This window comes from Arenibacter sp. F26102, assembly GCF_023015865.1.
Classification (GTDB): Bacteria; Bacteroidota; Bacteroidia; order Flavobacteriales; family Flavobacteriaceae; genus Arenibacter.
Window position 1 is genome coordinate 288,358 of record NZ_JALKBC010000002.1, and the last position, 57,671, is coordinate 346,028.

The 57,671-nt window shown below is 39.1% G+C and carries 52 protein-coding genes (2 of these 52 only partly in view); 25 read left to right on the forward strand and 27 right to left on the reverse strand.

Annotated features, from left to right (window positions below; genetic code table 11):
* The 6 genes from MWU78_RS03790 to MWU78_RS03815 all read right to left on the reverse strand — a co-directional run.
* A protein-coding gene (locus MWU78_RS03790) for a hemerythrin domain-containing protein (protein WP_246995127.1) crosses the window boundary here: on the reverse strand, positions 1-116 show its 5' end (the start). 346 nt of this gene lie to the left of the window's left edge; 116 of the gene's 462 nt are visible here — the first part of the coding sequence; its start codon is at positions 114-116; its stop codon lies beyond the left edge, outside the window.
* Positions 117-311: 195 nt separating this feature from the next.
* The gene (gene ric / locus MWU78_RS03795; RefSeq protein ID WP_246995129.1) at positions 312-1,037 is read right to left on the reverse strand and encodes an iron-sulfur cluster repair di-iron protein; all 726 of its coding nucleotides are present in this window, start codon (positions 1,035-1,037) and stop codon (positions 312-314) included.
* Positions 1,038-1,042: 5 nt separating this feature from the next.
* The gene (locus tag MWU78_RS03800; protein WP_246995131.1) at positions 1,043-1,339 is read right to left on the reverse strand and encodes a cupin domain-containing protein; all 297 of its coding nucleotides are present in this window, start codon (positions 1,337-1,339) and stop codon (positions 1,043-1,045) included.
* The gene (locus tag MWU78_RS03805; protein ID WP_246995292.1) at positions 1,293-2,252 is read right to left on the reverse strand and encodes a tryptophan 2,3-dioxygenase family protein; all 960 of its coding nucleotides are present in this window, start codon (positions 2,250-2,252) and stop codon (positions 1,293-1,295) included. The genes MWU78_RS03800 and MWU78_RS03805 overlap by 47 nt, the downstream gene beginning before the upstream one ends.
* A gap of 6 nt (positions 2,253-2,258) precedes the next feature.
* Positions 2,259-2,696: a hypothetical protein gene (locus tag MWU78_RS03810; RefSeq protein ID WP_246995133.1), complete on the reverse strand. Its 438-nt coding sequence runs from the start codon at positions 2,694-2,696 to the stop codon at positions 2,259-2,261.
* A 43-nt stretch (positions 2,697-2,739) separates the two neighbouring features.
* A complete protein-coding gene (locus tag MWU78_RS03815; protein ID WP_246995135.1) occupies positions 2,740-3,174 on the reverse strand; it encodes an Rrf2 family transcriptional regulator in 435 nt (144 codons plus the stop codon).
* A gap of 282 nt (positions 3,175-3,456) precedes the next feature.
* Here MWU78_RS03815 and MWU78_RS03820 point away from each other — a divergent pair, with 282 nt between their 5' ends.
* The 3 genes from MWU78_RS03820 to MWU78_RS03830 all read left to right on the forward strand — a co-directional run bounded on the left by MWU78_RS03820 (position 3,457) and on the right by MWU78_RS03830 (position 6,946).
* Complete coding sequence (locus MWU78_RS03820) at positions 3,457-3,831, forward strand: hypothetical protein (protein ID WP_246995138.1); 375 nt, start codon at positions 3,457-3,459, stop codon at positions 3,829-3,831.
* A gap of 212 nt (positions 3,832-4,043) precedes the next feature.
* Complete coding sequence (locus MWU78_RS03825; RefSeq protein WP_246995140.1) at positions 4,044-6,065, forward strand: TonB-dependent receptor; 2,022 nt, start codon at positions 4,044-4,046, stop codon at positions 6,063-6,065.
* 17 nt (positions 6,066-6,082) lie between these two features.
* Positions 6,083-6,946 carry a hypothetical protein gene (locus MWU78_RS03830; RefSeq protein WP_246995142.1) on the forward strand — a complete coding sequence of 288 codons (864 nt, stop codon included), beginning with the start codon at positions 6,083-6,085 and terminating at the stop codon, positions 6,944-6,946.
* Between the two features lie 70 nt (positions 6,947-7,016).
* Here MWU78_RS03830 and nagB read toward each other — a convergent pair whose 3' ends face one another.
* Entirely contained in the window at positions 7,017-8,945 is a 1,929-nt protein-coding gene (gene nagB / locus MWU78_RS03835; RefSeq protein ID WP_246995144.1) for a glucosamine-6-phosphate deaminase, read from the reverse strand.
* 266 nt (positions 8,946-9,211) lie between these two features.
* On the opposite strand from nagB, the gene uxuA reads away from it, so the two are divergent.
* Positions 9,212-10,399 (forward strand): mannonate dehydratase, encoded by a 1,188-nt coding sequence (gene uxuA / locus MWU78_RS03840; protein WP_246995146.1) that lies wholly within the window; start codon positions 9,212-9,214, stop codon positions 10,397-10,399.
* Between the two features lie 124 nt (positions 10,400-10,523).
* On the opposite strand, the gene MWU78_RS03845 is transcribed toward uxuA, so the two are convergent.
* Positions 10,524-11,192, reverse strand: coding sequence for a bifunctional 4-hydroxy-2-oxoglutarate aldolase/2-dehydro-3-deoxy-phosphogluconate aldolase (locus tag MWU78_RS03845; RefSeq protein ID WP_246995147.1), 669 nt, complete (start codon positions 11,190-11,192; stop codon positions 10,524-10,526).
* Between the two features lie 16 nt (positions 11,193-11,208).
* Positions 11,209-12,231, reverse strand: a complete 1,023-nt coding sequence (locus tag MWU78_RS03850) for a sugar kinase (RefSeq protein WP_246995149.1) — start codon at positions 12,229-12,231, stop codon at positions 11,209-11,211.
* Positions 12,232-12,561: 330 nt separating this feature from the next.
* On the opposite strand from MWU78_RS03850, the gene MWU78_RS03855 reads away from it, so the two are divergent.
* The 8 genes from MWU78_RS03855 to MWU78_RS03890 all read left to right on the forward strand — a co-directional run bounded on the left by MWU78_RS03855 (position 12,562) and on the right by MWU78_RS03890 (position 22,772).
* Complete coding sequence (locus tag MWU78_RS03855; RefSeq protein WP_246995151.1) at positions 12,562-13,305, forward strand: prolyl oligopeptidase family serine peptidase; 744 nt, start codon at positions 12,562-12,564, stop codon at positions 13,303-13,305.
* Positions 13,306-13,382: 77 nt separating this feature from the next.
* Complete coding sequence (locus MWU78_RS03860; RefSeq protein ID WP_246995153.1) at positions 13,383-15,494, forward strand: thioredoxin domain-containing protein; 2,112 nt, start codon at positions 13,383-13,385, stop codon at positions 15,492-15,494.
* Between the two features lie 246 nt (positions 15,495-15,740).
* Positions 15,741-17,459 (forward strand): GMC family oxidoreductase, encoded by a 1,719-nt coding sequence (locus MWU78_RS03865; RefSeq protein ID WP_246995156.1) that lies wholly within the window; start codon positions 15,741-15,743, stop codon positions 17,457-17,459.
* 4 nt (positions 17,460-17,463) lie between these two features.
* Positions 17,464-18,171 carry a gluconate 2-dehydrogenase subunit 3 family protein gene (locus MWU78_RS03870; protein WP_246995158.1) on the forward strand — a complete coding sequence of 236 codons (708 nt, stop codon included), beginning with the start codon at positions 17,464-17,466 and terminating at the stop codon, positions 18,169-18,171.
* A 43-nt stretch (positions 18,172-18,214) separates the two neighbouring features.
* A complete protein-coding gene (locus tag MWU78_RS03875) occupies positions 18,215-19,048 on the forward strand; it encodes a sugar phosphate isomerase/epimerase (protein WP_246995160.1) in 834 nt (277 codons plus the stop codon).
* A gap of 378 nt (positions 19,049-19,426) precedes the next feature.
* Positions 19,427-21,148, forward strand: a complete 1,722-nt coding sequence (locus MWU78_RS03880; RefSeq protein WP_246995162.1) for a GMC family oxidoreductase — start codon at positions 19,427-19,429, stop codon at positions 21,146-21,148.
* A gap of 3 nt (positions 21,149-21,151) precedes the next feature.
* Positions 21,152-21,871: a gluconate 2-dehydrogenase subunit 3 family protein gene (locus tag MWU78_RS03885; RefSeq protein ID WP_246995164.1), complete on the forward strand. Its 720-nt coding sequence runs from the start codon at positions 21,152-21,154 to the stop codon at positions 21,869-21,871.
* Between the two features lie 154 nt (positions 21,872-22,025).
* Positions 22,026-22,772: a M15 family metallopeptidase gene (locus MWU78_RS03890; RefSeq protein WP_246995166.1), complete on the forward strand. Its 747-nt coding sequence runs from the start codon at positions 22,026-22,028 to the stop codon at positions 22,770-22,772.
* A 521-nt stretch (positions 22,773-23,293) separates the two neighbouring features.
* Here the strand turns inward: MWU78_RS03890 and MWU78_RS03895 are convergent.
* The 6 genes from MWU78_RS03895 to tsaD all read right to left on the reverse strand — a co-directional run bounded on the left by MWU78_RS03895 (position 23,294) and on the right by tsaD (position 28,574).
* Positions 23,294-24,472 (reverse strand): class I SAM-dependent methyltransferase, encoded by a 1,179-nt coding sequence (locus tag MWU78_RS03895; RefSeq protein ID WP_246995168.1) that lies wholly within the window; start codon positions 24,470-24,472, stop codon positions 23,294-23,296.
* 7 nt (positions 24,473-24,479) lie between these two features.
* A complete protein-coding gene (locus MWU78_RS03900; protein WP_246995170.1) occupies positions 24,480-25,568 on the reverse strand; it encodes an AI-2E family transporter in 1,089 nt (362 codons plus the stop codon).
* A 3-nt stretch (positions 25,569-25,571) separates the two neighbouring features.
* Positions 25,572-26,222: a DUF4159 domain-containing protein gene (locus tag MWU78_RS03905; RefSeq protein ID WP_246995172.1), complete on the reverse strand. Its 651-nt coding sequence runs from the start codon at positions 26,220-26,222 to the stop codon at positions 25,572-25,574.
* A 154-nt stretch (positions 26,223-26,376) separates the two neighbouring features.
* On the reverse strand, positions 26,377-27,081 hold the full coding sequence (locus MWU78_RS03910; RefSeq protein ID WP_246995174.1) for a 16S rRNA (uracil(1498)-N(3))-methyltransferase: 705 nt from the start codon (positions 27,079-27,081) through the stop codon (positions 26,377-26,379).
* Positions 27,082-27,097: 16 nt separating this feature from the next.
* Complete coding sequence (locus tag MWU78_RS03915; protein WP_246995177.1) at positions 27,098-27,445, reverse strand: TfoX/Sxy family protein; 348 nt, start codon at positions 27,443-27,445, stop codon at positions 27,098-27,100.
* Positions 27,446-27,548: 103 nt separating this feature from the next.
* Complete coding sequence (tsaD, locus tag MWU78_RS03920) at positions 27,549-28,574, reverse strand: tRNA (adenosine(37)-N6)-threonylcarbamoyltransferase complex transferase subunit TsaD (RefSeq protein WP_246995179.1); 1,026 nt, start codon at positions 28,572-28,574, stop codon at positions 27,549-27,551.
* Between the two features lie 87 nt (positions 28,575-28,661).
* Here tsaD and MWU78_RS03925 point away from each other — a divergent pair, with 87 nt between their 5' ends.
* From MWU78_RS03925 to MWU78_RS03940, 4 genes are all read left to right on the forward strand, one after another.
* A complete protein-coding gene (locus MWU78_RS03925) occupies positions 28,662-32,990 on the forward strand; it encodes a translocation/assembly module TamB domain-containing protein (RefSeq protein ID WP_348647054.1) in 4,329 nt (1,442 codons plus the stop codon).
* A gap of 193 nt (positions 32,991-33,183) precedes the next feature.
* Positions 33,184-34,170, forward strand: coding sequence for a 6-phosphofructokinase (gene pfkA / locus MWU78_RS03930; RefSeq protein ID WP_187586835.1), 987 nt, complete (start codon positions 33,184-33,186; stop codon positions 34,168-34,170).
* A gap of 24 nt (positions 34,171-34,194) precedes the next feature.
* Entirely contained in the window at positions 34,195-35,196 is a 1,002-nt protein-coding gene (gap, locus tag MWU78_RS03935) for a type I glyceraldehyde-3-phosphate dehydrogenase (RefSeq protein ID WP_246995182.1), read from the forward strand.
* 84 nt (positions 35,197-35,280) lie between these two features.
* Positions 35,281-36,132 (forward strand): N-acetylglucosamine kinase, encoded by an 852-nt coding sequence (locus tag MWU78_RS03940; protein ID WP_246995185.1) that lies wholly within the window; start codon positions 35,281-35,283, stop codon positions 36,130-36,132.
* Here MWU78_RS03940 and MWU78_RS03945 read toward each other — a convergent pair.
* The 3 genes from MWU78_RS03945 to MWU78_RS03955 form a co-directional block, all read right to left on the reverse strand.
* Positions 36,125-36,505 carry a RidA family protein gene (locus MWU78_RS03945; RefSeq protein WP_246995187.1) on the reverse strand — a complete coding sequence of 127 codons (381 nt, stop codon included), beginning with the start codon at positions 36,503-36,505 and terminating at the stop codon, positions 36,125-36,127. The two genes, MWU78_RS03940 and MWU78_RS03945, sit on opposite strands and share 8 nt — an antisense overlap.
* Before the next feature lie 28 nt (positions 36,506-36,533).
* Complete coding sequence (locus MWU78_RS03950; RefSeq protein ID WP_246995189.1) at positions 36,534-37,313, reverse strand: hypothetical protein; 780 nt, start codon at positions 37,311-37,313, stop codon at positions 36,534-36,536.
* Positions 37,314-37,374: 61 nt separating this feature from the next.
* Positions 37,375-38,088 (reverse strand): methyltransferase domain-containing protein, encoded by a 714-nt coding sequence (locus MWU78_RS03955; RefSeq protein WP_246995191.1) that lies wholly within the window; start codon positions 38,086-38,088, stop codon positions 37,375-37,377.
* Between the two features lie 63 nt (positions 38,089-38,151).
* On the opposite strand from MWU78_RS03955, the gene MWU78_RS03960 reads away from it, so the two are divergent.
* Together MWU78_RS03960 and MWU78_RS03965 are read left to right on the forward strand one after the other, a co-directional pair.
* On the forward strand, positions 38,152-38,649 hold the full coding sequence (locus MWU78_RS03960; protein WP_246995193.1) for a YkgJ family cysteine cluster protein: 498 nt from the start codon (positions 38,152-38,154) through the stop codon (positions 38,647-38,649).
* Between the two features lie 86 nt (positions 38,650-38,735).
* Positions 38,736-39,581: a sterol desaturase family protein gene (locus MWU78_RS03965; RefSeq protein ID WP_246995195.1), complete on the forward strand. Its 846-nt coding sequence runs from the start codon at positions 38,736-38,738 to the stop codon at positions 39,579-39,581.
* Here the strand turns inward: MWU78_RS03965 and MWU78_RS03970 are convergent.
* Positions 39,578-40,825, reverse strand: coding sequence for a DUF1343 domain-containing protein (locus MWU78_RS03970; RefSeq protein ID WP_246995197.1), 1,248 nt, complete (start codon positions 40,823-40,825; stop codon positions 39,578-39,580). The two genes, MWU78_RS03965 and MWU78_RS03970, sit on opposite strands and share 4 nt — an antisense overlap.
* A 3-nt stretch (positions 40,826-40,828) precedes the next feature.
* Here MWU78_RS03970 and MWU78_RS03975 point away from each other — a divergent pair, with 3 nt between their 5' ends.
* From MWU78_RS03975 to MWU78_RS03990, 4 genes are all read left to right on the forward strand, one after another.
* Positions 40,829-42,070, forward strand: a complete 1,242-nt coding sequence (locus MWU78_RS03975) for an FtsX-like permease family protein (RefSeq protein ID WP_246995199.1) — start codon at positions 40,829-40,831, stop codon at positions 42,068-42,070.
* A gap of 71 nt (positions 42,071-42,141) precedes the next feature.
* On the forward strand, positions 42,142-42,921 hold the full coding sequence (locus MWU78_RS03980; RefSeq protein ID WP_246995201.1) for an aldose 1-epimerase: 780 nt from the start codon (positions 42,142-42,144) through the stop codon (positions 42,919-42,921).
* A gap of 10 nt (positions 42,922-42,931) precedes the next feature.
* Positions 42,932-43,564 carry a Crp/Fnr family transcriptional regulator gene (locus tag MWU78_RS03985; protein ID WP_246995203.1) on the forward strand — a complete coding sequence of 211 codons (633 nt, stop codon included), beginning with the start codon at positions 42,932-42,934 and terminating at the stop codon, positions 43,562-43,564.
* A gap of 69 nt (positions 43,565-43,633) precedes the next feature.
* The gene (locus MWU78_RS03990) at positions 43,634-44,812 is read left to right on the forward strand and encodes a cytochrome c peroxidase (RefSeq protein ID WP_246995205.1); all 1,179 of its coding nucleotides are present in this window, start codon (positions 43,634-43,636) and stop codon (positions 44,810-44,812) included.
* 18 nt (positions 44,813-44,830) lie between these two features.
* Here the strand turns inward: MWU78_RS03990 and MWU78_RS03995 are convergent, their stop codons facing one another.
* Positions 44,831-45,709, reverse strand: a complete 879-nt coding sequence (locus MWU78_RS03995) for a DUF1080 domain-containing protein (RefSeq protein WP_246995207.1) — start codon at positions 45,707-45,709, stop codon at positions 44,831-44,833.
* Positions 45,710-45,857: 148 nt separating this feature from the next.
* Between MWU78_RS03995 and sulP the strand changes: the two genes are divergently transcribed.
* The 3 genes from sulP to MWU78_RS22365 all read left to right on the forward strand — a co-directional run bounded on the left by sulP (position 45,858) and on the right by MWU78_RS22365 (position 49,298).
* Positions 45,858-47,582, forward strand: a complete 1,725-nt coding sequence (gene sulP, locus MWU78_RS04000) for a sulfate permease (RefSeq protein ID WP_246995209.1) — start codon at positions 45,858-45,860, stop codon at positions 47,580-47,582.
* A gap of 105 nt (positions 47,583-47,687) precedes the next feature.
* Positions 47,688-49,097, forward strand: a complete 1,410-nt coding sequence (locus MWU78_RS04005; RefSeq protein ID WP_246995211.1) for an MBL fold metallo-hydrolase — start codon at positions 47,688-47,690, stop codon at positions 49,095-49,097.
* Between the two features lie 72 nt (positions 49,098-49,169).
* Complete coding sequence (locus MWU78_RS22365) at positions 49,170-49,298, forward strand: hypothetical protein (protein ID WP_262482703.1); 129 nt, start codon at positions 49,170-49,172, stop codon at positions 49,296-49,298.
* A gap of 39 nt (positions 49,299-49,337) precedes the next feature.
* Here MWU78_RS22365 and MWU78_RS04010 read toward each other — a convergent pair whose 3' ends face one another.
* The 7 genes from MWU78_RS04010 to MWU78_RS04040 form a co-directional block, all read right to left on the reverse strand.
* Positions 49,338-50,720, reverse strand: a complete 1,383-nt coding sequence (locus MWU78_RS04010; protein WP_246995213.1) for an exonuclease domain-containing protein — start codon at positions 50,718-50,720, stop codon at positions 49,338-49,340.
* A gap of 182 nt (positions 50,721-50,902) precedes the next feature.
* Positions 50,903-52,468, reverse strand: a complete 1,566-nt coding sequence (locus MWU78_RS04015) for a hypothetical protein (RefSeq protein WP_246995215.1) — start codon at positions 52,466-52,468, stop codon at positions 50,903-50,905.
* An 11-nt stretch (positions 52,469-52,479) separates the two neighbouring features.
* The gene (locus MWU78_RS04020) at positions 52,480-53,880 is read right to left on the reverse strand and encodes a neutral/alkaline non-lysosomal ceramidase N-terminal domain-containing protein (RefSeq protein ID WP_246995217.1); all 1,401 of its coding nucleotides are present in this window, start codon (positions 53,878-53,880) and stop codon (positions 52,480-52,482) included.
* A 5-nt stretch (positions 53,881-53,885) separates the two neighbouring features.
* Positions 53,886-54,968, reverse strand: a complete 1,083-nt coding sequence (locus MWU78_RS04025; protein WP_246995219.1) for a sialidase family protein — start codon at positions 54,966-54,968, stop codon at positions 53,886-53,888.
* Positions 54,969-54,988: 20 nt separating this feature from the next.
* Complete coding sequence (locus MWU78_RS04030; RefSeq protein ID WP_246995221.1) at positions 54,989-55,963, reverse strand: alpha/beta hydrolase; 975 nt, start codon at positions 55,961-55,963, stop codon at positions 54,989-54,991.
* Positions 55,964-55,974: 11 nt separating this feature from the next.
* Positions 55,975-57,255 carry an MFS transporter gene (locus tag MWU78_RS04035; RefSeq protein WP_246995223.1) on the reverse strand — a complete coding sequence of 427 codons (1,281 nt, stop codon included), beginning with the start codon at positions 57,253-57,255 and terminating at the stop codon, positions 55,975-55,977.
* 16 nt (positions 57,256-57,271) lie between these two features.
* Positions 57,272-57,671: the 3' end of a bile acid:sodium symporter family protein gene (locus MWU78_RS04040; RefSeq protein ID WP_246995226.1), read on the reverse strand. It continues 491 nt past the right edge of the window; 400 of the gene's 891 nt are visible here — the last part of the coding sequence; the start codon falls outside the window, past its right edge; the stop codon is at positions 57,272-57,274.

Consider the following 57,671-nt stretch of genomic DNA (forward strand, 5'->3'; position numbering starts at 1 on the left):
ACTGATATGCCTTTGGCAAATCCAGTCCTAATTTTCCAAGATAACAGAAGTCCCTGATGATGGTCCCTGCTCAATGGTTGCAAAGCCTGATGTCTTTTAATAGGTTGGGTTTTCATAGTCACTATTTTTTAGTTATCGCCCAATGGTAGTGTTGGGCATTTTCTTTGTCATGGTATTCGTTAGCCTTTTGGTAAACAGGGACCAATACGGCACGGTCGGGGGGACTTTTAAGTAAAGTCATAACCGGTACAGGATTGGTTTGCCTGTTTATTTATTAAATCATTTTGCTTATTGTTTCTTTATACTTGAATTTAATCATTTAATACTTTTTCCAATTCTATGGCCTTTGGGAAGAGAATGTTATTTTCCAAATGTATATGTTTGTGCAAATCCTCTTCGAATTCCTGTAGTAGTGAAAATGTTACACGGTAAGTGTTGCAGGCGTCAGCTGGAGGGGTGTAATTATCACTTAATTCTGCTATTAACCTAAAGCGATCCCCTTCGTTCTCGTGTTCTTGCATCATCATTTGTATGGGATTCTGAATTGTGCCGAAATTTTGTTGGGCCAGTGGATAACCTAGGTATTTGCTCTGAATCATTTTACGTACGGCAGGGAAAACAATTAGTTCCTCTTTTTTCATATGCATGGCAAGTTCGCCAGCACTCTTGTTAAAATGCTCTGTAATTTCCAACAGTTCTGGATGTCGATCTCCATGAACTCTACATAGTTTGGCCAGATATTGATTCAAAATAGGTATCTGCGCCTCTACATAGCGGTGATGTTTTTTCTCTATATAGTCAGCCAGTAGGTCCAATGGCCAAGTTTTGAAATCGATATTGCTATCGTTTGTTTGATGCTGAACTGTTTCAATTTCTTGTAGCAGGAGATTGGCATCCAACTTATTTTTTTCGGCCACCTCTACAATGTTTCTATTGCCCTTACAGCAAAAATCTATTTTGTGATTTTTGAATATTTGCGCTGTGCGATAGTTTTCCGCTACTATTTCTCCAATACTTTTGGTCATTAAATTTTCCATGATTATTAATTGTTAAAATTTATATTAGCATCTTTTGCCATTATGGCTACTGCTTGAAATTCTTCTAGTATGGTAAGACTGTGTTCCAATCCTGCAGGTACCAACATTGAGGATCCTTTCTCCAATAGATATTCGGTTTCCTTGGCTTTAAGGATGGCTTTACCCTCCAGGACAACAATTACCGCTTCTGTGGTACTGTGATGCTTAGGCATGCCCGTCCCGGACAAGGCCTTAATTTGTAGGATTTTAAGATTTTCACCTACCTGCAGGTGTGTCAATTCTGGTCTGTTCAATACTTCCATAGTCTTCATATTTGTTGTTCATTCCCCAGTTTTGTTTTTCGGTTGTCGTCCACAAGGCCGGGAAAAATTTGCGTTGCTGATATTTTGGATGTAGATATTTTTTCCATTCAGAGCCGCCTGTTGCTGCTTTGTTTTGACCTTTTTTATCCAAGTAATATTCGGCGGTATGTAAATGGACCAATGGCCATTCAATATTATAAAGCCTGTCAAAAGTGCGAAGTCTTTTTCTTAGGGCATCAGGAATATAGGGTAGTTGTGCCAACTTGTCCTCAAGGGTGTTGCCCATTAAATTGTTGGCGGATTCGGTATACTGTTTAAGATACTTTTCCTCAAAAAGTTGTAATGTCAAGTTTTTTTGGCCCGTTTTGGGGTTGGTTCCTGCATCCTTCCAATAAACATGTTCCAAACATTCCCTTAAATCCGGATTATTGGATAAATGGCTTTTCTTCCTAATACTGATCAGGTTGGTCAATGAAGTACAATGAAGTTCTATAAACCTAAATTGTGCGCTTTGAAAACCGCTGGCAGGGGTAAGGGTAGTACGAAACGCATTATAGTCGTCATAGTCCATGCCCACCGTCATAATATCAAAGGAATTGATCAATATAGTGGTGTATTTTATAAGTCGATCCAGTTTGGTAGTAAGAAATTTAGTGGTAGGCGTGGGTTCCGCCACTATTTGCTGCAGTTCGTGCAGCATCATTTTTAAATATAGTTCGGTTGCCTGGTGGTACATGATAAAAATGGACTCATCCTTAAAATTGGTACGTGGTTTTTGAAGGGAGAGTAAGGTGTCCACTTCAACATAATCCCAATATGTTATAGGTTTTGAATGGAGAAGACCCTGAAGATAGGTGTCCGGGTTCTCCCCAAGGGATTGATATTTCTCTGTTATTTTTTGGATAATGTCCATCACAGTTTAGGTTTTATTTATATTAATTCCGTAAATAAATAGTGTCGTTACTTTTATCACCTCTAGACCTACATAATATAGATGGGCGTTGGATATGGGAACCGGCTTATTTTCAATAATTGCTATAGCCCTAGTGTCCAAGATGGGTAGGAGAATTAGGGTCTGAAAAATTAGAATTGCCAATGGAATAAGAAAAAGGAGATTTCTCCATAAAAAAATCTTCTTGGAAGCCCTGTATAATGTAAGTAATATGAAAATGGCCAATACCAATTCCACTTTGTTTAGTGCATTAAACACTAATTTACCTATGCCCAAACCCGCGGACAGCGTTAATGTAGGTTCTTTAAATTTTAACCAAGCCTCCATAAAGCTTATAGCCCCTACAAATCCAATCCACAAAAAAACAGCAGCTATTATGTATAGGTTTTTTGTTGTCGTCTTCATATAAAGAGTTTAATACCTTTTTATCCTTTTATTATTGAAAATTTTATCTTTTCAGATGGGTCAGGCCAATATCCAAGCCTGACGCCAATTCGTACAAGCTAGTGTTTTGTAGCATTATCTTTAGGTTGTCCCGGATCACTACAAATTTATGATGAACGGGACAAGGCTGTCTGGCATCACATTGTTTTAATCCTAATCCGCATCCATTAAAAATATCATCGCCATCAATGGCATGTACTATATCGTGTAATTTAATAATATCTATTCTGGATTCCTCAATCTGAAACCCACCTGTTGGACCCTTATGGGAATCTATAATGCCACTCTTGGCCAAAGACTGTAGTATCTTCGCAGTAAATGCTACTGGGGAATTCACTTCTTCCGCAATTTCTTTAAGGCTTACGCGCTCTTGGTGCATAGACTTAACAGCTATATATATGGTGGCTTTTATACCGTATTCGCAGGCTTTGGAAAACATAGTTACTCTAAGTTTGATCGAGACAAATATAAGTTTTATTCTTATTTCGGACAAATTTATCCTAAATAAAATGCATCTCGACTATTAATCTTGTTTTTCACTTCTATTTTTTTTAACTTAAAATTTAAGGGTTATGATATTTGTCATCTTTTAGTGTTTGTGGATTGTCCTATCTTTGTCCGGAAAGATAAAAAAAAAGCAGACTTTGATTGTAAAAGGTGCTTTGTTAATATAATTGTAGTCTTATATTTGGGCTGTAGTTTTCAATTATAAAAATATATAATGAAACAAGTAGTATTGTTTGTTGCATTGATCATGCTGATAAAGCCGCTTTGGCCTTTAGCAGAGTATGCGATAAATTATGACTACATAGTTGAGAATCTTTGTGAAAATAGGGATACTCCATCCTTACATTGTAATGGTAAATGCTATTTGGCGAAACAATTGGCCAAAGAATCGGAAGGGAGCGATAAAAATCCTTTCGAGGGCAAGCGGTTCAACTTGGAAATCCAGTACATATCTTCATTCGAGCCATTAATGGTTTTTGGAGCTGGTAATGAATATGGAAATAGCATTCAGAATAACTTTAAAAGAACCCAGATTCTAATTCCTGGGTTATACACTTCAGATATTGCACAGCCTCCCGAGCTGGGATAATTCAATTTTTGCCATGGTAGTTTTGGAATTATTGTAATTCCCATGTCACTACTATGCCAACTTAAAGGAATTGTATTGTCTAAAAAAATCAAATGAAAGATCGTAGCGTTAGCATACGCTCTTAATTTTGCAACTCACTTTTTTTAGATAATTAACTAAAATTTAAACGTGTGAAAATTATTAGATGTGCCCATAAAGTATGCTTAATACTTATGGCAAAGAGCAAACCTATATCCAGGTTGGTGCTTTTGTTAGGGATATTACTATCACCTATTTACAATGTCGCACAGGAATTGGTTTTGCATAAGGATTCGATTATCACAATCAATTTGGATGAAGTTATCCTGATTTCGGCAAGAAAGGCATTGGATTACCATCGTCAGCCCAAACCCTTATCGACCTTGGATGAATATTTGGAGTCGTCAAAAAAAGTGGACATGGTTAAACGTGGTGCCTATGCCTGGGAACCTACTTTGAACAATATGTTCTCTGAACGTCTTTCGGTTACCATAGATGGGATGAGGATTTTTGGTGCTTGTACGGATAAAATGGATCCCATAACTTCTTATGTGGATGTGTCCAATTTGTCAAAGGCCCACATTGCTTCCGGCCAACAGGGAGCGGAGCACGGTACTACCATTGGTGGCGCCATTAATTTGGAGCTGGATAGGGGTAATTTTAAGGAGACTGGATTATACGGCGGTTTGGAGACCGGTTTTGAAAGTAACAGCCAGATGAGCGTTGTTGGTGCCGAGCTTAACTATTCCGATTCCCAATACTATGTGGATACCGATATTATTTATCGCAAGGCAGAAAATTATTTTGCAGGCGGTGATGAAGAAGTTCAGTTTTCCCAATTTGAAAAATATAATTTTTCTACCAATGGCGGTTATAAAATTACCGAAGGTCGGGCACTAACAGCGAGTATTATATTTGATGAGGCCAGGGATGTAGGCTATCCGGCATTAACTATGGATGTTTCTTTGGCCAGGGCCATTATCGCATCAATAGGTTTTGAACAGGATAATTTATGGGGCATTTTAAATAATTGGAAATCCAAGGTGTATTTTAATAAGGTTACCCATGTTATGGATGATACCAAAAGGCCCGATGTACCCATTCATATGGATATGCCCGGTTGGAGCGATACCTATGGATTTTTCTCACAAGCCCTCCTAAAGATTAAAAAGCATCAATTTTTGTTCAAAGCGGATGGCTATTACAACAAATCCTTGGCAGAAATGACAATGTATCCGAACGACCCCAATGAGTTGCCTATGTTTATGCTGACGTGGCCCGATGTACGTACCGCCAATGCTGGGATCTATTTAGAAGATGAGCTCAGTTTTAATGGAAGCTTTTTAAAAATAGCGACCAGAATGGCCGTGCAGAATCAGAATGTGGCGGACGAATTTGGATTGAACAGTCTAAGGATTTTTTATCCTGATATGGAAAAATCCAAAACACGTTTCCTGAAAAGTATTTCTGGACAATGGCATAAAATGTGGATGCCCTTGCATTTCAATGCCGGACTATCCTATGGGGATAGGGCGCCTTCCGTTACTGAGGGTTATGGCTTTTATTTGTTCAATAGTTTTGATAACCACGATTACATTGGGGATCCGGGACTTGTAAATGAAAAATCGATGGAGGCCAATACCAAGATTTCTTGGGAGAAGTCCAAATTTAAGGTGAGTGCAGAGGCCAATTATTTTCACATTAAAGATTATATCATTGGAGAGGTTGATTCTTCCCTTAGTGTAATGACCATTGGTGCGGAAGGGGTCAAGATCTATAAAAATTTGGATTATGCCAATTTGTTCAACACTTCGTTGGATATGGAATACGCAGTTCTGCCAGAATTGAAATGGTCAGGATTAATTTCCTATCATCGCGGTACCGACAATAATCAGGAGAACATACCTTTTATAAGTCCATTTTCATATCGATCGGGTCTTCAATATGACAACAGGTCATTTTCAGCCGCTTTAAGGATAACGGGGGCAGCAAAACAAGTTAACTATAATCCAGATTTTGGGGAGGATCAAACACAGGCATATACAGTGTGTTCCCTAACCTTAGGGAAAACCTTCAATTTTAATAACGATTCAATGTATGCGAAATTCGGGGTGGAGAATATTTTTGATGAAAATTACTCCACGTACACCGATTGGAAAAATATTCCACGCATGGGAAGAAATTTCTTCTTAACACTTTCTTATTCAATAAATTAATTTTAATAATAAACAAAATGAAAACAATAAAACCATTTATAGTAATATTCATAGTAGCCTTGGTATTAAGTTCCTGCACATCGGACGGTGACGATTCGCCAAAAATTGAAGAAAATCCAATGGCAGAATTTAATTTGCTTTCAAACATCGAGGCCAACGGGCACAGTTTGGAGCTATATTCCAAGGGTAAGAAGGGTTTTACTACCGGATACAATGAAATATTTGTACGTATTAAAGACAATGCCGACGCAAGCTATTTTACCGATCCGGAAATTTCATGGCTGCCGGTTATGCATATGACAAGTATGAACCATTCGTGTCCAAAATCAGATCTTAGTATTACGGAAGAAAACAATACGGTTTCAAAGGGATACCTTGTATTTCAAATGGCCGGAAATACGGATGAATTTTGGGACATAACTTTTACATATATCGTTGACGGGCAGGAATATTCTTTGACGGAAACCATAGATGTTGTAGCCCCCAGTGATGGTAAACAAAAGGTTAGTTCGTTTATGGGCAGTGATGATGTAATGTATGTCCTGGCTATGGTGGAACCTTCAGATCCACAAGTTGCTGTTAACGATATACAGGCAATTTTGTTTAAAATGGAAAATATGATGAGCTTTCCAGCAGTGGAAAATTACACCATTGCACTTGATCCCCGTATGCCAAGTATGGGTAACCACAGTTCCCCCAACAATGTGGATTTAACCTTTGATGCCGCAGCCAAAAGTTATAATGGAAAATTGTCTTTGACAATGACGGGGTATTGGAAGCTTAATTTAAGGTTGCTTAATGGCAATGGAGAGGTGTTGAAAGGCGAAGAGGTTACGGATGAAAACGAAGCCAGTAGTTTGTATTTTGAATTGGAGTTTTAGAAAAAACTTATCATAATAAAAAAGGCTGCCCGATCGGGCAGCCTTTTTGTGTTTATAAACAAATTTCAGTTTAAAATTTATAGCGGACAAATGCTTCCATTGCTGCATAATGTGCCAATCCCAATTCATCGTATTTGGCGGCAGTTTCTTTATTCCTATCCTCTGCACGTTGCCAAAATTCCCTGGAATCCGATCCTTGGAATACTACACCATCCTTTTGGGACTGGTGCTTGAAAATTCCATATCGCTTGGCCAAAACCTGACTTGGACTCATTGGTACGGCCATTTCTATGTCCTCAATATCCCATTCTTGCCATGCTCCCCTGTACAACCATACCCAACAATCATTCATGTAGGATTTGGATTTAAGTCGCTTCAAGGACTCAAAAATAATGTCCAAACACACTTTGTGGGTGCCATGTGGGTCTGCCAAATCTCCAGCGGCGTAGATTTGATGGGGTTTAATTTTTTCGATCAAATCCATGGTGATTTTGATATCTGCCTCACCTGGAGGATTTTTCTCAATGGTACCGGTTTCATAAAAAGGCAGATCGTTAAAATGTATCTGATCGTCCGTAAGGCCAACATAATAACTGGTAGCCCTTGCTTCACTTCTACGTATAAGTCCTTTGATATTTCTTACCTCTTCAATATCAATTTCACTGGTCTTTTTGTTTTTTATGAACTCAGTTGCCTTTTTGTAAATTTCAATAGATTTTTTATTGTCAAGTCCAAAGGAACGGTTATAATCGATTACGAAATCCGAGAATCGCAAAGCTTCATCGTCTGCAACAGCTATGTTTCCAGAAGTTTGATAAGCTACATGTACCTCATGGCCTTGGTTCTGCAAACGCATAAATGTACCACCCATACTAATTATATCATCATCCGGGTGCGGACTAAAAATAAGCACACGCTTTTTGGCGGGATCTGCTCTTTCCGGTCTATTGGAGTCATCCGCATTGGGTTTTCCACCTGGCCACCCAGTTATAGTATGTTGTAGTTTATTGAAAATTCGAATATTAATGTCATATGCATCGCCAACTTCCGTCAACAAATCACTCATACCGTTTTCAATATAGTCGGCCTCTGTAAGCATAAGAACTGGTTTCTCCAATCTTAGTGCCAATCCAACAACGGCTTTCTTGATCATTTTTTCATCCCACTCAACCTTCTCTACTATCCATGGGGTACTTATCCTGGTAAGTTTGGTAGAAGATCCTTGATCTAGGACAAACACACTATTGGGATGTTCCTGAAGATAGGACGCGGGCACCTGTTCCGTAATAGGTCCTTCAACAGAAGCTTTAATGATAGATGATTTGCCTTCACCCCAAGCCATAAGGATTACTTGCTTGGCCTGCATTATTTGCTTTATTCCCAGTGTAATCGCCGTTTTGGGAGTATTGTACAAACCTTGGAAATCTTTACTGGCCGCAACCCTTGTAATATGATCAAGTGTAACCAATCTTGTTTTGGAATTGGGAAGGGAACCCGATTCATTGAAACCAATATGTCCATTACCACCAATACCTAAGACTTGCAGGTCTATCCCACCCAAAGCGTCTATTTTGGCCTCATACTCTTTACAATAATCCGCAATATCCTTTTTTTCCAAAGTTCCATCCGGAATATGATAATTTCCGGGTTCAATATCTATATGGTTAAATAGCAATTCCTTCATGAACCGCACATAACTTTGTATGGCATCCGGTTCCATTGGATAATATTCATCCAAGTTGAAGGCTATCACATTCTTAAAACTAAGGTTTTCTTCCTTGTGCAAACGCACAAGTTCAGCGTACAGCCTTTTTGGAGTGGAACCTGTGGCGAGGCCAAGGACACACATCTCCTTTGCTTTTTGTTTTTTCTTAATTAATGTCGCAATTTCAGCCGCAGCTGCTTTGGACGCAACCTCTGAAGATTCAAAGATTACCGTGTTGATTTTTTCAAACCTTTTTTCAAAACTGGTAACCTTGTCGATTTTACTTTTAATCATGGATAGATAGATTTTTTGTTCATTTTTGGTTGAATCGATAAAAGTAGTACAAACTATTCAAATGCCTAAAAAATATAGGGAATTTTAACCAAGTTTAAGTATAAAATTTATTTTGTTATACTTTTGATCTTTCCCAATTATGGTCCTTGCATTACTTATAAAATTAATATATTGGTAAATTATTTACTTTCAAGAACAGCTGAGTTGAAATAATTTTGTCGAATTGTTGCTTTTGGGGTTATGTTTTATTTAAAAAATTAAAATTAATGAGTTTGACTTTAGAAAATACATGGAGATGGTACGGGCCCAAGGATCCTGTTTCTTTGATGGATATTAAGCAATCCGGAGCTACCGGCGTAGTTACCGCCCTACATCACATTCCCAATGGGGACATTTGGCCAGTGGAGGAAATAAAGAAAAGAAAAGCAACGATTGAAGCGGTAGGTTTGACCTGGTCCGTGGTTGAAAGTGTTCCCATACATGAAAGTATAAAGACACAACAGGGGGACTATCAGCAATATGTGGAAAACTACAAGATTACCATAGCCAATTTGGCTTCCTGTGGAATAGATACAATTTGTTACAATTTTATGCCTGTTTTGGATTGGACACGTACCAATCTGGATTATGAGTTGGAAGATGGATCTACGGCCTTGAGGTTTGAAAAGGATGCTTTTGCCGCTTTTGAACTGTTCTTGCTTAAACGTCCTGGTGCGGAAAAATCATATACCATGGAGGAGCAGAAAGCTGCCAAGGATTATTTTGAAAAAACCTCTGAGAAGGATCGCAAAAAATTGGTCCAAAACATTATTGCTGGCCTGCCAGGAGCAGAGGAAGGTTATAGCCTAAAGGAATTTAATAAGATATTGGCCACCTATGAACATGTTGGAGCCAAAGAATTAAAGCAAAATCTATTTTCTTTTTTAGAGAGTATTATTCCGGTTGCCGAAAAAGGAGGGGTACGTATGTGCATTCACCCGGACGATCCACCATATCCCATCCTGGGCTTGCCAAGGGTGGTAAGTACGGAGCAGGATATTTTGGATTTGTATAATGCAGTGGATAGCCCCAATAACGGACTAACCTTTTGTACCGGGTCTTTTGGGGTTAGGGCGGACAACGATTTGGTGGGAATGGTAAAGCGCTTAGGCCATCGTATTCACTTTATGCACTTGAGAAGTACAGAGCGGGATGAAAAGGGTAATTTTCACGAAGCCGATCATTTGGCCGGGGACGTGGATATGTATGGTGTGCTGAAGGCTTTGGTAGAAGAGCAACAAAAAAGAAGCGCTTCCGGAAGGAAGGATCTTCGAATGCCAATGCGACCAGATCACGGACATAAAATGTTGGATGACCTTAGGAAAAAAACAAACCCAGGCTATTCTGCCATAGGAAGGCTTAGAGGTCTTGCAGAATTAAGAGGACTCGAATTGGGAATAAGAAAGTCCCTTTAAGATTTAATAAATCCTAGTTCTAGGAAAATAGCGAACAGATTATACGTAAAACCCTCCTTTTTTGAACTAAATTGGAGGGTTTTATATACTAATACATTTGGAAGTCGATTTATGGGCTCAAATACTAATTCCGTATTTTCTTTATTAGGGCCAGTGTTTCACGTACGGTCTGTTCCAAGGCGCTGTAATCTTTATTTTCCAATACCGATTTGCTAATTAGGTTAGAGCCCATGCCTACACAGGTGACTCCTGAATTGAACCAACCTTTTAAGTTGGACTCTTCCAAGGTAACACCCCCAGTGGGCATCACGTTGGTCCATGGTTGAGGTCCCCTTATGGCTTTAACAAAACTTGGTCCGTAATTGGCGCCGGGAAATAATTTTATGATTTCACAGCCCAATTCCTCAGCTCTATTGATTTCTGTTAGGGAGCCACATCCAGGGCTCCATAAAACCTTTCTGCGATTACATACTAAGGCAATATCTTCACGCAAAGAAGGGGTTACAATAAAATTGGCACCCATTTGCATATATAGCGAAGCGGCTGCCGCATCGGTTATGGATCCCACACCTACCGCCATTTCAGGCAGTTCCTTTATGACGAACTTATTTAGTTCCGCAAAAACTTCGTGGGCAAAATCTCCACGTGCCGTGAATTCTATTAGCCTAGCACCACCGGCGTAACATGCTTTTAATATTCTTTTTCCTAGCTCCACATCTGGATGATAAAATAAGGGAACAAGCCCCGTTTCTTTCATTAAGGTGGCAACTTCAATTCTCGTAAACTGTGACATATGAATCTTCTTGTGGTTATCTGCTTACTTTTCCAGAAGATTCCCCTCCTGCCAAAAGCTCTACCTCTTCAAGGCTGGCCAAGTTAAAATCTCCTGTAATGGTGTGTTTTATACAGCAAGCTGCTGCAGCAAAATCGATAGTGTGTTGATTGTCTATTGAATCCTGTAGCAGACCATATATCAATCCTCCCATAAAGGCATCGCCACTACCTACGCGGTCTACCACTGGGGTTACTTCCCTAATTTTTGCGTAATGTATTTGTTTTCCATCATATAGGATTCCTCCAATTTTTTGGTGGGACGCATTTACCGAATAACGGAGTGTAGTGGCTATATAACTTAGATCAGGTGAGTTTTTGTATAAGAGGTCGTATAGTTCGGGCAACGAGTCCATATCTTGATAATCCGGATCTTGCTTTTCCTGACCTGTCATGAAAAATGCAGTATCCAAATCACCTAAAATAACATTGCTGTACTTGAGTAGTTCAGGCATAATATCTTTTGGATCTTTCCCATATTTCCATAATTTGGAGCGATAATTTAAATCGGAGGAAATGGTGATTCCCATTTTATGGGCAGCCTTAACCGCTTCTAAACAAACAGCCGCTGCATTACTGGAAATGGCTGGTGTTACTCCGCTCCAATGAAACCAATCGGCGCCTTTAAAGACAGCTTCCCAATCGATGGTGTTCGTCTCTATTTCCGCTATGGCACTGCTGACCCTGTCATATACTATCTTGCTACCGCGTGTACCTGCACCAGTTTCCAAAAAATAAATGCCCAAACGGTCACCGCCAAACTGTATATTCGTGGTAGCTACGTTGTATTTCCTTATTTCTTGTAGGGCACAATCCCCAATATCGTTCTTTGGCAAGCGCGTAACGAATTCGGTGTTAAAACCATAATTGGCCAGAGATACGGCTACGTTAAATTCTCCGCCTCCATAGGTAGCGTTGAAATTGGTTGCCTGCGAAAAACGAAGGTGTCTTTCAGTTGATAGTCTTAGGAGTATTTCTCCGAAAGTGATTACTTTCTTCATACTAAAATATTTGTTATCCTCGATAAAAGTACCAAAGTAAAACTGAAAACTCTAATAGAAAACACTTTTTGACTTTTATAACTATTATTCTGTTTTTTGTTTAACGAATGATCCAGAATGTTAAATAAACGTATATACACAGTATTTTGAATAAAATAGCATCAATTTGCAGATTTCCAAAGAATTTGGAACGGTGTATGATAATCACAATAATTCCTTTGGAATATTATTTAAAATAACATGCAATGTGGGCGTAATAAAAAGTTGATGCCTCCTATATGTTTTTTAGTAAATTCCATTTGGCCTAGAACGAAGAACAAATTTTATTAGATGAAACCAAAAGTATTAATTTTTTGTTGCCTATTTATTTTTGAGGGTTGCGCCTCCCAATCTTCTCCAGAATTAGTACATTCCGAGATGGAGGTTGCTACTTCGGAAACACTGCGGTACTATCTATATTACCCTGAAAATTATGAGTTAAATGCGGACGAGAAGTTTCCTATATTGCTTTTTTTGCATGGTGGAGGTGAATCTGGAGGAAAATTAAAATCCGTTAAGCGCAATGGTCCCCCCAAACTAATTGCCCATGGCAAAAAATTTCCTTTTTTAATTCTGGCTCCCCAGAATCCCAACGAAAAAATGTGGTGGAACACCAGAGCGGTTAATAAACTCTTGGATACCATTATTGCCCAAAACAAAGTGGACGAAAATAGAATATACCTTACCGGGCTCAGTAGGGGTGGTGGGGCAGCTTGGGAAATGGCCGTTCAATATCCGGATAAATTTGCCGCATTAGCCGTAGTTTGTGGAATGACACCAGTACCCTATGCATCATGGATAAATAAAAATATGCCTATTAGGGTCTTTCACGGCGATCAGGATAAATCGATCCCAATATCGGAATCTGTAGAAATGGTAGCCAAATTAAAGGAAATGGGTTATGATGTGAATTTCACAATTTATAAGGGTGTTGGTCACAACGCGTGGGACAAGGCCTATGAAAGTGATGAACTTTATGAATGGTTTGTAAAGCAAAATAAAGCTGAATTTGTCCAGAAATTAACAATCAAATAGCGGTAGAACTTTATCTGATTCTACAATAATTGAAATCAATTGTTGTATTTTTCAAAACTAAACGATATTTAGTTTTTATGATGCGAAGTTATAACCTTAGGTTTTATTTTGTTAATCTATTTTTTGTGATGACAATGATCATATTTTCCTGTTCCGATATAAAAGGTCAGAAAAAAGACCATAAGTTCACCAATGACCTTATTCATGAAACCAGCCCCTATTTATTACAACACGCCCATAACCCTGTAAATTGGAGGCCATGGAGTCCAAAGGCTCTGGAAGATGCTAAAAAGGAAGATAAGTTGGTATTGGTTAGTGTGGGGTATTCTTCGTGTCATTGGTGTCACGTTATGGAAGAAGAAACTTTTGAAGATGAGGAAGTGGCCAAGTTGATGAACGAAAACTTTATCAGCATAAAAGTGGATAGGGAAGAAAGACCGGATGTGGATCATGTATATATGACTGCATTACAACTTATTAATGGCAACGGTGGATGGCCTTTGAATGTAATTACGCTGCCTAACGGAAAGCCCATTTATGGAGGCACCTACCATACCAAAGAACAATGGAGCAAGGTTTTGGCAGAGGTTAGTAAGTTATATAAGGATGACCCAAAAAAAGCCAATGAATATGCCGATATGGTGGCTCAGGGGATACAGGAAGTAAATCTAATAGAGCCTGTTTCCGATCTTGGAATGTTAACCCCGGATGTTTTAAAGAAAAGCGTCGAAAATTGGAAGGATAATTGGGATCTGAAATGGGGCGGAAATAAAGGGTCGCAAAAATTTATGATTCCCGTTAATTTGGATTTTTTGTTGGATTATGCTGTTCTTACGGATGATGAGTCGGCCAAAAGCTTTGTTAAGACCACACTGGACAGAATGGCCTGGGGAGGGGTCTACGATCATATAGCCGGGGGATTTTATAGGTATAGCACCGATGCACAATGGAAGGTGCCACATTTCGAGAAAATGTTATATGATAATGCCCAGTTAATTAGCCTTTATTCCAAGGCTTACAAGGTATTTAATGAGCCGCTGTATAAAAAGGTCGTGGAGGAGACCATTTCTTTTTTGAATAGGGAAATGAAAAACCCGGATGGGGGTTATTATGCTGCTATCGATGCTGATAGTGAAGGTGAGGAAGGTAAATTTTATGTTTGGAAAGAAGAGGAACTAAAGTCTATTCTAGGTTCGGATTTTGAATTGTTTGCCAAATATTTCAATATAAAGCGTTCCAATATTTGGGAAAATGATGCCTATGTTCTTTCCAGGACCACAGGCGATGCGGAATTTATTAAGGAAAATAATATTTCTACCGAAGATTGGGAAGCCTACCTAGGCCGATGGCAAAAAAAATTATTAACCGAAAGAAATAAAAGAATTCGCCCCAATACCGATGATAAGATCATTACCTCCTGGAATGCCCTGTTAATTACGGGCCTAGTTGATGCCTATAATGCTTTTGGGGAAATTACTTATTTGGATAAAGCGGAGGATGTGTTTCGTTTTATAGAGAAAAATAGTCTGGACAAAAATCAGTTGGTACATACCTTCAAAAAGGGGAGTAAAAAGAGTGATGGATTTTTGGAAGATTATTCCTTTTTGGCCAATGCCAGTTTAAAATTGTACGGTTCAACAATGGATTCGACTTATTTGGATTTTGCTAAAAACATGAATCAAATAGCAAAAACCAAATTTGCAGATGAGAATTCGGGCATGTACAGTTTTAACTCCAGTAACGAACTAATTGCGAAAATAATTAAGACCGATGACGGGGTATTGCCCTCGCCCAATGCTGTTATGGCCGAGAATTTGCTTCTTTTAGGGCATATAGATTACAACAAGGAAGCCACGCTTAAGGCCCGGACAATGCTTTCGTCCATGATTCCCGTTTTGGAGGAAAATGCCTATAACTATTCCAAATGGAATTCCTTGTTGCTCAAATCAGCATTGCCCTTTTATGAAATTGCGGTTGTAGGCGATGATGCCAAGCAGTTATTGGCCGAATTACAGCAGTACAATTTACCAAATACCCTAATTGTAGGTAGTAATAAAAGTAGCGAGTTGCCTTTGTTCAAAGGACGTTATGCTGATGATGGGACTTTTATTTATGTTTGTCAGGACCACACCTGTAAATTACCGGTGGCCACTACCCAGGAAGCTCTGGAGCAATTGAAAAATTTCTAGGAAGCAGATTGTTTTTATAAATAATGGCCAGGGCGATTTGTTTTTTGAAACCTAATCGCGTATTTTTAATGGGTCCGGGACAATTTAAGGAAGGGTATTTGCCCTGCTTGTTTTCTTTATTTATTTTTTGCCGATAATCACTGGTTTTGTGTCAAATTACATGTGTTTTGAGGTTGTTCGGATAAAAAATTTTAAATTAAACTCCTTTTAAACTTATATTGAACCTCTAAATTAATTCTTCGAAGTATGCAGATAAAAGAATCTTCAACTATTTATGATGTAATCATAGTTGGGTCGGGTGCCGGTGGAGGTATGGCTACAAAAGTATTGTCCGAGGCCGGACTAAAAGTGGCCGTGGTGGAAGCGGGTCCATTTTTTGATCCTAAAAACCCTGAACAAATCACACAATTAAAATGGCCGTATGAATCACCGCGTAGAGGTGCCAGTACAACAAGGGCATTTGGAGAATTTGATGCAGCATATGGTGGTTGGGAAATTGATGGGGAACCATATACCCAAAAAAATGGATCGAAATTTTCGTGGTTTCGGTCTCGAATGTTGGGGGGTAGAACAAATCACTGGGGACGTATTTCCTTGCGTTTTAGTCAACGTGATTTTAAACACAAAGATATTGATGGTCTTGGAGAAAACTGGCCCATTGGTTATGAAGATGTGAAACCATATTATGATAAGGTAGACAAGTTAATTGGTGTTTTTGGGTCTAAGGAAGGTTTGGAAAATGAGCCGGATGGGTTTTTCCTTCCTGCGCCAAAACCGAGATTGCATGAACTGTATTATATAGATGGAGCCAAGAAATCCAATATTCCGGTCATCCCATCAAGGATGTCCATGGTGACAAAAAAGATTAACAACGATCGAGGGGTCTGTTTTTATTGCGGACAATGTGGTAGGTCTTGTCAAATATATGCCGATTTCTCATCAGGAAGTTGTTTAATCTTCCCTGCGCAAAAGAATGGAGGTCAAATAGACCTTTTTGTGAACGCCATGGTACGCGAGGTAACTACCAATGAAGAAGGAAAGGCCACGGGGGTACTTTATATTAATAAGGAGGATCGTAAGGAATATGGTCTAAAGGGGAAAATTGTTGTCCTGGCTGCATCGGCCTGTAGTACCGCAAGAATCCTATTGAATTCTAAAAGTAAGCAACATCCGGCCGGACTGGGCAACAGTAGTGGAGTTGTTGGAAAGTATCTGCACGATTCCACTGGAGGAGGAATGACAGGATTTGTACCTGACTTAATGAACAGAAAGACATATAACGAAGATGGTGTAGGCGGTATGCACGTGTACACACCTTGGTGGTTGGACAATAAAAAACTGGATTTCGCCAGAGGTTATCATATAGAAATATGGGGCGGTTTGGGGATGCCAAGCTACGGGTTTGGATTTAATCCAAATGCGCTGAATGAGTTTTTAGGTGAAAAAGTTGGGGGTTATGGCAATGTCCTTAGAGAGGATGTAAAGAAATATTACGGGGCAATGATCGGTTTTGCCGGACGTGGGGAATCTATTGCCTTGGAAAGTAACTATTGTGAAATTGACCCAGGAAAGGTTGACGAATTTGGTATTCCAGTATTGCGCTTTAATTATCAGTGGTCCGATCACGAACGTCTACAAGCCAGGCATATGCAGCAAACCTTTGAGGAAATAATTGACAATATGGGTGGACAGGTCATAGGCAAAGCGGCAGGAAAAGATAGTGATTATGGTTTGCTTAACCCTGGAGAAATTATCCATGAGGTAGGTACTACGAGGATGGGGGATAATCCTAGAACATCTGTAGTTAATAAATGGGAACAAATGCACGATGTGGATAATGTTTTTATTGTTGATGCGGGTCCCTTTGTCTCCCAAGCGGATAAGAACCCTACCTGGACCATCTTGGCCTTGGCTTGGAGAACATCAGATTACATAGTTGAGCAATTGAAAAAACAAAATATCTAGTATTATGGATAGAAGAAAAAGTATAAAGTCCATTATTCTTGGTGGTGTAGCTGGCGGATTGGCAATAAATGGATGCAAGCCTGGTACAGAAGGAGAGGCTGAAGCTGCCGATGCTTTGGTACAGGATGAAAAACATTTTGGGCGTACCCCGGAAGAAAAGGAATTGCTGCAAGAGCTGTATGCGGAACAGTTTTTTAATGAACATCAATTGGAGACCTTGGGAGTGTTGTGCGCTTTAATAATACCGGCCAGCGGCACATATGGCAGTGCAACGGATGCTGGAGTGCCAGATTTTATAGAGTTCATGGCAAAGGATATTCCTGAATACCAAACTCCTCTTGCAGGGGGGCTTATGTGGTTGGACCATAAAAGCAATAAGGAATATGGTGTGGAATTTAAAACTGCGGCTGAAGCCCAACAAAAGGAAATTTTGGATGCCATAGCATTTCCGGATAAGGAGAATCCATCCTATGAGGAGGAATTCTTTTCCCTAATCCGTAATTTGACTGTTACAGGCTATTATACCTCCAAGGAGGGCATTGAGGATTTAGGTTATAAAGGTAATTCGCCCAATGTTTGGGACGGTGTGCCGGAAGATGTTTTGGCAAAGCATGGAAAATCCTATGACCCTGAATGGTTGGCCAAATGCGTGGACCAAAGTAAGCGTAACGAAATGGCGGAATGGGACGACGAAGGTAATTTGTTGACCTAGAAGCTACTAAGTGTTGTATGGAATAAATGTAATTATAAATAACATGAAGAAATTACAGGTTCTATGGCTTTTATTAATAGGCATATTTTTTTTCGGAACTACAAATGTAATAGCCCAAGAAGTTGGATTGCAGTTATACAGTCTTAGAAATCAATTTAAGGAAGATGTTCCAAGTACCTTAAAATTGATAAATGACTGGGGTATTACTGTTTTGGAAGGAGGAGATACCTATGGGATGCCAGAGGAGAAGTTTAAAGGCTTGCTTGCCAAAAATAATTTGAAGGTGGTCAGCATTGGAGCTGGCTTCGAAGATTTGGCAAATACCCCGGAAGAGGTTGTAAAAAAAGCCAAAAGTTATGGTGCTACCTACGTAATGTGCGCGTGGATACCACACGATGGAAATAATTTTGGTATAGAAGATACCAAAAAGGCAGTTGAGGTCTTTAATAAAGCGGGAAAGCTTTTAAGGAAAAATGGATTAAAATTGGCCTATCATGCACATGGGTTTGAGTTTAGGCCATATGAAGATGGTACCTTGTTCGATTATATGGCGGAGAATGCCGATTATTTCGATTTTGAAATGGACGTGTATTGGGTACATCACGCAGGTGTCGATCCACTTAAACTACTTAAAAAGTATCCTTCCAAATTTATTTTAATGCATTTAAAGGACATGGAAAAAGGAACAAAGAAAGATAATACCGGCCATGCCGATGTGGAAACAAATGTGGTTTTGGGAACTGGGGAAGTAGATATAGCAGGAGTTGTAGCGGAGGCCAAGAAGTTGGGCATCAAGTATATGTTCATTGAGGACGAATGTTCCCGGGTTGTTGCACAGGTACCAAAGAGTTTAGAGTATTTAAAGGGGTTAAAATAATTTCCTACCCATTCCCAATATTATTGATATTAATTCAAAGGCCTCTCTATAGGGGCTTTTTTATTTGGTGAAGGTAAGTAGATAGGCTATTTGCATTTTACGGGAATAAAATCTGTGGAAGCCGGGCTGTAGATTGTAATGGCTAAATGCCATAAAGCTTGTTAAAAATAATTTTGTTATTCCTTAGGTTTGAAAGTAAAGGAATTGGATCCTAAATTATAAGGATTGTATTAAAGGAATTGCCTCTTTTAATAATATATTATCAATTATCAATGGTTTTATATCAAATTACATGAATTTTGAGGTTGTTTGGTTAAAAAATTCTAATTTGATTCCGTTTTCAACTTATATTGAAGTTCAATATTAATTTAATCTAATATGCAGATAAAAGAATCCTCAGAAATTTATGATGTAATAATTGTCGGCTCGGGTGCAGGTGGTGGAATGGCCACTAAGCAGTTGGCCGATGCCGGCCTCAATGTTGCGGTTGTCGAGGCTGGACCATTTTTTGATCCGGCAGACCCCAAAACCATGAATCAATTAAAATGGAATTACGAATCTCCTAGAAGGGGAGCCGGTACTACTAGGGCCTTTGGCGAATTTGATGCCGCTTATGGCGGTTGGGAGATAGAAGGAGAGCCTTATACCCGTGAACCTGGTACCGAATTTGACTGGTTTCGATCACATATGTTAGGGGGGCGTACAAACCACTGGGGGCGAATTTCTCTGCGTTTTGGACCAAAGGATTTTAAAGGGAAGACCAGGGACGGTCATGGTGAGGACTGGCCTATAGGTTATGATGATGTTAAACCGTATTATGATAAGGTAGATAAATTAATTGGGGTATTTGGCACCAATGAAGGACTGGAAAACGATCCAGATGGATTTTTCCTTCCTCCTCCAAAACCGAGATTACATGAGATTTTCTATATAAATGGGGCTAAAAAGGCGGGAATACCTACTATTCCAGGTAGACTCTCCATGCTTACCAAAAGAATTAATGCGGACCGTGGCGTGTGTTTCTACTGCGGACAATGTTCACGTTCCTGTTCTGTTTATGCCGATTTCTCATCGGGAAGTTGTCTTATATTTCCAGCGCAAAAAAGCGGTGGCCGTATTAAATTATTCGTCAATTGTGTAGTGCGGGAAGTGACCACCAACGAAGAGGGCAAGGCAACAGGCGTGTCTTACATTAGTAAGGATGATAGAAAAGAGTATAAATTAAAAGGCAAGGTTGTGGTTTTGGCAGCTTCAGCCTGTAGTTCCGCCCGTATTCTCTTGAATTCAAAAAGTAAACAGCATCCTAACGGATTAGGAAATAGTAGTGATGTTGTAGGTAAGTACCTGCACGATTCTACCGGGGCCAGTAGAGCTGCTTTTGTACCGTCATTGATGAACAGAAAAGTATCCTATAATGAAGATGGGGTGGGCAGTAACCATGTGTACTCTCCATGGTGGGGAGATAATTCCAAGTTGGATTTTCCTAGGGGATATCATATCGAAGTCGGCGGAGGCATGAAGATGCCTGGCTATGGTTTTAGTTTTAATCCCAATGAGTTCAATAAGTTCTTTGGGATCAAAGTAGGGGGTTATGGAGATAGCTTACGGGACGATGTGAAAAAATATTACGGGTCCGTACTGGGTATTGCCGGAAGGGGCGAAGGTATTGCCCGTAAGGAAAACTATTGTGAAATAGACCCTACTACAGTGGATCAATTTGGTATTCCCGTATTGAAGTTTAATTACAAATGGTCCCAATTCGAGAAAAATCAGGCCAAGCACATGCAGGACACCTTTGAGGAGATCTTCCATAATATAGGGGCAGAGCCATTAGGAGAAAAGCCGGGAAAAGATCGTGATTATGGGCTAGAGGCTCCTGGTCGTATTATCCACGAAGTGGGTACTACAAGAATGGGCAATGATCCCAAAACATCGGTTACCAATAAATTCAATCAGTTGCACGATGTGGACAATGTATTTATAGTGGATGCGGGACCTTTTACCTCCCAAGCGGATAAGAATTGTACTTGGACCATTTTGGCATTATCTTGGCGCGCCAGTGATTATATTATTGAACAATTAAAACAGCAAAATATCTAGACCATGGATAGAAGAAAGAGTATACAAACAATAATTCTTGGTGCGGGCGCATCCGCCTTGGCCTTTCATGGTTGTAAGACCGATGGAACTGATACGGCAAACGAAGCCGTTGCCGCAGCTGAAAACACGCATTATTTTGGTCGTACCCCGGAGGAGTTGGAGCTTATAGAAAAATTAAATGCAGAACAGCTATTTACGGAACATGAAATGGAGACCATAGCGGTATTGAGTACCGTAATACTCCCTCCTAGGGAACCTAATGGAGGGCCCATTGAGGCAGAGGTCCCAGAATTTATAGAATTTATGGGCAAGGATATCCCGGAGCTGCAGCTAACGTTAAAAGGGGGGCTAATGTGGTTGGACCATAAGAGCAATTCCGATTTCGGAACCGAATTTAAGTTGATTTCCTTAGATCAACAAAAGCAAATATTGGATACCATATGTTACCATGATCCTGATAAATCGTTGGACGAGCAACCACTTGAAATACAATTTTTCTATTTGATGCGTGGATTGACGGTTTCCGGTTATTATTCTTCCAAAGTGGGAGTGGCCGAACTCGGCTATAAGGGAAATTCACCTAACGTATGGGATGGTGTTCCGGAGGACGTGTTAAATCAGCATGGTGTGGCCTACGATCCCGAATGGATCGCTAAATGTATAGATCATAGTACCAGAAACGAAATTGCTACCTGGGACGATAAGGGTAACCTTCTGACCTAGGTCCATTAGAATTGGGAGTAGGGAAGGATCAGTAGTTATTGTAAATCCTATTAAATATATAAAAAGCCCCTGTTTCGGGGCTTTTTTGTTTATTTGCTGTGGGGAGGCATATGTAACCTGGGAATAAAAAGAATTACAATTGGTACTGGAAAATATGAATTACAAGTGGACAGCATTTACTGGAATGGCCATTTTGGCCATGGCGCTTATTTTGGGGTGTAAGGAAGTAGCGGTAGACAAGATTATTGAGAATGATGTTGAAACGGAATTGAAGGTGGTGGATTCACTAATAATGGATATCAGGAAAAAAGAGGTAGTGCCAAAAATCAAACTAAAATCTTTGGAAGGACTAGCCGATACCCTGTTTGTTAGGCTAGCCGATTACAGTGATGATTTTGTGTACGACCTTCGATATGCCACAGAAAATAATTTTTTAAAGGCCAAGGTCTATGATTGTGCGGAATGTTACACTAGGGTTAAAACGGCCAGAGCACTGCTTTTGGCCAATAAGGAATTCATGGACAAAGGATTTAAAATAAAGTTTTTCGACTGTTATCGTCCCAATGATGTACAATATAAAATGTGGGCCATAGTTCCCAATCCGCAGTATGTAGCCAATCCTGTTAAGGGGTCCATACATAACAAGGGTGGCGCGGTGGATATTACTTTGGTAACCTTGGACGGGAAGGAATTGGATATGGGGACCGATTTTGATTTTTTTGGTAAAAGGGCTTATCATGATAACTTGGACCTGCCGAAAATTATCTTAAACAATAGGTTGATGTTGAAGGAAACTATGGAAAAATATGGTTTTTGGTCCATTAGAACGGAATGGTGGCATTACAATCTGGGTACCGCGTCAAATGATAAGGTGGCCAACTTTAAATGGGATTGCGATTGAAGGTGTTTCAAAGATTTTGTGCATTTCATGTCCTTGGTATATGCGGGAGGTTTGAGGTGTGCATGCAAACCTTGTAATTTCGCTTAATACTTAATTAGGCTTCCGATTCCTTCCGTCTTTTCGGCTACTAGCTGAGTATCCACCTTCCCTTGGCCAAGGGAAGGTGCTGAAAATTATTATTGAAGAAATACCAAAAATTGCACCTTCCCCTTATTAGGCCTGTCCCGCGTTTTCCGCGGGAGGACAAGGTGGCTTCGATAAAGGAGAAGTCGGAACAGGTTAGAAACGCAGGCCTTTCCATTGATCGGAATAGCTTCGTCGCAAAAGCTTCCGTTGATGTTGTTATTTCATATCCAAATTTGCATAATTTTTAAAAAATGTAGGTTTTGAAATGACTGGGGCAGTCACTCGGGCATAGTGAAGAATGAGCTCCCGATAACCTTCCCGAGAGAGTCGCACAAATATGGCTAGAGATATATTCGGTCAATTCACGGTTAATTTGAATGCAATGCGTAGGAACCCTATGCTTTGTGACAATGCACAACAATTTTTTCACCTTCGGAATTGGTGGTGAAAAACAGATAGGCTTCCCCGCCGTCCTTTATTTTGTACTTTTTTCGTATTTCGGCTACGCTCATTGGAAAATTACGCACCGTAATATTGGCTTTGTGTAAATTTAGTTTTTGGATTTCTTTTTTGTTGAAGGGGATGGTTTTTAATATTTTAAATGTCCGTCCAGGAAATGCCAATAGTTGGCTATTTGTGTATAAATGTGAGTGATCGTGTAGCTTGTACAGATCAAATTTCCTTCCAACGGTTTTAAAAGCGCCTGACTTTAAGATGGCAGAATTGGGTTCGTATAAGTATTCTTGTGGGTCGGAGTAGTTGGAGGACGCTAATTTTTCATCATCAAGGGAAAAGCTGAACTTTTCCACTGCCGAGCCATTTAGGTTTGCCGTTTTTACCAAAACTTCATTTTTATAGTCTCGTTCCAATATCCATAGTATTTCCTTTACTTCATTTTTAACCGCAACAATATGTATTTCTTTAACAGAGCCCAACTCCTTTAGACCAGCCGATATATCTAATAGAGGGGAGGTTTTTATCATAATTTTTTTTGCCCTCCCAAGAATGGCCTCTAGGTTATTGGGTACATTTGGAAGGCAATCGGATAATAGAAAAACCTTTCCCTTGGCATCATGTCGACGAGAGGGATCTATAAATATCCAATCGAAAGCAAGGTCTGAATTCTTTAAAAAATCTATTCCGTCCACCGCATGGGTATGGATGTTGGTCCGGCCCAAAACCTTAAAATTATATTCGGCTATTTCAGATAGGTCCCTGTTCATTTCACAATGATGCACCTGTTCCATACAAAGGCTAAAAAAATAACTGTCCACCCCAAAGCCGCCTGTCATATCCAAAAGCGACCTGCCACTAAGCAAACCTGTTTTATATTGGGCGGTGGATTCGGAAGAGGTCTGTTCTATATTTAGTTTGTTGGGGTAATAAATATTTGGGGTGCCAAACCAAGTGGGTAGTTTATCCTTGCATTTAATCTTAGCTTCAATTTGTTCTGCAATTTCCTTATTGGTCACACCCTTGAAATTCAAAGGTTTCAATAAAATGGATATAAGGTCCGTTCTTAAATTTTGACTTATAAAATCTTGAATTTCAGATGTTGGAATATTTTGATTCAAGGTGAACTTATAAATTTTTTGTAATGGATTTTACAATTTTATTCTCGGCGAAAAATTCCTTTAAAATTACCTTTACAGCCGTATATCCTGGTACTGCAATGATCATACCTGTAACTCCTAGGAGCAATCCCCCAATAATAATGATCAGAAAAATTTCCAAAGGGTGCGACTTTACACTGCTTGAGAAAATAAAGGGTTGGGAAAAAAAATTGTCTACCAATTGGCCAACGATAAATCCTATCATTACATAGCCAGTTTTTGGTAAAATCACCGTACTAAAATCTGCGCCTACATTGCTGGTCATGGTTAATACGGCCATCAATATTCCCCCAATTATAGGGCCTATATAAGGAATAAGGTTTAGAAGGGCGCAAAGGAAGGCGATCACTATGGCGTTTTCTATCCCAAAAACGAATAGTACTATGGAATAAATTACAAACAAGATCAGGATTTGAAACACAAGACCAACAAAATATCGGGAAAGCAAATTTTTGATTGTTTCCATAGAATGTTGAAATCTATTTTCTTTGTTATCAGGGATTAGGGTGAGTATGGATTCCTCAAAAAGCTTGCTGTCCTTTAAAAAGAAGAAGGCAATAAAGAGTACAGAAAACAGTCCTACGCTAAAACTCCCCAATATCCCGATTATGGAGTTCAGGAAATCTGGAAGTATCCCAAAGTTAAGGTTAGAAAACAAATGAGAATCTTTAATTCCTTGTTCCAAATCTTCTGATCTAACACCAAAATATTCCAAAAGCTGTCGGTACAAATCCTCTAAATTTAACTGTAAAGCATCTATGTTGAGCAAGGATAAGTTTTGTCCCTGTTGAATTAATAATGGGACAAATAAGGCAATGACCCCAGCAACAATACCAACAAGGAATACCATCGTAATAATAACAGCTATGGTGTTATTGAATTTTAACTTCTGACGAAAAAATAAAACAATGGGCCGTCCTATTAAGCTGGCCACTGCCGCTATGGCAATGTATATTAATACAGCGCTAATTTTCTGCATGAAAATCAAAAGAATTAAAATCGCTACAACAATTCCAAGAGCCCTTAAAATACCTTCGGCAATAGTCTTTGATGTCATATTTTAACTTTTAAAAACGTAGGAGATTATATTAGCTCCCATTTGCAAAGCCTTTAAACGTACCTCTTTAGGGTCGTTATGCACTTCGGGGTCTTCCCATCCGTCACCAAGATCGCTTTCAAATGTAAAAAGTAGAATGAGGCGGTTTTGATGGAAGATTCCAAACGCTTGGGGCCGTTTGCCATCGTGTTCATGTATCTTGGGCAATCCTTTGGGAAATTGGAATTGCTGCCCAAATATAGGGTGGTCGGCACCTAGTTCAGTAAGCTCCTTGTCTGGAAATACTTTGGCCAGTTCTTTGCGTAGGTAAGGTTCCATTCCATAGTTGTCATCTATATGCAAAAAACCTCCTGCTAATAAATAGGTTCTTAGGTTTTCTGCTTCCTCCTGAGAGAAAAATATGTTTCCATGTCCCGTCATATGTAAAAAGGGATATTGAAATATATTTGGGCTTCCTACTTCTACCGTTTGCGGTTTGGGATCAATAGTAGTCCTTAATTGTTGGTTACAGAATTTTATAAGATTGGGAAGTGCGGTAGGATTGGCATACCAATCACCGCCACCTCCGTATTTTAAAATAGCAATTTCTTGGGCATGTAAAGTTGTAGCCACATAAAAATTGAAAATAAAAAGGATTGAAACCAACTGCTTCATGTAATCGCGGAAAATTATAGTAATCAAATTTAAGAATATTAACGAGTTAAAAAAGTATAAGGCTGGGTATGTCAAATTAGGTGTGCTCACAAATAGTATTATTGGACCCTTATAGATTTAATATGTATTCTTAAAAAATAAGCTATAACGCATTTTACAAATTAATGATAGCCATGGCGGTGCAGGCTACAATGGCGGCGGTTTCTGTGCGCAACCTGGTGTTACCCAGGGCAACAGCCTGAAATCCGTTTTCTAGGGCCAATAGTATCTCTTCAGGAGAGAAATCCCCTTCTGGGCCAATTAAAATTGTGGTATTTTTTTTGGTGGCGGCAATATGGGATAATTCCTTTTTTTTATCTTCCTCGCAATGGGCTATGTAGAGCTCCCCATTTTTTGGTTGGGAAATGAACTCCTTTAAGGGGATGGCTGCATTTAATTTTGGCAGGTAAGCCTGTAAGGATTGTTTCATAGCCGATTGAATTACCTTTTCCATACGGTCCATTTTAATTATTTTTCTTTCGGAATGGTCGCAAATAACGGGTGTGATTTCATGAACACCTATCTCTGTGGCTTTTTCCAAAAACCATTCGAAACGATCGTTCAGTTTGGTAGGTGCCACCACCATATGAAGTTGATATGGTTTTGGCAGTATTTGGGTTTTGGAAATAATTTTAGCAGTACATTTTTTATGGTCTGGGATCAGTATTTCTGCCTCAAAAATAATGCCCTGACCATTTGTGATCCGTAAGATGTCACCGGATTTTTTTCGCAGTACCTTGGATATATGCCTGCTTTCGTCAGTTGGAAAAATAAATTGGTCCGTGTTGATTTCTAATTCGGGATGGTAGAAAAGTTGCATGCGCTAGTGGTGAAATTTACAGTTCGTTTAATTTTTGTTTGGCGTGTTCCAGTCCTAATTCAATATAATTTAATAACTGTTCCTCTGTGGTAATTCCCTCTTTTGAAACATAAATAAATTCTTTCATGGGGCGTTTTGTGAAATCCATGGGTCTCACGTGTTCGGATTTTAGAGTTCTCTCCATTTTGGGGGTAATAACCCTTACCATAAGGTCGTTCTTTACGATTCCTACGGTCATTTTTCCACTATATAAAAAGGCAAGACCGCCAAACATTTTCATTTCGGAAATGTTCGATCGGACAGATATTGATTGGATTTCAAAATTAGCCCTAATCCGTTTAGCCAATTGTTCGTTGTATGCCATAATATTTTAAAGTTACAAGATACGAAATCTAAAAAAATGATTGACGACCAATAAATGGGGAGCAAGTTTAAAGTAAGCCTTGAGCCTTGAACTTTTTACCCTGTTAATTGATTACATATCTCGCCTTGGCGGTAACACTTTGATCCACAAAGTTTAATTCCTTGTATTTTAAATATCCAACTATACCGATCATGGCTGCATTATCCGTACAATATTCAAATTTGGGGATATAGGTTGTCCATCCCCATTTTTCCTCTCCTTTTTTTAGGGCCTGTCTTATGCCTGAATTAGCCGAAACTCCGCCACCTATGGCTATTTGTTTTATACCTGTTTGCTTTACTGCCTTTTTTAATTTATCGATTAAAATATTGATAATGGTATATTGGATTGAGGCACATATGTCGTTCAGATTTTCGGAAATAAAGTTGGGATTATTTTTTGTTTCGCGCTGAATAAAGTAGAGTATACTAGTTTTTAATCCACTAAAACTAAAGTTGAGTCCGTCCACTTTAGGTTTGGGAAAGGGAAATGCCTTAGGATTGCCCAATTGTGCATATTTGTCCACCAATGGCCCCCCGGGATAGGGCAGTCCCAATATTTTTGCACTTTTGTCATAAGCTTCCCCGACAGCATCATCTAATGATTCTCCCAAAATTTCCATATCAAAATGATCCTTCACCAGTACAATCTGCGTATGTCCTCCACTAATGGTCATTGCCAAAAAGGGGAAGGAAGGTATTTTATAATTTTCTTCTTCAATAAAGTGCGATAAAATATGGGCTTGCATATGGTTTACCTCTATTAACGGAATGTCCAATCCCAGTGACAGGGATTTGGCAAAGGAGGTTCCAACCAATAAAGAACCCATAAGTCCTGGTCCACGTGTAAAAGCTATGGCTGATAACTGTTTTTTATCGATATTTGCTTTGGCTAACGCTTGGTGTACGACAGGGACAATATTTTGTTGGTGTGCCCTTGAGGCAAGTTCGGGTACAACCCCGCCATATTCCTCATGTATTTTTTGCGTGGCCACAACATTGCTAAGCGTCTTATTGTTGCATAAAACCGCAGCAGAAGTGTCATCACAGGAGGACTCAATGGCAAGAATATAAATAGTTTTATTTTCCACGTTGTTTGGAATAAAATTTGAATGTACAAAGGTAAAACATAAAGCCCTATCAAAAAATTAAGAAAAATTCTAGTCAGAGTATTTTTGGTGCTCATTCTTATTTGCGTTTTGGGTAGTGTAATACTTTCCTTGCCTTTTGTCCAGACCCGTTTTGCCAAGTTTGCCACTACTGAGATCAATAAGGAATTTGGGACTAATATTAATATTGAGCGCTTAAGGATTTCCTTAATTTCATGGGATACCTCTTTGAAAGGGGTTTATATTGAAGATTATAAACAGGATACGTTATTCTATATAGATAATTTAAGTACTTCGATCCTAAATGTTCGCAATTTGGTGAATGGTAAACTGGAGTTTGGCGATATTGCCATAGAGCGACTCAATTTTAAGCTTAAAACCTATCAGGATAACAAAAACACCAATCTTGAGGTTTTTATTGACAAATTGGACAATAAAAAGCCTCGAAAACCTGGCGCACCCCCATTTTATTTTTCTTCCGCAGATGTCGAAATTACGGATAGTAAATTTAAGCTCATTGACGAAAATCGAGAGACTACGGAAATGCTGAATTTTGTCGATCTAAACATTTCAGCCTCTGAATTTACCATAAATGGCCCGGACGTAAATTCTAATATAGAGAAGATGTCCTTTAGGAGTTCTAGGGGTGTGGTGGTGGAAAAAATGGCTACCGAATTTAAGTATACAAAACAGCAAATGCGTTTTGATTCATTAAGTATTAAGACCACTCAGTCCCATTTATTGGGTAAAGTAGTATTCGATTATAATAGGGAAGACTTTAGAGATTTCTTGAACAAGGTGAAAATTGATGCAGAATTCGTTGAGTCTACCGTGGCCTTAAATGAAGTAAACCTGCTTTATAATCAATTTGGGAGCGATAAAATTGTTTCATTCTCCACTATAGCAGATGGGGTATTGAACGATTTGAATACCAACGACCTGTTTTTAACCATGGATAATACAGGTATCCGTGGGGACTTTAATTTTAAAAATTTGTTTGCGAAGGATGGTAGATTTGCCTTGACGGCAAATATGAAAAATATTACATCCAGCTATTATGAGCTCAGGGCATTGTTACCCAATATTTTGGATGTATTGCCGACCTCAATTCAGAAATTGGGACAGTTTACTGTACGTGGGGACGCCCTTATTACAGAATCTTCCATTAATGCCAAGGCCAACATTAATACCCTTATTGGGAGCAGCTATGTAGATTTGGAGCTTACCGATATTGACCATATAGACGATGCCTCCTACAAAGGGTTTGTCTCTTTAATCGATTTTGATCTTGGAAATCTAATTGACAGAAAAGAAGTGGGCATTACGAATCTAGATTTTAATGTGGAGGGTAAGGGTGTTGTCATGGAATACTTAAATACCGAAGTAATAGGGCAGGTGTATTCCTTGAATTTTAATGGCTACGATTATAAGGATATCAGCGTATCCGGGATTATAAAAGAACAGCTTTTTGATGGTTCCCTGCTGTGTAAGGACGAAAATATTAAGTTTAGTTTTAAAGGTTTGGCAGATTTTGCAGAGAATAGAAATAATTTCAATTTTATCGCCTCGGTAGATTATGCGAATCTAAAAAATATAAACTTTATAAATGATAGTGTGTCCATATTTAAAGGGGATGTTAATATGGATATTACCGGAAATACCTTGGATAATATTGTAGGGGATATAAAGTTTACCAAAACCAATTATCAGAACAAAAATGACACCTACTACTTTGAGGATTTTATAGTATCATCCACCTTCGAAAATGACAGTACACGAATTATTGATATTAATTCCCCGGATATTATTACCGGATTTTTGAAAGGCAATTTTAAGGTTAAGGAACTCGGAAGGTTACTTCAAAACTCTTTGGGAAGTATTTACACCAATTATAGACCCTTCAATATTTCGGAAAATCAAAGACTGGCCTTTAATTTTAAGATCTATAACAAGATTGTGGATGTGTTTTTTCCAGAGGTGAAATTTGACCCAAATACTTTTATAAAAGGAAACATCATTGCCGATGAGGGAGATTTTAAACTGACATTCAAATCGCCAAGTATAGTTGCGTATGGGAATGAATTGGATAGTATAGATGTAAAAATAGACAATAAGAACCCCTTGTTTAATACCTATGTTTCCATCGGAGATCTCGCAACCCCTTACTATGATGTAAAAGATTTTAATTTAATCAATACAACCTTGAAGGATACCTTGTTCTTTAGAACGGAGTTTCGTGGGGGAAGCGAATATAACGATAGCTATAACCTGAACTTCTACCATACTTTTAATAAGGAGAACAAATCCGTTATTGGATTAAAAACTTCGGATATAAATTTCAAGGGGAACAAATGGATACTGAACAAGGATGGAAATAATAAGAACAAGGTAATACTCAACAAAACCTTGGATAGTATTACTATTGAGGAAATAGTAATGAACAATAATGAAGAGGAGCAAATTCGTTTAAGAGGTCAATTGGCCGATTCTACATATAAGGATGTTGAGCTTCAGTTTAAAATTGTAACCTTGGGCAAGATAACGCCCGCCATAGATAGTCTAAAGTTGCATGGGGAGGTGAATGGTACCTTGAACGTTTTGCAGAAAGACAATGTTTATCTGCCTTCCTCAAATTTGAACATTAAAAATTTTGGCGTCAACGATATTACTTTGGGAGATCTGTCCATTGGCATAGTTGGCAATAGGGATTTGACCGATTTTGTCGTGAATACCTCCTTAGTGGATAAGGGGTTTGAAAAACTTAGTGTTGTCGGCAATATCTCCAACCGGGAGGAGATTCCCCAAGCGAATCTTATTGTAGATTTCAACAAGTTTAATTTGGAGCCATTTAGTCCGTTGGGCGAAGGCGTTATCACCAATATCAGAGGTTTGTTACAAGGCAGTGCCATATTAAAGGGGCCAATAAATAATCCCAATATGAGTGGTGTGCTATCCTTAAATGATGCCGGTATAGCAATTCCGTATTTAAATGTTGATTATAGTTTTGCACCCTTCTCCAAGGTGAGGTTGACCAATCAAACCTTTAATTTTCAGAAAATTAAACTTACCGATGTGGCCATGAACACCAAAGCAACCTTGGATGGGACCATTACACATAAGTTCTTTAGAAATTGGAGTTTGGATTTGGATGTTGACACCAATAATGACCGTTTCTTGATTCTGAATACACCCTTCAAGGAAGAAGTATTGTACTATGGCGCTGGTTATTTAAATGGCACCGGAAGAATATTTGGGCCAACCAATGCACTTACTATTAATGTGGACGGGGAAACGGCAAGGGGAACCTCATTAAAAATTCCAATTAGTGATGTAGTTAGTGTTGGCGATTTTTCATTTATCAATTTCGTTGGAAAAAAGCCGGAAAATACGGATACGGCGCAACGGGTTCTAAAAGAGGTGGAGGGACTTGAACTGGCCTTTAACCTGGATGTTACCCCTGATGCAGAGGTTGAAATTGTGGTGGATACCAAAACCGGCAGTTCCCTGAAGGGTACAGGTGCTGGGATTTTGTTTATTGAAATTAACACCAATGGAAAGTTTAATATGTACGGAGATTTTGTTGTTGTAACTGGACAGTTTCGTTATAAGTTTGGTGGCATAGTGGATAAAACCTTTAAAGTTAAGCCAGGAGGTAACATTACATGGGAAAGGGAACCTTTAGCGGCACAGCTAAACATGGAAGCAGTCTATTCCTTGAATGCAAATCCGGCTCCATTGCTGGATAATCCTGGCTACACCAGGCGAATACCGACAGATGTGGTTGTAAGGCTTACGGGCGAATTGGAAAGTCCGATAATAGATTGGAGAATCGATTTTCCCGGGACCAATTCCATTGTTAAATCCGAATTGGAATATCGATTGCAGGATCCTACGATTGCCGAAAGAAACGCATTGTTTTTATTGGCGCAAGGCTCTTTTGTCAATGACCAGACAGGTATCAATCAGCAAGCCGTTACAGGGAATCTTCTTCAATCTGCCTCGGGTATACTCAATTCCTTATTGGCAGGCGATAACGATAAACTGAATTTGGGGTTGTCCTATGAACAAGGTATTTTGGATAGGAGTACCGACATACAAACGGAAAATAGAGTGGGGGTAACCTTGTCCACCCAAATCAGTGATCGTGTCCTTCTTAACGGAAGGGTAGGGGTTCCGGTAGGTGGAGTAACGGAAACTGTTGTTGCCGGGGATGTGGAAGTTCAGATTTTATTAAACGAAGAAGGGACCTTAAGCGCAAAAATATTCAACAGGGAGAATGAAATTCAACAATTTCTTGCAGATCGTCAGGGCTATACCCAAGGTGTTGGACTCTCTTATCAGGTAGATTTCAATAGTTTTAAGGAGCTATTGCTTAAAATTCTAAGAAAGAAAAAATAGTTATTTGGACTCTGTTTTAGTTGTTTTGGGCAAATAGGGAAAAATCACTTTTTGCCAAAGATTGATTATGAATTTAACAATTCACAAGAAAATATTCAACTCAAACGTTTTAGTGCCGCACCTATTGTCAAATTAAAGCTAAAGTCGCGTATTTATTGAAATAAGTTTGCTAGTTTTGCCTTTTAAAATTTTTATGGCTTCAGCAATAAAAAAGATTGGTGTATTTACATCAGGAGGAGACTCACCGGGAATGAACGCTGCTATTAGGGCAGTCGTGCGTACATGTGCTTATTTAAAAGTAGAATGCGTTGGTATCTATAGAGGATATGAAGGCATGATGGAAGGTGATTTTAAGGTAATGGACGCACGTAGCGTAAACAACATAATTAATAAGGGAGGGACTATTCTAAAGTCGGCACGTTGTATGCCTTTTAGGACCAAAGAGGGCCGGCAAATAGCATATGACCAACTAATAGCTGCAGGGATAGATGCTTTTGTAGTTATTGGTGGAGACGGTAGCTTTACCGGAGCACTGACCTTTAATAAGGAGTTTAATTTTCCAATAATTGGAATTCCGGGTACCATTGACAACGATATTTTTGGTACCACATATACCTTAGGATTTGATACCGCTTTAAATACGGCTGTTGAATGTATAGATAAAATTAGGGATACGGCCAGTTCACATAATAGGCTTTTCTTCGTAGAGGTTATGGGAAGGGATGTTGGCCATATCGCATTAAATGCAGGTGTTGGTGCAGGAGCGGAAGAGATATTGATTCCAGAGGAAAACCTTGGTCTTGAAAGATTATTGGAATCTTTAAAACGCAGTAAGCAATCTGGAAAATCATCTAGTATAGTGGTGGTAGCCGAAGGGGATAAAACTGGTAAAAATGTTTTTGAACTTAAAGAATATGTAGAAGAGCACCTTCCAATCTATGATGTTCGTGTATCCGTATTGGGGCATATGCAAAGAGGGGGGTCGCCATCTTGTTTCGACCGTGTTTTGGCCAGTAGAATGGGCGTAAAGGCAGTTGAAGCATTGTTGGAAGGAAAAACTAACCTAATGGTGGGTATTCAGGATAATACCATAACACTAACGCCTATTAGTAAGGCAATAAAAGGACATACCAAAATTGATAAGGAGCTTATGCGAGTTTCCGATATCATGACAACATAATTTTAAACATTAAAAACAAAGAAAATGTCAAACTTGAAAATAGGGATTAACGGCTTCGGTAGAATTGGAAGATTGGTCTTCAGGGCTACTGTAGAAAGAGATAATGTAGATGTAGTTGCTATTAACGATTTGTTGGATGTAGAACATCTAGCTTATTTGTTGGAATATGATTCTGTACATGGAAAATTCAACGGTACCGTTGAAGTAAAGGATGGTAATTTGGTCGTAAACGGTAAAACCGTTAGAATTACAGCTGAAAGAGATCCGAAAAATTTAAAGTGGGATGAGGTTGGTGCAGAAATCGTTGCCGAATGTACTGGTATTTTTACCACTTTGGAAACCGCGCAATCACATATCGACGGAGGTGCTAAAAAAGTGGTTATTTCCGCTCCATCAAGCAATGCGCCTATGTTTGTAATGGGTGTTAACCATAAAGACGCAAAAGCATCGGATAAAATTGTTTCAAACGCTTCTTGTACTACCAACTGTTTGGCTCCAATGGCGAAAGTATTGAACGATAGCTTTGGAATTGAAGAAGCCCTAATGACTACGGTTCACGCTACAACAGCTACTCAGATGACCGTTGATGGTCCTTCAAGAAAAGATTGGAGAGGTGGTAGAAGTGCCCTTTTGAATATTATTCCTGCTTCAACAGGTGCGGCCAAAGCCGTTACCAAGGTTATTCCATCTTTGTTGGGTAAATTGACAGGTATGGCCTTCCGTGTACCAACTGCCGATGTTTCTGTAGTTGATTTAACGGTTCGTTTGGAGAAGGAGACTTCTTATGAAGAGATCAAGAAGGCTTTTAAAACAGCTTCCGAAGGAGAATTAAAAGGAATTTTAGGATATACCGAAGAAGCGGTGGTTTCCCAAGATTTTATTGGAGATGCAAGAACCAGTATTTTTGATGCAGGAGCTGGAATTGAATTGAATTCAAAATTCTTCAAAGTTATTTCTTGGTATGATAATGAGTCTGGATACTCCAATAAATTGGTTGACTTAGCACAATACATACATAAATTATAATCTTATTGGGTAATAATTTAATGAATCCTGAAAGTGAGCGATATTTTGCTTATTTTCAGGATTCTTTCTTAATAAACTTGTTATATGATATTGATTGTAGATAGTGGCGCAACAAAATCTGATTGGATTGCTTTGGATGAGGAGGGTAACCAGTTATTCATGACCCAAACTTTGGGATTAAGTCCTGAGGTATTGACCCGTCCTGTGATCGAAGACCGTTTGGCCAATAATTTTGAACTTTCCAAGAACAGGGAGAATGTCACTAAATTGTTTTTCTACGGGGCCGGTTGCGGTACTGATAGGATGAAAAAATTCTTGACCGAAATATTTAACGAATTTTTCCCAAATGCAGAGGCGGAAGTAAAGGAAGATACCTATGCCGCAATATTTGCAACTACAAAATTAGGGCAGCACGGAATAGTTTGTATTTTAGGTACTGGATCCAATTGTAGTTATTACGATGGTGAGCAATTACATCAGAAGGTTACCTCTTTGGGGTATATTCCTATGGATGATGGTAGTGGCAACTTTTTTGGACGTAAATTGATCAGGGATTATTATTTTAATAAAATTCCAATGGATTTGGCGACCAAGTTTGCCAAGGAATACAATCTGGATGCCGATGTGATCAAGGAAAATTTATACAAGCAACCTAATCCCAATACGTATCTCGCCACTTTTGCCAGATTCATCGTTGAAAATAAGAATCATCCTTATTGCAGGGGGGTTATAGACAAAGGCTTTCAGCAGTTTGTAAATAACTACATAATGCAGTTTGAATTGGCCACAAAAGTTCCTGTTAGTTTTGTAGGCAGTATAGCCTATTACTTGCGTGAGGAACTAGCAACAGTTGTTGAAAGAAACGATTTAATTCTAGGTGTCATAAGACAAAGACCCATAGAAGGTCTAGTGGAATTTCACAAAAGCACTATTTAACGGCGATCATAGATATTTCCACGTTTACAAACTTGGGTAGATTTGCTACTTCAACAGTTTCCCTAGCTGGAGCAGTATCCGCATCAAAATAAGCAGCATATACCTCATTTATTTGGGAAAACTGGTGCATATCCTTTACAAAAATCGATGATTTAACAACATTTTCAAAAGTCATTCCTGCTTCGGTAAGAATGGCTTTTAAATTTTGCATGGATTGCTCAGTTTCCTTTTTTATATCCCCTGACACTAAATCCCCAGTTTTTGGGTCTATAGGAATTTGCCCTGAGATATACAAGGTGTTTCCTGTTAGTACGGCTTGGTTGTAAGGTCCTATCGGAGCAGGTGCGTTTGTGGTGGTAATTATTTTTTTCATTTGTTTATAATAGGTTATCGTATTAGAATTATTTGCCTCCATTGGCTTGAAGGTCTGCAATACATTCCACGCCAAAATTGGGGACCGCTCCACCTTTTGCAGTCAACATTTTGGCCATTCCACTGCCAAATTGTAATTCTGCCCGCATTAGGCAATTCTGTTCGTTACAATGGCTCTTGGCATCTGGGTCTTCGTGTTCGTTTACAGACGGTGTTCCTAGGTTTACCAATCCAAATAAATGACCGGCCTCATGGTTTAAAGTGGCAGTTTCTACTGTGGAGTTACTTATTAAGGAACTCTTGGAGGCTAAATTTCTAATGGTGGCTTCGAATATCACCATGGAGGTATTACGGTAAACGGCCCCAAGTGTTACCAGATCCTCTTCGGGCTTATCATCACTGGAAGACGCATCGGTAAAATAGATGTATAGCCCCAAGGTGTCTTCATTATTGTAAATTGTTCTATTTTCTTTTTCTAAATCATCTATTTCGCTCACAGTTAGGCTATCCTTTTGTGGGGATTCCAATTCCTTATATATGATGCTAATATTATCCTTGTGGGTGCGTTCTTTTAGAAGTTCTAAAAAATTGGAAACAGCCGTTTCTGTAGGTGCAAAATTGGTTACATAGGCAATTTCGATCATTAAGTTTTTAAACTTGGAGGCGGAAAGGAATTCATTTGCCGAATCGCCTGTTTCTTTTAAATTTGCTGTCTTGTCTACCGTTAGGGTATCGCTTTCATTAGAGTCCTTGGAACAGCCTAGAATAAGTGCAAAGGTCAAGAAAAACAAAATATATAGCTTCTTCATTTTCGATAAATTTGGAATAAGGGCATGTTACTTTAAAGATAACGACAAATTTCTACAGGTATTACCTTAATTGTATAAGTTTAGCTAGATAGTCGTAATGTTTTCCTTTGCTTACAAGTTCACAGGCCAAGTTATTGGCGTTTGCGGCCCGTTGTAGGGTGTTATAATCCAGATACAGCCAATCCAAGGGTTCACTTTTCTCACCTTTGTATTCCATTTCAAAGGTCACTTCCCCATAATAACTTTGGTCGTCGGGAATCCAGTATCCTCCATCTTCATCTTCATCATACATATAGATTATATCGCTGGAATCCAAAAGAATCTGCCCGTTAGGCTTTAAGAGCGATTTTAAATGTGTAAAAAAGGAGTCGATGTTTTTTAACTTTCCAACAATGCCTATTCCGTTCATAAGCATAAGAAGGGTGTCGTATTTCTGAGGGCTAAAATCGTGGATGCCAGATAATACTGTTTGCTCCAATCCCCTTTGCTTACAGGTATCAATAGCTCCAGGTGAATTGTCCAAGGCCGTAACCGAGAATCCTTTTTTTTGTAAATAAAGACTATGACTACCTGCCCCACAACCTATGTCCAGAACGCTGCCTTTGCAAAGTTTCAGGGCTTTTTGTTCCAAAGGGGGCATTTTTTTAAAGTCCCTAAATAAGTAGGGGACAGGAATAAGATCCTCTTCATCCAAGGAAGAATATGTCTTGATATCTTCAGTATAATTCCCTGATTGATAATCTAAGAGTGCATTGCCCAAAATGTCCTTAGCCATATAAATTTGTTATTTACATGCAAATGTGAGACTTTTAACCAACTTTTAAAAGTTTATTCTACAATGGATGAGGTAATTAAGCAACTTCCCAAACTTGCACAGGAGAAGCATAATGAGAATAAGAAATTCTTTGGGAAACTAAAGCGTAAACCACCTAAGGATTTTGATTATATTATGCAGGACTTGCACGATGCCGAGTTTAAAAAGACGGATTGTCTAAGCTGCGCCAATTGTTGTAAGACCACGGGGCCCCTATTTACCAATGCGGATGTGGAACGCATATCCAAGCATTTTAGAATGAAGCCCCAAAAATTTATAGACCAATTTTTGAGGTTGGACGAGGATAATGATTATGTGTTGCAAGGGGTTCCCTGTACCTTTTTGGACGCGGAAAATTACTGCTCCATCTATGATGTAAGACCCAAGGCCTGTCGCGAATTTCCCCACACCGACAGAAAAAAGTTTCAGCAAATTAGTCATCTTACCCTAAAAAACGTGGCAATTTGCCCTGCGGCATATAATATTGTAGAAGAAATGAAAAAATTAATACATCTTAAATAGATGGGTTTATTAATACTGGTATTTGGTAATCATCCAAATCAATTTTTTGCATTTAATACCCGGTAACTATTTTGTAAATTTATAAGATGGAGTCCATTTATACTTATTTTGAAACTATACCTACTGCACACCGAAGTATCATTTTGGTTTCCGGGATAGCCTTTTTTTGGATATTGGAGTACATTATTCCCTTGTTTCAATTAAAATACAGTAAGATAAGACATGCCTGGATTAATATTTTTTTTACAATTACTACCATCCTTGTAAATTTTCCATTGGCTTTTTTACTCTTAAAAACAAGTGATTGGACCATAGCCAATGATTTTGGCGTGCTGAATTGGTTGCCCATTATGCCCATATGGCTAAAGGTATTGGTGGGGGTAATGTTGTTGGATTTACTAAGTGCATGGTTGGCCCATTGGGTAGAGCACAAGGTTAAAGTGCTATGGGGCTTTCATCTTATTCATCATACCGATCACGAGGTAGACACTACTACTGCCAATAGGCACCACCCAGGAGAAAGCTTGGTCCGCTTTGCATTTACCTGCTTTGGGACTTTTGTGGTTGGGGCTCCAGTGGCCGTAATTATGATATATCAAGCACTTTCAGTTGTTTTGTCGCAATTTAACCATGCCAATATTTCACTGCCCAAAAGAGTGGATGATGTATTGAGTTGGGTAATTGTCTCACCGGATATGCACAAAGTGCACCATCATTATAAATTACCCTACACGGATAGTAATTATGGCAATATTTTTTCAATTTGGGACCGTCTTTTTGGTACTTTCCTGAAATTACCCAATCACCAAATAGTGTATGGAGTGGATACCTATCCCAATGAAAAGGAGAATTCTGATATAGGAGCTTTATTGAAAATTCCTTTTAAGCGCTATAAATCTCCGGAAAAAATTGATTTAGAATCCACGCCTTAATTGTAAATCAGGTATTTAGCCCTTATTTTTTTGAAACGGCTAATGTCGTTTTGCCAAGTTTTCTTAATTTCCTTTTGGGAAAGTCCGGCTTCTATCTGCTTTTGTAAGTCTGCAGTCCCTGCATGTTTGGTAAAGCCATTAGTGTTAAAGAACAGGCTCTTATCTTTGGTATTCCCATAGGCGTCCAGTATATAATCCAAATCCACGGTATCCTTTTTTGGAGTCTTTGACAGGTCTTTACCGAAACAAATTTCACCATTATGTTTTGGGTCTTTAGATCCAAAATTTGGGGTAGGTGTATATTTAAAATTGTATTTGGTACTGTCCATAAAGGGAGCGCCATAGCGCTGAAATTGAAATTCGGTTCCACGGCCTGCATTAACATTGGTGCCTTCAAATAATCCCAAACTTGGGTAAAGATATATTGAGGTATTGTTGGGTAGGTTGGGAGATGGTCTAATAGGTAATATATAATCTTTGTGATGATCGTAGTGCTCCATAGGAATAACGGTTAGGTCTGCTACAACCTTGTTCTCCAGCCAACCTTCTTGATTGATCATATTGGCATATTCACCAATGGTCATACCATATACCAAAGGAATATTGGTCATTCCCAAGAAACCTCTGTGTTCGGTTTCCATGGTAGGACCATCCACATAATGTGCGTTCGGATTTGGCCTATCCAAGACAATTACAGGAATGTTGTTTATAGCGCATGCCTCCATGACCAATTGCATGGTAGCTATATAGGTGTAAAATCGCACCCCTACATCCTGAATGTCAAACAGCACAATATCAATATTTTTCAATTGTTCATTGGAGGGCTTGCGATTTTTTCCGTACAAGGAAATTATGGGGAGTCCTGTTTTTTCGTCTTTGCCGTCGCTTACCTTTTCACCTGCATCTGCCTCGCCCCGAAACCCGTGCTCTGGGGCAAATACTTGTTTAATGGCTATGTTATGCGCTAATAGCGAATCTACAATATGGGTAAAGGATAAGGGTTGGGTATCCTTAAAGATAACACTGGTCTGATTGGCTACAATACCCACTTTTTTTCCTTGTAGCAAGGGTAGATAAGTTTCGGTTCTGTTGGCGGCAATATTTATGGGTAAATCGGCGGCAATGGTATCTTGTGCAACTTTGGAATCAGGTGCCTTATTATGTGCTTTGGAGGGGTTTCCACAAGAAGAAAGTATAAAAAACAATAATAAAACTGTATTTTTGAAAACGGAAAAAACTGCCATAAATTGAATTTAGAATTTTTTATTGCCAAGCGCCTTGTTACAGGTAAGGAGCATAAAATTAGTATATCTGCACCAATAATAAAAATAGCTATTGCGGCAATTTCATTGGGTGTAATAATGATGTTGGTGGCCATTTCGACCGGAGTTGGATTAAAACACAAGATTCGCGAAAAAATTGCGGCCTTTAATGGTCATATTCAAATATATAACTACGACAACAACACATCCGATGTGTCTATGGTCCCTGTTTCCCTGGATCAAGATTTTTATCCAGAATTTAAATCGGTCAGTGGTATACAGCATATCCAGGCGGTGGCCACCAAGGCTGGAATAATAAGAACGGAGGAAACTTTTGAAGGGGTTATAGCCAAAGGGGTTGGGACAGATTATAATTGGAAGGTTTTTGAAGAGTTTTTGGTGGATGGGACCTTGCCCAATTTTATGGGAGAGGTAAATGATGAGACTTTGATATCACGGGTTTTGGCCAACCGACTAAAACTGAAAACGGGGGATTCGTTCGTTGCAATTTTCTTTAAGGAAGATGATGAATCCAAACTCCCAAATCAAAGAAAATTTAAGATAACAGGTATCTACGACAGTGGTTTTGAAGAGCTTGATGGTTCCTATATTTTTATCGATCTGCGCCATATACAGCATATGAATAAATGGGCGGATAATGAAGTGGGAAACTTTGAAATATTTGTCGATAATTTTGATGAAATAGACAATAAGGCCAACGAAATTTATGGGAAAACCTTGTCCAGTCTGGATACCCAGACCATAAAGGACAAGTACTATAGGATTTTTGAGTGGCTCGGTCTGTTCGATTTTAATATAGCACTGATCATAGGTATAATGATCATTGTGGGAGGTATTAACATGATTACTGCACTACTAGTTTTAATTTTGGAGCGGACCCAGATGATAGGGATTTTAAAAGCCTTGGGGTCGTCCAATTGGAGTATACGTAAGATATTCTTGTACAATGCTACTTATTTGATTGGCGTTGGGCTGTTGTTGGGTAATATCATTGGATTGGGTATCATTGGGTTGCAGTATAAATTTCGTATGTTTAAGTTTCCAAACCCAAAGGAATATTATATAGATTATATTCCTGTGCACATTGATGTTTTAACGGTATTGTTCCTTAATCTTGGTGTGTTGGTTTTATGTCTATTGATGTTGCTTTTACCGTCTTATATTATTACTAAAATTTCTCCGGTAAAAGCCATACAATTCGAATAGTAATTTTGGATATTGTTATAGGTCTTCCGAAGACTACAAATTGATGAATTTCAGATAAAAAGTAAAATTACATGGTGAATTTGGAACTACATAATCAAACAGTGAGAATCGATGCTGGTGAGTTGGTAGGCTATGAAGTGGGTGGTCATGAATATATTCACCAAAAGGGCAGCCCGGGATGGCGAAATTCGGATACCGAAATGTTTCCTGTAATAGGTCCTACCAACGAGGCAAATTTTAGAGTTACAACCCCAAAAGGAACTGCGGTACAAGATCAACATGGCCTATTGCGGGAAATGGAATATGAACTTGTTTCCCAAACCAAAGGGAAAGTAGTCTTTAGTAAAAAATATGTTTCCGGGACCCAAATAAAAAACTCCAAATTTCCTGTGAAATCCACGGAAGAATATTTGTCATGGCCCTATAGTTTCGAATTCAAAAAATCCTACGAAATTTTAGAAAAGGGACTTAAAGTTCAATTTAGGATTACAGGTGAAGAGGGAATGCCTTTTATGTTGGGATACCATCCCGCCTTTAAGTTACATTCCGAAAATGTAACGATACAAACGGGAGAAAGAACAATATCTTTGCAAGAGGTCCTTGACGTTGGAAGTAGGGCACTGCCCATTTTGGAATGCAAATCCATTACCTTATTGGATAATGGGGAACTTAACATAAAAACGGAAGGTTTTGGGAATTTTATGTTATGGACAGAGGTGTCCAATATGTTGTGCATAGAACCTATATCCTTTTACCCCTACGCGGTAAACCAGGAAGAACTGCATACCGGATTTCTAAAATTGGACAAGTTGGAAAAGATTTTTTCGGTAATGATACAACCTAATATTTGATAAGGTAAGAATGACAGAAGCATTGCAATTACATTATGGTTATCTTTTTGAACCAGAGTTGTTAGAGGAAATTAGGAGTGTTGGCAGCTATAGAAAAGTTAGTCAAGGCCAAACTCTAATGGAAATAGGTGATAACATTAAGTCCATGCCATTGTTGCTGAGCGGAGCTATCAAGGTTCTAAGGGAAGATGATGAGGGAAATGAACTGTTGTTGTACTTCGTTGAAAAAGGGGACACTTGTGCCATGACTTTTTCTTGTTGCATGGGAAACAAAAAAAGTGGAATAAGGGCAGTTGCGGAAACCGATACCGAATTGTTGATGATTCCAGTGGGCTATATGGAAACTTGGATGGGTAAATATAAAACTTGGCAGCAGTTTATCCTTGAGAGCTACAATGCACGGATGATGGAGCTAATGGAGACTATAGATACCCTTGCTTTTCTTAGAATGGACGAAAGATTACTGAAGCATTTACAGGATAAGGCCAAAGTTACCCATGACGACCTATTGTACGCCACACATCAAGAAATTGCCTACGACCTTCACACCTCGCGAGTGGTGGTGTCACGACTATTGAAAAAAATGGAAAACGAAGGCAAAATAAAACTTTATAGAAATCAAATAAGAGTGTTGGATTTATAGATTTTATGAATTTAGTGTTTGTTATTGAGGATATTAAGCGCAGAACTTGACTAGTTAATATAAAGACTTATGAGGATTTATTTTTGTAAGTACGTCATATTCCTGTCCATATTACTGGCGGGTTGTGGCAATTCTACAATAGATAAGCCTAGGGATATTGCAAAACCTAAGGAAATGGCCAAGGTTGCCGCCTTGCCAAAGAGTATTAAAACACCCATTGACAATCTAAGTTCCAAGGAGAAGGAACTTTTGGGGAAACTATTGTTTTATGACCCCATTCTTTCAGGAGGCAAGGATATTGCCTGTTCAAGTTGCCACCATCCCGCTACTGGATATGCCGAGTTCTTAGATCTTTCCATTGGCAGTAATGGTAAGGGGTTGGGTAGTAAAAGGGTTTTTAGGCAGCCCAATAACATTCCCTTAATGAAACGTAATTCTCCTACTATTTTAAACACCGCATTTAATGGGATTCATGGAAAGGATGATTATAATCCGGAAAATGCTCCCATGTTTTGGGACGACCGGGTAAAGAGTTTGGAAAAGCAGGCCTTGGAACCCATTAAGACCATGGAGGAAATGAGAGGTCTACATTTTTCCAAGTCACAAATTTTGACGGAAGTGGCAATGAGGCTTCAATCTATTCCTGAATATAAAAATCTTTTCGCAGATGCTTTTGGCCCGGGCACACCAATAGATAGTGTTCAAATAGGAAAGGCGATTGCGGCTTTTGAAAGGACTTTGGTCGCCAACAATTCCCGTTTTGACCAATACATGGCCGGTGATGTAAACGCCATCTCCCATTCTGAAAAAGAAGGTTTTGAACTTTTTAAATCCGTGGGTTGTATAAATTGCCATAATGGACCTATGTTTTCGGACTATAAATTGCATGTATTGGGAGTGCCGGAAAATAATAAAGTGCCAGAACCCGATAGTGGATTTGAGGAAAGTTTCGCATTTAGAACGGCCTCACTCAGAAATTTGCGTTTTACAGCTCCCTATATGCACAATGGAGCTTTCCAAAATTTAAAACAGGTATTGGAATTTTATGAGGATATCTCCTTTGGGAAAACAAGAAATCCCTCAGTATCAAAGGAAATGTTCGATCCCTTTGTTAGGGAACTTCAACTCAGCGTTAAGGATATGTCCTTAATTACATCCTTTTTAAACACCCTTAACGACGACAATTTTGACAAGGAAATTCCAGAAAGGGTTCCCAGTGGGTTGCCAGTTGGGGGAGACATTCAATAGCTTAATTTAACAGTGAAATTAGTTGTACTTGCAATCCTCGGGGTCCGATTTAACGTAGTACTTTCGGTAATTTGTGGCTTTGGGATCCATACATCCCTTTAGGTTTTTTATTTCCACTTTTCTAAAATCTATTGGCTGTCCTTCCGCCTGCAAGGCGATAAAACCTTCCTTTAACAATTTGCCATCAATTTTAATTTCCGGGTCGTAGCGATTGGCTACACCCCCTCCAATTTGCGGTTTTGTGTATTGTAACACTTGGTCGCCATTAATAATGTGGGTTACTATGGAATCTCCTAAAACAATGGCCTCGGCACGTACCCATTGATCTCCATAATAAGTTTCGGAAGAAGAATTGATACAATGTCTAGGATCAATTTTACCTTCGTAAACCACATCCGTACCCGGGGAACACATATTTCCTGTGGGCCTTGATTTTCCTTCTTCCAATCCTGCCAATAACTGTAATTCCACTGAAATAGGCCAGTCTTGCTCCTTGGGCATGGTCCTTGGGTCTTGGGAATGGAACATTACACCGCTATTCTTTATGGTGTAGCTGGGTGCGCCTGGGTGCAATTCTCCCACAAAACGATATTCCACTACAAAATGGTAGTAAGAATAAGGGGTGTTATAGTAAAGGTGCCCATACCTCTCGTTAAAATCTCCCTCATATTTGTCATAACGTACTTTAACGATACTATCCTCCACTCTAAAGGTATCTCCGTAATTATCCCCAACCTCATAATGGTGTATTTTAGTGGTCCAATCATTAATATCCTTACCATTGAACATGGAAATCCAACCGTCATTATTTTCTTGGGAAACAGATTTTACGGTACTGCACTGAGAAAGTAGAATTGCTAAGATGAGGCAACCGAAGACAGCAGGGAGTTTTTGCATATTATATGGATTTAAGTGATTTTAAGGCACAAGATAAATTATTTAAATTTTATTAATATCCAATATTTATGAAGGAATAGATTTTTTCAGTTTATTTTCTGTAACCATCGTTACACACAAATTAGGTATTTAACATTAAATTTGGTGAATGAGGAGATATTTACCTTTTTTGGATTGGTTTCCAAAATACAACAAAAACTTTTTTGGAAAAGATTTGGTGGCCGGGATAACCGTGGGTATAATTTTAATTCCCCAAGGTATGGCCTATGCCATGATTGCCGGACTACCTCCGGTTTACGGCCTATATGCTTCCTTGTTTCCTATTTTGGCATATGCTTTTTTGGGCACTTCAAGGCAAATCGCTGTTGGCCCAGTTGCAATGGATTCGCTTTTGGTCGCTGCCGGATTGGGAACCCTGGCTATTTCGGGTGTTGAGAACTACATTACAATGGCGTTGTTCCTAGCATTTATGATAGGGGCTTTTCAGATGTTGTTAGGGTTTTTTCGTATGGGTTTTTTGGTGAATTTTATGTCCAGACCGGTAATTAGTGGATTTACCTCGGCCGCAGCAGTAATCATTATTTTTAGTCAGTTAAAACATTTATTGGGCGCAGATATTGTCAGTAGCAATCAATTTCATCGATTGGTAATAAACGCTTTTCAACATATTATGGAAACCAATGTTTATGATTTTGGAATCGGGATTATTGGTATACTAATTATTGTCTCTTTTAGGACATGGTTTAAAAAATTTCCGGCAATCCTACTGGTAGTGGTATTGAGCAGTCTGGCCGTTTACTTTTTTAACTTGGAAGCCTATGATGTTCAGGTAGTGGGAGAAGTACCTGCGGGCTTGCCATCATTTAAGATCCATAATTTTAGTTTTGAAAAAATCAAGGATATTTGGCCCATAGCGCTTACACTGGCTTTAGTAGGGTATTTGGAGGCTATCTCCATTGGTAGGGCTTTTGAGGAGAAAAATAAGGTAGAAACTATAGAACCCAATCAAGAGTTGATAGCATTGGGAGCTTCAAATATGTTGGGGTCATTTTTCCAGTCGTACTCTGTTACAGCCAGTTTTTCCAGATCGGCCATCAATTACGAAGCCGGTGCCAAGACCACTATAGCTTCAATAATAAGCGTTATTATGGTGGCTCTTACCCTTTTATTTCTAACCCCATTATTTTACAATTTACCCAAGGCTGCATTGGCTTCAATTATTATGGTTTCCGTATTTGGATTAATAGATATTTCTTACCCAAAAAAATTATGGGAACAGAGCAAGGATGAGTTCATGGTGCTCTTGATCACTTTCTTGATTACACTGTCCATTGGTATAGTGGAAGGAATATTGATTGGAGTATTATTGTCTTTGTTATTGATGGTATACAGAACTTCCAAGCCACATTTCGCGGTGTTGGGAAATATAAAAGGTTCCGACTATTACAAAAATATTGAACGTTTCGGGCCAGAAGTTGAGGTTAGACCTGATCTCTTAATTGTCCGGTTCGATTCCCAATTGTATTTCGGGAATTCGGCCTATTTCAAAAGTCAACTCTTTAAATATATTAAAGCCAAGGGTCCAGGTCTAAGAGCAGTAATATTAAATGCCGAAGCAATCAATTATATAGATTCTACCGCTTCCACAATGTTAATGAGCGTTATAGACGAGATTCACGAAATGAATCTTCAGTTCTACATAGCGGGAGCTATAGGCCCTACAAGAGACATTATATTTGAAAGCGGAATCGTTAATTGCCTAGACAAAAAGTATCTTTTTGTAAAAATAAAGGAAGCTGTGGCTTATTATGACGATCCCAATACCACAACAAGTTTAAGGGAAAAAATAGCGCATCAGAACCTAAGTAACTAATGTTGCAGACGCACAGGAATGGATTATTTACCTTTCTAAAAGTGATTTTCCAATTAAAAATATTTTGATTATTTTATTGTAATCAGATCACAAAAAATTAAGAATATGAAAATAGAACAGATATATACAGGATGTTTAGCACAGGGGGCATATTACATAGAAAGTAATGGAGAAGTAGCTATAATTGATCCTTTACGTGAGGTAGAACCTTATTTAAAAAGGGCCAAGGCAGATAATGCCTCCATAAAATATATTTTCGAAACCCATTTTCACGCAGATTTTGTCAGTGGTCACGTTACTTTGTCAAAGGAAACGGGGGCCCCAATAGTTTACGGCCCCTCGGCCAATCCTTCTTTTGAAGCTATTATAGCTAAGGATGGTCAGGAGTTTAAGCTTGGCTATATCACCATTAAAGCATTGCATACTCCCGGGCATACTATGGAAAGTACTACCTATTTATTAAGGGATGAAAAAGGTAAGGATTATGCCATATTTTCAGGGGACACTTTGTTTTTGGGGGATGTAGGTAGACCGGATCTGGCACAAAAAGCAGCCAATATGACCCAAGAGGATTTGGCGGGTTTATTGTTTGATAGTCTTAGAAATAAAATTATGCCTTTGTCGGATGATGTGGTGGTTTATCCAGCCCACGGAGCTGGTTCTGCCTGTGGTAAGAACATGATGAAGGAAACTGTGGACACCTTGGGAAATCAAAAGAAAATGAATTACGCCCTTCGTGCCAATATGACCAAGGAGGAATTTGTTAAGGAGGTTACGGAAGGTCTTTTGCCCCCTCCAAAATATTTTCCACTTAATGTAAAGATGAACAAAGAAGGGTACGAAGATATTGGGGAAATTTTGGAAAGAGGAACAACGGCTTTGTCTCCCGATGACTTTGAAGAGGCCGCCAATGCAACAGATGCCATAATCTTGGATGTAAGGCATCAGGACGATTTTGTTGAGGGTTATGTTCCGAGATCGATCTTCATTGGTTTGGATGGTAGTTTTGCCCCTTGGGTAGGTGCTCTTATCGCCGATACCAAGCAACCTATATTATTGGTAACACCCGAAGGTAGGGAGGAAGAAGCCATAATAAGGTTATCCAGGGTAGGCTTTGATGCAACTGTAGGTTATTTAAAAGGGAGTTTTAAGGCCTGGAAAGCATCAGGAAAAGAATACGATACGATTACTTCCATTGCAGCAAAGGATTTGAAGGACACCTTAAATAATAAAGAAATTCCGGTTTTTGACGTTCGTAAGGAATCCGAATATCTTTCCGAACACATGGAAAATGCAAATAATACGCCATTGGATTTCTTAAATGACCATATGGCGGAGTTCCCCAAAGAGGATACCTTTTACGTGCATTGTGCAGGAGGGTATAGGTCCGTAATAGCGGCTTCTATCTTAAAAAGTAGGGGTATACACAATTTGGTGGATATTGCCGGTGGATTTGCTGAAATGAAGGATTCTGGTTTCGAGCTAACGGACTATGTATGTCCTACAACGCTTTAAAAAGTGACATTTATCATATTTTAAAATTTCGTTTGTGTATATTTTAGCCTACTCAATCTAAAATACATACCTATGATTTTACAATACTTACCTTTAGTGAATTGGAGCAACGGGATCATAATGATCTCTGTTTTTGGCGCCGTTTGTGTTGGTTTGGTTACTGCAGTATTGATGTTAATGAACAGTGGAAAGAAAAAATAGTCCGGGAATATCATTCATTTGATAATTCCCGGCTCCTTTTTATTGTATTGAAATAGGGGATAAATGAATTGCTTTGTTTGGGTATTTTCTTAAATACCAAGAAAGGATTCGTTTAGTGTCCATGTTTTCCTTTTGGAGTTCCAAAAAGTTTTCCAAGTCGCCTACGTTATTTACCTGTTCATTTTTTGGTATAAATCCGTAGCCCTTATATTGGTTGTTGATAACCAAAATAAAACCTTCTTCCTTTTTATATCTTCCCTTTTCCTTGATTACGATATTTTGGTTCTTGGCCTCTAATTCATCAATAGCCGTTTTTACTTTGGAATTATAGTCGGTAGGGGATTCCGTTCCCCTGCATATACCGCTACAACTGGTTATGCTGTAATGGGAGCAACTAGATATATTCCCCTGTAAATGGCAGAATTTTGGACATAGCCCATAGGCTTTGCAAAGTTCTTCCATAAATAACCTGCATTCCGTAATGGTGTTAAATGTGGATAATGGCCTGGGTGTCAATTTTAATTTGTTGTAGGCTAAGTGTAGTACACCGTTTCTATCTTCATAAGAAAAAATGGCATACTCTTGTGGAGTACGCTTTTGACTTTGATTATACAATGGGAAATGATGTTTGATTGCGGCAGATTCCATTAGTAGTGCAATTAGCTCACTGCCCGATAATTCAAAATCTATATCATGTGTTGCCTTGCACATAAGGATCTCTTTGGTGGCCTTGTCATAAAAATGGCCCAATACCCTCTTTTTTATATCAATGGCCTTGCCAACATAGATAATGGTTCCTTTTTTATCTTTAAAATAATATACCCCAGGAGAATTTGGTAATTTTTCAAATATTTCCTTCGGTAATGATGGTGGTAGTGTGGCTTCTTGGGAGCGGGCATTTAGAAAAGATTTAAAAACCTTTTCGGCACCATTGGTCCTTAGCAATTTTTGAAATAAAAGTACTGTTGCCTGGGCATCCCCTTTTGCCCTATGGCGATCGGTCAACGGAATATTTAGGGAGGTGCATAATTTGCCCAAACTATAGGAATTTAAACCTGGAATCAATTTTCTGGACAAACGTACCGTACATAATTTTTTACGGGAAAAACTAATACCAATATTCTGAAATTCATGCTTGATTATGTTGTAATCAAAATTTACGCTATGTGCCACAAATATGGTGTCTTGGGTCATTTCCAAGACGTTTGATGCAATTTCTTCCCAAGTTGGGGCATTGCGTACCATATTGTTATCAATTCCGGTTAGACCGGTTATAAAGTATGGAATTTCACATTCCGGATTCACCAAGGAGGTGTACTCATCTATCACCTCATAACCATCAAATTTGAATATGGAAATCTCCGTAATCTTATTACCTTTTATTCCGTTTCCGGTAGTCTCTATATCTATGATGGTATACATAAAAAATGGCGCTGGGCATAACAGAACCTTAAAGTTACGGGAAATTGATCAAAAATTGGATCTATAGGGTATTGAAAAGAAATAATTTCGAAATTCAAGCTTACATCCCACCATCCATGGACTTCTGAAAGAAAATGTTGTAAGAAACATTGCAGGTCCGCTACAAATAACTTTGTTTCCGGTTATTTTAAGTCTTGTATAACTTCCGTTAAAGCCTTGTAAATGATGGGCCCGGTTTCTGGTCCCAAAGAATTTTCTTCCCCATAGGTGTCCCCTTCATCATTGTAGAGATATGGCTTTCCCGTATCCCATTCACTTTTGGGTATAATGTACCCTATTTCATCATTGGAAAGTCCTAAATAGAATTTGTACTTGTCGGTAATTAAGTCCTGAAGTGGAGGTATCTCCATGGGCTGGATGTCAAATTCGCGCCCTTCCGGAGCTTCAATTCCGCCATAAACAATTTCTGGATATATTTCTCCAGGAATGCTTAAAAAGAAGGCAGGGCCTATCCGAATGGCGCCCACTTCCGTTCTCGATTTAAAATATTCTGGCATACCCATTTTAATCAAACCAATACCACTGGCAATTTTAAAGGTAGTATTGTCCAAAGGGGCCATTATGGTTTTTGCCCTTAAAGAAATATTGGAATTGGCTAGAGTGTCCCCTTTTTGTTTTAGGGCAGCTAAGGACATTAGTGCAATTTGATCTCCAAGCGCTTTGGTTTTTTTAAAAGTGGGTTCAAAATATTCTTCTCCAGTAAAGGGATCTGGAATACCCAGAGAAGGGTGGGGGGCCATAAGGCCACCAATGGCTCCTGAAAAATAAATGGCGATACCTCCAAGTCCTTCATGTACCAATTCTTTTCCATTGTATACCCCATTTTCCATTGCTTCACGTATATAATGCGGAAAATCGGAACTGATCAATAGATTTTGGGACCATAGCGTTTCTGGGTGATTGGCCCAATTTATGATAGTCCCCAAGGTAGTATCGTTTTCAGCATCCAAGACCTGCATTAAATGTATTCCAGTCGCTTTTACGATTGGTTTTCGGGTGTCTTTGATAAGTTTTCCGTCTTCACCGGATAGATCTTCGGCGAACACCAGTTTTGCCGGGCGTAAATTATTAACGGCTTCCGTAATGGCAGCAACAGTTTGGGATTTCACATATTCCATCATTTCAGGATTTACTCCAGAATTGAAAATATTTTCTCCCCATATGCCTACAAGATCATTGCTCTCGTGGGTATGGGTAGAGGATAATAAGGTGTAATCTATTCCCAGCTCGGCAGGGATACGCTTTCTTATATCGATCACATCGCCATGTAAAAAACCAATGGCATCCATAGAAATCATAGCGATCCTGCTTTTGCCATCGTCGATGACCATGACACGGGACCACACATCATCATGGACCCCCTGTGCCGGCTTGGCATTGCTCATTCCGGCTATCCAGTAGGCATCGAATTTTCCATTGTTGTTGTTGTCATTGTAGGTGTCACCTTCATCTTTACTGTATTTGTTGTTTCCATTAGCATCGTTCCAAGTATCCACTATAGTGGGTGTAATAGGTTTTTTGGCAAATCCGGCCTTTATGGGTTGAGGAGTTTTATTTTCTATTTTTAGATCTATTGTATAATTTGGATGGCGGTCACGCCAATTGTATATCACTATGGATGTTCCGATCAACAGGAGTAAAATGACCAATATCCCGATTATTTTTAACCCCTTTTTTAAAGTTTTCATTGCATGTAGTTTTATAGCTTGGTTTGCGTTAGTGCATTAGCCATTTTAAAATTTAGTTCCATTAGGTAATCGCCCATACTGGGCCCATACCATCCCATTAAACGGGCTTCGTAAGTATCATAATAGTAATATTTTTGCGGTACTATATAACCCAGATACTGGCCGTTGAAACTACTGAGCACGGAATTATATCCCTGCAGTTCCAAGGCGTTTTTTAAATCCAAGCCATACTCCCCGCTAAGTTCGTATGGCAGTGCAAGCCAAACGAGCTTGTTTAATTTAAGGCCCTGTACATGAACCGGATTCATTTTGGGGATCAGCTTCCTTCCTAAATAGGGAGAAAGTCGTAAACGGTCAGAGATATATAGGAACTGTAATTTTGGAATTTCAATCTCTGTGGATATCGCCATTAAATCCATATTCCCAGAATGTTCCATTTTGTTCATGGCCACTTGGGCCGAATCGGCAAGGGTTTCCCCTATGTATTTCGCTTTGTCAAACTTCTTTCCTATACCTTTATTGGAATGACTGCCCACCGTTCCAGCAAAGAACAGAGCAAGGTCAACGCCATTTTTTTCCAAATGACGTTGAAAGTATCCCGGATAATCTCCGGTGTATTGTTCATTATCAGTACCTATTACAGTAGCGTGGGCGGAAAAAACACCAATACTGGCCCTTCTGCCGTTTTCCTGAATAAAGGATAAAAGATCTAGTTTATCATTGAGTCGCCCAGATTCTCCAATTATCCTGTTTCGGACCAAATGGGGAACCTTAATATAACCCGACGAAAACTGGGCCGGTTGTTTGTCTGCCAAAGCCTTTAAAATAAGATCGGAAAAATTTTGGGCAAGCCATGCAACCACTTCTGGTTGATATTCACCTCCAAAACTTTTGCCTACATAGCCAGGCATGCAATTGCCAATACTGGAATGGGTGTGGGTGGCGCCAAAAAAAAGTTGTTTCCTTGTTATTTTTCCTCTTAAAATTTCGGTGACTTTTGTTACAACATCTTCGGGTATGGCTACGAGATCCGCGTTGATCAGAACGATGGACTCATTGTTGACATCTATGGCGATAGCTTTTGCAAAAAGGGAATCGTGAACACCCGTTGCAATCTTACCATCACCATAACCGGCCATTTTAATGGTATTGAATTCGCCTTTTTTCGGGTCCGGAATTCCACTTACAATTTTAGGGGTAATGTTTATCCTTGAAAATCCAGCAAGTAAGGATCCCTTGGCTTCTGTTTTATTTTTAACTGCCTCTTCTATATTTTCAATGGTATTTCTGTAATATTGTGTTTCAAAATATGGAGAGGTATCTATAGTGCTGGTCGCTAAAAAGAAAAGTAGAATTAGGAGCAGGATAAGTGCTCCAAAAATTTTAACCAAGGTCCTTAACCATTTTCCCATCGTTGTTAGTATTTAAGTTTTTGTGGATCTATAACGATATATTTTACTGTTTTTCGGTTCCAGGTATAAACAATGTGCACCTTCCCGTCCGGAGCCTGTATCATAGTGGGGTATGAATATTCTTCTCCTTCCTTATCCGTGTTTTCCCTTAACGGTTCCAAGTCCAACACCCTTTTCCAATTTTTACCGTCATTGGACAAGGCCAAACTTAAAGGCACCCGATCACCCCAATTTTTACCTGTGGGATTGTATACCAATAATTGTCGTCCGTCCTTTAAGCTTACCCCATCAATGCCAGAATTGGGATTGGGTAATGAAGTGGCTGTCATTTTACTCCAAGTACTGCCATAATCCGTAGACCAATTTTCTGTGACTACCTCATTTTCAGTTCTGCTCAATAGCTGTAATTTTCCATTTCCATAATTAAGGATCACGGGTTGAATGGCTCCAAATTCTTTGCCATCATTAAGGGCTTGTGTTTTGGACCATGTTTTTCCGTTATCCTTACTAAGTTCGAGATGTATCTTCCAACCTTCCTTATTATCTTCTGTGCTGGATGGCGAGAGTATTTCACCGCTTGCCAATTGTATAGGTTGATTTTTTATAGGTCCAAGCATGCCATCTGGAAGTTTTATAGGGTTGGACCAGGTTTTTCCATCATCCTCAGAGGTCATATATAGTCCCCACCACTCAGTAGGACTAGGTCCTACCTTGTAAAATAGAATTAACGGTTGGCCTTTTGGTTTAAAGAGTACTGGGTTCCAACAAGGATATCTGGTACCATCTTCCTGTACGCCGTTAACAACTTCGATAGGGGTAGACCATGAGCCGCCTGTTTTTCGCGATACCCATATTCCAACATCGTCGTTCTTTTCTTCCGTCCCACCAAACCAAGAGGAGACAACGGTTCCATTGCTCACTTCAACGGTAGAGGCATGGCATTCTGGCGTAAGTGCATTTTCTATTTCGTAAACAAATTCCTGTTCCAAGATAGCTGGATGATCTAATGGAACTACTTCAGGTAATTTATCCATTTTTCCTTTACAAGATAGTATAATCAGGGAACATAAAATTAATGGCAGTTTCATATGATTTGTATTTTTGGTTTCTATTTATTTGTTAATGAATTCACTAATGGGACATATTTTTCGAAAAAATCATCCATATAATACTGGCAATATTCATTTACTTTAACGGCTATGTCCATAGTATGGGGCCATCCTTTTAATTTGTGATAATAGGATGGAACGCCAACTTCCTGTAATTTTTTATGCAAACGATCGGATTGGGCCACTGGTACCAGTTCGTCCAAGGTACCGTGGAAAGTAAGTGTTGGAGGAGCATCTTTCGATACTAGGAATAATGGTGAGGCCCGTCTGTACAACTCAGGGGCCTCTTCGAAGGTCTTTCCGAACAGGAATTTTACGGAACCCTCATTTTTGGCTTTTTCCGTAGTAAGGTCGGATGGGCCGTAAATATTTACCAAGGCTTGTACCTTGGGAGAATTCTCGCTCTTGGTTTCGCTTGCACCGGTATTGGTGAAGGCTGTCATCATAGACAAATGAGCTCCTGCAGAGCCTCCAATAAGTGCAATTTGTTTATTGTTGATATGGTAATCATTGGCATGTTGCTTTAACCAAATAATGGCGTCTTCCACGTCGTTCAATTGTGCAGGATATTTGGCGACACCACTTAAACGATATTGAACAGTAGCAGTAACGTAACCTTTTTTGGCATAACTGATTAAATAATGCCAATAATCTTCTTTTTTACCTTTTTTCCAGGCTCCACCATGTACAAAAATCAATAAGGGGGCATTTTCCTTAATGTCCTTGTAATGGTAGACATCCAATTTTAACGAAAGTGTATCCGCGGTTTTATACACCACGTCTTTATATTCTTTAATAGATTCTGGAAGGGGATAACTGGTCTCTATGAGTTTTAAGGCACCGGTGGCATAAGCTATTTTAAGGGTTGTATTGCTAGAATAGCCTTTGGGAGGTTGGGATATATCGTACTGTTTAGCTTTGCACCCAACAATTATTAAGAATATCGATAAAATATGTACTATTCTTTTGTCCATAATTAATTTACCTAAGGTTCCGATATTTTTCCAGAGCCAAAAAGCTCTTTAAGACTTATTGTTTTGTTGTTTACCAGCGGTTTGGCCCAAAATCCAATACTAAAAATAAAACCTAAAGTCAGGTATAAAAAGATCATACCGCCTTTTAACCCAACTAAGTCACCTATTGCCCCAACAATAAGTGGTACTATGGCCCCGCCCACTATTCCGGAACAGAGAATGCCAGAGAGGGCTCCGTGGTTATCTTTTACAGAGTTCAATGCCAAGGAGAAAATAATGGACCACATAACCGAAGCAAAAAAACCTACTAAGGGAAACGCCACAACGGCAATTTGTGCAGAGCCGAAAAGTGCAGCGGTCAAACTTAAGATGGCCGCCCCTGAAAATAATTTCAGAACCAATTTGCTGTCCATAAATTTTAAAAGTAGTAGCCCTAAAATACAGCCTACTGTTAATAGACCCCAAAACAAGGAAATGGCGCCGGCCCCTTCTACCCTTGGGTCCAAACCATGGTATTCGGATAGGAATTGCGACATCCAATTGGCCACACCCTGTTCGGTACCAACATAGGCGAACAAGCCCATAAAAAATAAGAGCACTTTTTTGTTTTTAAATAACTCCTTGTTCGTGGCCCAAGTACCGGCTTTTTCGTCTTCATTCCTCTCTACCTTGGGTAATTTAATAGGATATATGAAAATGAGCATGAACAGTGAGATAATGCCAAATATCCAGTACAGGGAAACCCATGGCAAATTTTCTGGCACAATGTTGTGAAACGTATTGATTATAAAATTGGAATTGTCCGGACCAGAATAGTTTTCCAGATTGAGTACCAGATATGAGAAAAGGAAAGGACTAATAAAAGAGGCCAGTCCAAATGCGAGTTGTCCCATTACAGAATTAAAGGCAAAATGTTCTTCACCCCCAGCAACGCGCAGCAATGGATTTATAGCCACTTGTAACATTGCCATTCCCGATCCTATTAAAAAAAGTGATACCAGGGCTATCGGGAAATTGGGAAACATAGAAAATAGAATAGCACCAAAAAAGGAGACCAAAAATGCAGCCAACATTACCTGTTTTTCCCCATAACTTTCTACCGCTACACCCGAGGGAATGGAAAACACGCCATAAGCAACAAAAAAAGCAAATGGCAATAAAGCGGCCATCGTTAAACTAACCTTGAAATCCGTGATAATATCAGGTATTAATGGCCCTAAAATATTGGTAAGGAAGGAAATGACAAAAAAGATGAATAAAATAAGGACTACAATGAATTGATTTTTTCTCATCTTATGGGTGCGAAGATTAATTGAGGGTGTCTTTTTTCAAACTTAATTCATCCTTTACACCAAGAGGTTTTCTGATAAAAATAATTACGGTGGCCGTGATGAACATTAACAAACCATAAATGGCCGGTACAATGGAGTATTCTGCATTGTTCAGGGCTATTGTTGCCAAGGTTATCGCCAAAGTCCCGTTTTGGATTCCTGTTTCAATGGAAATACTGATGGCCTGTGGTCTTGTTAGTTTAAACAGGACTGCCATTAAAAACCCTATGGTCATGGTACTTACATTTAGCAGTATAGCTGGTAGACCTGCCTCACTTAAATAGCTCATAAAAACGTCCTTGACGCTGATTGTTACCCCAATGATTACCAAAATAAAAATTATGGCAGAGGCTATCTTAACAGGTTTCTCCATTTTG

What these genes read in the sequence shown, in the direction of transcription:
- MWU78_RS03915 (WP_246995177.1), bottom strand. Translation starts at nt 27,445, where the DNA reads ATGGCATACAACGAACAATTGGCTAAACGGATTAGGGCTAATTTTGAA.
- MWU78_RS03985 (WP_246995203.1), top strand. Translation starts at nt 42,932, where the DNA reads ATGACAGAAGCATTGCAATTACATTATGGTTATCTTTTTGAACCAGAG.
- MWU78_RS03970 (WP_246995197.1), bottom strand. Translation starts at nt 40,825, where the DNA reads ATGGCAGTTTTTTCCGTTTTCAAAAATACAGTTTTATTATTGTTTTTT.
- MWU78_RS22365 (WP_262482703.1), top strand. Translation starts at nt 49,170, where the DNA reads ATGATTTTACAATACTTACCTTTAGTGAATTGGAGCAACGGGATCATA.
- MWU78_RS03860 (WP_246995153.1), top strand. Translation starts at nt 13,383, where the DNA reads ATGATGCGAAGTTATAACCTTAGGTTTTATTTTGTTAATCTATTTTTT.
- MWU78_RS04010 (WP_246995213.1), bottom strand. Translation starts at nt 50,720, where the DNA reads ATGTATACCATCATAGATATAGAGACTACCGGAAACGGAATAAAAGGT.
- sulP (WP_246995209.1), top strand. Translation starts at nt 45,858, where the DNA reads ATGAGGAGATATTTACCTTTTTTGGATTGGTTTCCAAAATACAACAAA.
- MWU78_RS03910 (WP_246995174.1), bottom strand. Translation starts at nt 27,081, where the DNA reads ATGCAACTTTTCTACCATCCCGAATTAGAAATCAACACGGACCAATTT.
- uxuA (WP_246995146.1), top strand. Translation starts at nt 9,212, where the DNA reads ATGAGTTTGACTTTAGAAAATACATGGAGATGGTACGGGCCCAAGGAT.
- MWU78_RS03880 (WP_246995162.1), top strand. Translation starts at nt 19,427, where the DNA reads ATGCAGATAAAAGAATCCTCAGAAATTTATGATGTAATAATTGTCGGC.
- MWU78_RS03855 (WP_246995151.1), top strand. Translation starts at nt 12,562, where the DNA reads ATGAAACCAAAAGTATTAATTTTTTGTTGCCTATTTATTTTTGAGGGT.
- MWU78_RS03870 (WP_246995158.1), top strand. Translation starts at nt 17,464, where the DNA reads ATGGATAGAAGAAAAAGTATAAAGTCCATTATTCTTGGTGGTGTAGCT.
- MWU78_RS03960 (WP_246995193.1), top strand. Translation starts at nt 38,152, where the DNA reads ATGGATGAGGTAATTAAGCAACTTCCCAAACTTGCACAGGAGAAGCAT.
- MWU78_RS03815 (WP_246995135.1), bottom strand. Translation starts at nt 3,174, where the DNA reads ATGTTTTCCAAAGCCTGCGAATACGGTATAAAAGCCACCATATATATA.
- MWU78_RS03850 (WP_246995149.1), bottom strand. Translation starts at nt 12,231, where the DNA reads ATGAAGAAAGTAATCACTTTCGGAGAAATACTCCTAAGACTATCAACT.
- MWU78_RS03900 (WP_246995170.1), bottom strand. Translation starts at nt 25,568, where the DNA reads ATGACATCAAAGACTATTGCCGAAGGTATTTTAAGGGCTCTTGGAATT.
- MWU78_RS04030 (WP_246995221.1), bottom strand. Translation starts at nt 55,963, where the DNA reads ATGGACAAAAGAATAGTACATATTTTATCGATATTCTTAATAATTGTT.
- MWU78_RS04035 (WP_246995223.1), bottom strand. Translation starts at nt 57,255, where the DNA reads ATGAGAAAAAATCAATTCATTGTAGTCCTTATTTTATTCATCTTTTTT.
- MWU78_RS03955 (WP_246995191.1), bottom strand. Translation starts at nt 38,088, where the DNA reads ATGGCTAAGGACATTTTGGGCAATGCACTCTTAGATTATCAATCAGGG.
- MWU78_RS03820 (WP_246995138.1), top strand. Translation starts at nt 3,457, where the DNA reads ATGAAACAAGTAGTATTGTTTGTTGCATTGATCATGCTGATAAAGCCG.
- MWU78_RS03990 (WP_246995205.1), top strand. Translation starts at nt 43,634, where the DNA reads ATGAGGATTTATTTTTGTAAGTACGTCATATTCCTGTCCATATTACTG.
- MWU78_RS04005 (WP_246995211.1), top strand. Translation starts at nt 47,688, where the DNA reads ATGAAAATAGAACAGATATATACAGGATGTTTAGCACAGGGGGCATAT.
- MWU78_RS03805 (WP_246995292.1), bottom strand. Translation starts at nt 2,252, where the DNA reads ATGGACATTATCCAAAAAATAACAGAGAAATATCAATCCCTTGGGGAG.
- MWU78_RS03830 (WP_246995142.1), top strand. Translation starts at nt 6,083, where the DNA reads ATGAAAACAATAAAACCATTTATAGTAATATTCATAGTAGCCTTGGTA.
- ric (WP_246995129.1), bottom strand. Translation starts at nt 1,037, where the DNA reads ATGGAAAATTTAATGACCAAAAGTATTGGAGAAATAGTAGCGGAAAAC.
- MWU78_RS03885 (WP_246995164.1), top strand. Translation starts at nt 21,152, where the DNA reads ATGGATAGAAGAAAGAGTATACAAACAATAATTCTTGGTGCGGGCGCA.
- MWU78_RS03945 (WP_246995187.1), bottom strand. Translation starts at nt 36,505, where the DNA reads ATGAAAAAAATAATTACCACCACAAACGCACCTGCTCCGATAGGACCT.
- MWU78_RS03810 (WP_246995133.1), bottom strand. Translation starts at nt 2,696, where the DNA reads ATGAAGACGACAACAAAAAACCTATACATAATAGCTGCTGTTTTTTTG.
- MWU78_RS03825 (WP_246995140.1), top strand. Translation starts at nt 4,044, where the DNA reads ATGGCAAAGAGCAAACCTATATCCAGGTTGGTGCTTTTGTTAGGGATA.
- MWU78_RS03865 (WP_246995156.1), top strand. Translation starts at nt 15,741, where the DNA reads ATGCAGATAAAAGAATCTTCAACTATTTATGATGTAATCATAGTTGGG.
- MWU78_RS03965 (WP_246995195.1), top strand. Translation starts at nt 38,736, where the DNA reads ATGGAGTCCATTTATACTTATTTTGAAACTATACCTACTGCACACCGA.
- MWU78_RS03980 (WP_246995201.1), top strand. Translation starts at nt 42,142, where the DNA reads ATGGTGAATTTGGAACTACATAATCAAACAGTGAGAATCGATGCTGGT.
- MWU78_RS03905 (WP_246995172.1), bottom strand. Translation starts at nt 26,222, where the DNA reads ATGAAGCAGTTGGTTTCAATCCTTTTTATTTTCAATTTTTATGTGGCT.
- MWU78_RS03940 (WP_246995185.1), top strand. Translation starts at nt 35,281, where the DNA reads ATGATATTGATTGTAGATAGTGGCGCAACAAAATCTGATTGGATTGCT.
- MWU78_RS03875 (WP_246995160.1), top strand. Translation starts at nt 18,215, where the DNA reads ATGAAGAAATTACAGGTTCTATGGCTTTTATTAATAGGCATATTTTTT.
- gap (WP_246995182.1), top strand. Translation starts at nt 34,195, where the DNA reads ATGTCAAACTTGAAAATAGGGATTAACGGCTTCGGTAGAATTGGAAGA.
- MWU78_RS04015 (WP_246995215.1), bottom strand. Translation starts at nt 52,468, where the DNA reads ATGAAAACTTTAAAAAAGGGGTTAAAAATAATCGGGATATTGGTCATT.
- pfkA (WP_187586835.1), top strand. Translation starts at nt 33,184, where the DNA reads ATGGCTTCAGCAATAAAAAAGATTGGTGTATTTACATCAGGAGGAGAC.
- MWU78_RS03950 (WP_246995189.1), bottom strand. Translation starts at nt 37,313, where the DNA reads ATGAAGAAGCTATATATTTTGTTTTTCTTGACCTTTGCACTTATTCTA.
- MWU78_RS03800 (WP_246995131.1), bottom strand. Translation starts at nt 1,339, where the DNA reads ATGGAAGTATTGAACAGACCAGAATTGACACACCTGCAGGTAGGTGAA.
- nagB (WP_246995144.1), bottom strand. Translation starts at nt 8,945, where the DNA reads ATGATTAAAAGTAAAATCGACAAGGTTACCAGTTTTGAAAAAAGGTTT.
- MWU78_RS03890 (WP_246995166.1), top strand. Translation starts at nt 22,026, where the DNA reads ATGAATTACAAGTGGACAGCATTTACTGGAATGGCCATTTTGGCCATG.
- MWU78_RS03845 (WP_246995147.1), bottom strand. Translation starts at nt 11,192, where the DNA reads ATGTCACAGTTTACGAGAATTGAAGTTGCCACCTTAATGAAAGAAACG.
- MWU78_RS03995 (WP_246995207.1), bottom strand. Translation starts at nt 45,709, where the DNA reads ATGCAAAAACTCCCTGCTGTCTTCGGTTGCCTCATCTTAGCAATTCTA.
- MWU78_RS04020 (WP_246995217.1), bottom strand. Translation starts at nt 53,880, where the DNA reads ATGGGAAAATGGTTAAGGACCTTGGTTAAAATTTTTGGAGCACTTATC.
- MWU78_RS04025 (WP_246995219.1), bottom strand. Translation starts at nt 54,968, where the DNA reads ATGAAACTGCCATTAATTTTATGTTCCCTGATTATACTATCTTGTAAA.